Raw genomic sequence first — 57,671 nt, forward strand, 5'->3', positions numbered from 1 at the left:
TTATCTATATTTAAACCAGGCGACGAATTAGTGGTGCCAGATGATTTATATGGCGGTACATATAGACTATTTAACTTCTTCCAAGAGACATATAATATTAAGCCTGTTTATTCAAAATTCGAATCAGTGGAGCAGGTAGAAGCATTAATAAATGAAAATACACGTGCCTTATTCATCGAAACACCAACGAATCCGCTTATGCAGGAATTTGATTTACAGGTGTATGCTGAGCTTGCACATAAACACGGTGCTTTGTTAATTGTAGATAATACATTCTATACACCGTACTTCCAACGTCCTATTGATTTGGGAGCAGATATTGTGCTTCACTCCGCAACAAAGTATATTGGCGGACATAATGATGTCTTAGCTGGGATCGTAGTAGCTAAAGGCACAGAATTAGCTGAACGCATTGGCTTTATTCATAATGGTAGTGGCATGGTGCTTGGTGCTATGGATTCTTGGTTACTTATTCGTGGCTTAAAAACAATGCACCTTCGCTTAAAGCAACATGATGCCAATGCCAAAGCTATTGCTGCTTACTTAGAGGAAGAGGCACTAGTTACAGATGTCCTTTATACAGGAAAAGGTGGTATGCTGTCATTCCGCTTACAAAAACCAGAGTGGATTGACCCATTCCTTCGTAACTTAAAGTTAATTACTTTTGCTGAAAGTCTTGGTGGTGTGGAAAGCTTTATTACATATCCAGCTACTCAAACACATGCAGATATGCCTTATGAAGAACGAGTTGAACGTGGTGTTTGCGATCGTTTACTACGCTTCTCAGTTGGTATTGAGGAAGCAGAAGATTTAATCGCAGACTTACAACAAGTATTTGATATCCTAAGAAAAGAGGCATAATGATGAAGCAACATATTGAAACTAGCCTCATTCATGCGGGTGTTCGTGATGGCTACTCAAATAAAAAAGGGGCAGTCAATGTTCCTATGTACCTTTCCTCTACTTTCCACCAAGAGAGTATAGATGAGTTTGGCGAATATGATTATGCGCGTTCTGGTAACCCTACGCGCGATGCTCTAGAAAAAGCGATAGCAGAGCTTGAAGGTGGAGTTCGTGCCCATGCCTTTTCTTCAGGGATTGCTGCGGTTTCAGCCGCTTTAATGCTGTTATCACAGGGCGACCATATCGTCATGACTGAAGATGTTTATGGTGGAACATATCGTTTTGTGACAAAGGTATTACCGCGCTTTGGGATTTCCCACACTTTTGTAGATTTCACAGATATAGCAGCCGTGGAAGCTGCAATAACGCCGGCTACAAAACTACTTTATATGGAAACACCATCTAATCCAACGTTAGGCATTACAGATATTCGTGGTGTAGTAGAGCTGGCGAAACAACACCAATGTCTAACATTTTTAGATAATACATTTATGACACCATTACATCAACGTCCGTTAGAACTAGGTGTTGATGTCGTTATTCATAGTGCGACGAAGTTTTTATCGGGGCATTCTGATATTATTGCAGGATTAACAGTCACAGCTGATGAAAAGCTAGGACAGGACTTATACTTTATCCAAAATTCATTTGGCAATATATTGGGCGTGCAGGATTCCTTTACACTCTTGCAAAACATTAAAACGACAGATGTCCGCTTTAGCCGTTCTGCACAATCTGCTCAAAAAATTGCTGAGTTTTTAGCAACTCATACACTGGTGGAACAAGTCTATTACCCTGGATTATCCTCACATCCAGGTCATAACATCCATCAGCGTCAAAGTACAAGCTCTGGAGCAGTTTTATCTTTCCGCTTACCAAGCTATGCTTCCGCAAAAGCATTAGTCGAGGCAATGAAAATTCCAGTTTTCGCTGTTTCACTTGGTGGTGTGGAATCCATTCTTTCTTATCCGGCAAAGATGAGCCATGCCGCTATGGAGCCTGAGGAACGTGCCAAACGTGGGATCACAGACGGACTTTTACGTTTTTCTGTAGGACTCGAGCATGTAGATGATTTAATAGCCGATTTCGCACAGGCTTTAGAGGTCGCTGCAAAAGCTTAATCGAATAAACATTAAAACCGCGCCAATAATGTCGCGGTTTTTCTGTACGCTCAATTTTTCACCTTAGCCAATACACGATATAAATAATCGCCATGCCCCTTAGCTAACAAAGTATCTTGCTCAGCTGATATCCAGTAAAAAGAAAAAAGTAAATCAGCTTCATTCAACCCAGTAGGATAATGTTGCCAGGTTTCCTTTGTTTCTCCGGAGATAGTTAAATGATAAAAATAACGTTTCTGTAAAACACCTGATGGATGGTTAAAGTAATCCTGTGCAATGAGCCCTTGAACAACAAGTGTTGTTAGGCCTGTCTCCTCCAGCATCTCCCGCTTTACGGCCTCTAACGGTGTTTCCCCTTCTTCAATCGTACCTTTGGGAACTTGAATACCTGCCCCTACTGTATTTTGTTCAAATACGAGAACTTGAATTTGCTCCCCATGCTCTCTTGTAATATAGCCAAATGCTTTTTCAATTACTTGCATGAAGTCTTCCCCCTATCTAATTGTGCGTTACAATAAAGATAAAAATTGGAATTGCAGGTGAAAAGTGTTGACATCTATTATACGTCAGATGCAAGAAAATGACATTACTTTTGTACAAGAAAATACTAGTCAAAGCCGGTATCATACCTCACTCTAACATTGCTTTAGTCACCGATTTTAGAGGGTTTTATTGAACTATTCTCATCAGAGCATGGATTGGCATATATTTTTCAGTCTTATGCATTCTGCTATTGCCCAGTACGCTACCACATGTTTTATTTATGTAAGATTAATTTGTTCGGCCTGAATAACAAGCGCTGTTAATCCTGTTGTACTGCCAGATTCATGTGCTTGTCCTTGTTGCCAAAGAACGCCATCTCCTGTTGCAATATCGACTCTTTTTCCATCCTCACCACAAACCCAGCCTTCACCTTGAATAACAATCAATAATTGTGGTACAGGTGCTTCATGCATGCCTACCAAACCATTTGGTTCAATATAGATAAAGCCGATATTCGTGGGAACTGCCGTTTTCATGATTTTTTGATAAAACGCATTTATGGACTCATAAGAGTGAATGTGATTCGCTAAATCTTGAGAAAAATGAAATAGTTGCATCTAATTTGATTCCTTTCACGCTAAGCTAATTCTTCCTGGGCAAATGCTAATAATGTTCCATCCTCTTTTTTAGTATAAAAAACAAATGCATCATAGCCATTTCTTTTTACCGTCTCCCAATCTGTTGTTTCACCATTCATTAACTGTACATTTCCTTGTTCATCGACCTCATAGTCATCCACTTCTTCATCATAATCAATGTTATAAAAAAATGATAAGATCACTTCAGTGGCGGGCATATTATATGACTGTAGAGGACGGTTGCCACGTTGTTCTTCTGTATAGTCATCACAAAACAACGCATTATAACCGTGTAGGGTCGCATCAAAAAGCAAAATTTCCTCTGCTGTTAATGGGTCCTTGGCAACGATTTTAGCAGTCGAACCTGAAATGAATGGTAAAACCTCCCCTTCTAAGGCTAATAAATCACCATAATACCAAATTTCAAATTGCGTGTTATTTGAAGTAGAGCAAAGCTGTAATTGTGATTCGACCCCTTCTGGCTGTTGAATCCTTGTTGTGAAATGCTGTAAATAAGTAGGAATAAGATTGTTCATAGTTGGCTTCACTCCCCTTTTATTCAATCCCTTTTCAGTATGATCATACATTATATATTACACAAAAAGAAAAGCCCAGAAAATTTCTGGGCTTGATGACACTTACTTTTCTAGCATGATTAAAACTGACGGGCCTTTGCTTCGCTTCGCAAGAGACGGTTATGAAGAGTGATCTCCGTTTCCCCGTTTACTTGCGATTTTGATCGCTTAATCCTTGACCAGTTGCGGTGGATTTTTTGAGATTTGGGGTCTAATTGTTCGAACCTACTCATTTTTCATCCTCCTCATCATTATAGATTTCATAAGTGAAATCTTTTTTATTATGACCAGCTAGCATGGAATTATACAATGACTAAAATTACCGCTTACGTTTTCATATTATTTATTTTCTTGTAGCCAAGTTAACGCATATTGCACATATAATTCTGCTCCAATTCGCAAACCATCTTCGTCAATATCAAAATGACCATTATGATGTGCCCAGCGTGTATCTTTTTCTGTATTTCCAGAACCTACCAACGCAAAACAACCTGGCACTTCATCTAAATAAAAGCTGAAATCCTCGCCACCCATCGTTGGGTCGTCTAAATGATAAGCTTCAGCACCAAAATGCTCCATTGCTAAACGTTCAACTAAGTCGGCACTAGCTTTATCGTTGTTGACGGCTTGAGTACCGTATTCATAAATAACCTCAGCTGTTCCACCATAGAGTATTGCAACTTGATCAGCATAATGGCGAATTTGCGCTTCCATATGCATACGTACGTCTTGATCGAAGCAACGCACAGTTCCTTCCAAAATAGCGTCTTCGGCAATTACATTGAAACGGGTACCGACATCCATTTTACCAATGGTTAAGACAGCTGGGCGAAGTGGATTGACTGTACGCGATACAACCGTTTGAACATTCAACGCAAAGGTCGAAGCAATCATCACTGCATCGATAGCATCATGTGGCGCTGCAGCATGACCACCCTGACCTTTGAAAGTTACTTTAAAAATATCAGCAGAGGCAAACGCAGGTCCTTTATTGCACTGGATTTTTCCTGTGTCTATTTGTGACCAAATATGAATACCGAATGCGTTATCTACACCTTCCATAGCGCCTTGCTCAACCATTGCTTTTGCCCCTGTAGCAACTTCTTCAGCAGGCTGGAAAATAAATCGAACTGTCCCTTCTATTTCGTCACGGACTGCATGTAAAGTTTTAGCGGCAATTAATAGCATGGCTGTATGGGCATCATGACCACATGCATGCATCTTTCCATTTGTTTTAGATCGATATGGAATATCCTCTCGAATTTCACAAACGGATAAGGCATCCATATCCGCTCGTAGGGCAACCGTTTTTCCTTCCTTGTTCCCTTTTAATTCAGCAATAATACCTGTGGGTTCTGTTCGTCTATAAGGAATACCTAGCTTATCTAAATAAGCTGCTACATAATTCGTTGTTTCATATTCCTCCCACGAAAGCTCCGGCTCACTATGTAATGTTTGACGAATCGCCACAAGCTCACTGTTAAGATCAGCAATGATAGGTTTAATATTAGTCATGATTACTCTCTCCTTTTTTATAACCAATTGACGAAAATACCCGCTAAAATAACCGATGTTATGGTTACACTAATGAAGCCTCCAACAAGCATAGGTGGCAGCATACGACTTAGCAGCATTTCACGCTCTTTTTCATCCGTCGTCGATGATTTCACCACTTCATTCGTTAAAATATAATCTGCGGGGAAACCATATAGCGCTGTTAAGGAAACCGCAAACGCTAAGTTCGGGCTAACTTTTAATATTTTCCCTGCGATGAACGAGAAAATATACATGCCGGCTACAGCTAGGACAATCGAAACAACTAACGGAACAATAATGCGCATTAGCATTTCAGGGGTTGCCTGTTTTAAGCCGTCGAATATAAAGAGCATTAAGCCCATAATGGCAAAGCCAAAGCCATTTGCTTTTTGTAACGGTTGCTTTTCTAAAAAACCAATTGTTGAAGCAAGTACACCAAACACTAAGCACAGTACTAGCGCATTAACTGTCACAATTGGAGCTAATACGGTCGATGTACCGTAGGCCAATAAACCAATAAGCGCTAAACGGAAAAATTTAAAATATTCTGTATTATAATTGGCAGGCATCTTCCTAAATAATTTAGGCTGTTCAGTAGCAGCGTTTTCTTCTTCCTGCACTTGTGAAATCGTATGTAGCTTACCTTGTTGGTGTTCTTTTAATAAACGTTTTGCTTCACGTTTTAATACAATTGAAGTAATCGGATAGCCTGCAAATCCTTGAATGACATAAATAACAATTGCAAAAACTGCTAAATCCTCTAAGCCAGCAGCCGAGGCACCTTCTGACATGACTAATGCAGCCACAACTCCTCCAACCAATGGTGGAACTGCCACAATCATTGTTTTCAAATCAAAAATCATGGCGCCAAAGGTAAATAAAATAGCAATAATTCCTACAATACCGGCCAATGAAATGACAATTGCCTTCCACTGGTTTTTCAATTCCTTGAGTGACAGAAGTGTCCCCATATTGGTAATTAATAAATACATTAACATCGTGGCAACTACTGGACCGATCCCGGCAATACTAACAATATCTTTCGGGAAAAACGTCCAATAGCCGATTAAAAATAATACCGCACAGACGAACACAGATGGAATCCAAGCCTTTGTTCTTGTTGCGACAATATCTCCGATGTAAAGAATAGCAAGTACTATCGTCAGTGCTAACATTTGAGACATATTAAATAATTCTCCTTACCTATTAATTTTTTAATGTCCTCTATAATAATACTTATTATTCTAAAAATTCTATTTTTACAGAAAAGAAGAAGAACAGCCCTTTTTCAAGCATATTTGTGACATTAAATTTACAGTTTCCTAAATATTCAGTTTTTTAAGTATTGATAAAAAGTAGAACCTTGCTTAATAGGCTCTACTTCATTTCATAAATTCTATGCTATTAATATTATAAAATAGTCATACAACATGCAATTATTGTCATTAGGACCAATCTCAGCATAGACCCTCCTCTAAAACAAGCCACCGAGGAGGGTTTATGTTAAAACAAATTCAGGTTATGTTGGTCACTGTTTTTTCTCTAATAAAACGTTGACAATTTTATCAAGCTGAAGATCTAAAGAGTATGGATCCTCCATGACGAATTCATCATCGAATTCACCATACATATAAACATGGCCATTTTTCACTGCAGGGGCTCCTTGCCAAATAGGGCTGTTCAATATCTCCTCTGCATCTTCTTGCGAATTCACATAGACAAATACATGATCGCCTAAATACTCGGGCAGCACCTCTAGCGAAATATTTTCAAAGCCTTCTTTCATATTTAATGCTTGTTCTGTAGGAGGTAATTTCAACATCTGATAAATGGTATTACTACCATAATTCCCACCCTCAGCAGCTAACACAAACAAACCTGTAGGGCTTAATTGCACAATTGATACCGTTTCTCCTTCCTTAATAATGCCTTTTATTTGTTTTCGAGCATCTTCTACCTTGCGCTCATATCCTGTTATCCATTCCTCCGCTTCTTGCTCTTTACCAAATACTTCAGCAATTCTTCTGAATTTTTCCAAAGGCCCTGCCGTTGAAAGTTCTTCCCAATACGGGATAAAAACTGTCGTTCCTATTTTTTCGTATTGTTCAATATTTTTTTCGATTGATCCAATAATTAAATCGGGCTCTAACATAATGAGTTTTTCTGGGTTCATTGGAAAGTTACCCAAGTTCTCAATTTTATCGAGTGTTTCTTGCGGAATACCTGATTTTTTTATCCACCCTTCCGTTAACATTCCTTCACGAACCCCGATTGGTATAATGCCTAGCTTTAATAGTTGTCCCATATATTGATCAGCCGCTACACGCTGTGGCTGTGCTGGAATTTCAACATCACCTCTTGGCGTAGCAACAATTCTTGTTTTCCCTTCCTGCATCACTTCTTGCCCACTATTCGCCTTTGTTTCTTGATTGGCAGCTGGTGTAGCCCCATTTGTAGTTGTTGCATTTGAGCATGCAGCTAATAATAATGATAGACACATAAACAACGTCATGGCCGTTACCTTCATGTTTTTAAACTTCGACATTTCGCTTGCTCCCTTTCGTTGATAATGATTTTCAATTTCATCATCAATATACCATTCGATAGGATTTGGGAGAATAGCATATCTTCTTCTCCAAAATGGCAATTCTTCATCTTCGCTTTTTTGTTTCCATGCTTTTTTAAATTGAGCTGGAGAAATGCCCTTATGTCGTTTAAAGCTTCGACTTAATGAATAGCCATCTGGATAACCAACATGATCAGCAATATCCTGCAATGTCGCATCTGTTTGTACTAGCAATTTCGCTGCTTTATTTATACGCATGACACCCAAATAATGAATCGGGCTAGTATGCATTTTTTCTTTAAATAACTTAGATAAATAACCTACACTACAAGATAATTCCTGAGCCAGCTTTTCAAGCGTCAATGGCCTCTGATAATGTTCCTCAATATAGCGAACGGCTTCTGTAACTATATCTGGCTTTATAGGGTGAATTCCCTGGTTATGCATTTGTCGTAGTAATTCATAAATATATTGATAAAACAATGCTTTTATATGTAAACGTTTCAGCTCTTTTTCATTGGGTTGTAGCCAAAACGTATTCATTTGCTCCACTTTATCAAGCAGAGTAAGTGGATTAGCTGGTGCGAAAGCATACTGGTATTGAAACGGATTGTCGTTTTCCAACAAAGCTACAATTTCTTGTCGATTCGGTAACGGTAGAGTGGTTTTATAGAAAATCAGAAAATAATCAAATTCCTTCTCTGCTACAATCTGTATACATACACCTTTTCCTGCATGAAAGGCATGAAAGGATTGTACTAAATGCCTATTTTTATCGACCCATATTTGAGCATCGCCTCTTTTTGTATACAGAAAGGCATTCATAGGCAATGGATAAGGGCCGAATGCTTCTCCTTGTTCCATCATTGTAAAACGTATATCCATGATTTTAATGTACGCGTGATTCCACAAAAGTATATGGTCGCTTAATTTCATTTAGCTCAAGCACTCCTTCTAGTTTAACCATTGACATGGCACTAGTTTAACAGAATTCCAGATAAATGATAATGATTCTCATACAAAAAGGACTTGTCATTGTTGCGATCAAGTCCTTCTTTGTATTTTTTATTTTTTGAATCGATTACCTGTGTTCATATAGATCATTAAAAAAATCGTAAGCACTACAAAAAGAACAAGACCTACAATAAATAACCACTGTGTTTGAAATAGTTCATTCAGCACCCATAAAAGTACACAAAAACAGTAGCCATACATCATCTTCCCCATAAATTTTGCAAGTGCTATTTCGTCATACGTATCTTTTTCGTCTTGTGACATTGTGTTAAAGCCAGCAATTAGAAAAGTTCCTTTCCCCTGTGATAATACAAGGGCAAAGATGAGAAACGGAAGCATGATGATTAAATATACAAAAACACCCAAAGTGACTCAGCCTACTTTCCATTAATAAATTGTTGAATAGCTGGTAGTAAATCTTCATGTAGTGGAAGTGTTGGGTCTGCATAGGTTGCTAAATTCGCGGCATAGTCTTCTGGTGCCTTTTTCAACACATGGTTCATTCCCTCCATATAAAGAAGCTTTGCATCAGGGTTACCTTTCTTTAATGCCTCTGCATCGACTTCCTTCACTTGTAAATCAGTCGTTCCTTGCACAAGTAGTACAGGACTCTTTACTTTTCCAAGCTCTGTGGCTGGATTATACTTTAACACGGAAATAAGGAAAGGCTGTATAGAAGGACGGAAGACTGCTTGTAATTCTGGCGAAATATGTTCCACTTGCGTTCCTTGCTTTAGAGCTGCCAAAATGTCCTTTGATTCTTTGAATAAATTTGGTGCTAGCTGACTTTTTAATTGCTCCACTAAAACTTCATCCATTGGACGTCCAGCACCTGCAATCGAAACAAAGGATGCTACTCCTGTTTTTTGATCCGCTAATAAACCAATTAATGAACCTTCACTATGTCCAATGACATGAACACTTGTATAGGCTTTATTAGCCTGCAATGATTGGATGATTTGCACTGCATCTTCAACAAAATGGTCAAACGTCACATCTGCTTCTTTCGTCAAGAGTGCTTGATTATCCCCAATACCTCGTTTATCATAGCGTACAGTTGTGATTCCCTTCTGAGCCAAACCTTCAGCAATCATTTTTAAGCTATTATTTTTACCAGCTAAAACTGAATTACCATCCTTATCTGTCGGTCCAGAGCCAGCAATAATAACTGCGACTGGTGATGGAGATGTCGTATTGGCTTTTTGAAGAGCCACTATAAGGTCACCTTGCTGAACTGGAATCTTTAATGTTTCATAAGTTACTGGTTCCTCTTTATATGCTTGTAAGATAAGTGGGAAGTTCCCACCATTTTGTTGAAATGTAGCTTCTATTTGTTCATTTTTGAAAGTACCATTAATAGCAATTATTGATCCGTTTAAATGAATGGAAACGGTTACCTGATCACCTGTATATTTCACACTCTGCAACGGGAAATTAGATAGGCCCTGAGCTGGCACGGATAGAGTACCACTATTTTTCTGTAAATCAACAATGATTGGTAGCTGTCCATTCGGTGTTTCAATATTGCCTTCCCATTTTCCAATAAACTGTTCGTTCATGGCACTTTCCCCCTTGGTCTCTTTATTTTCTACAAGCTCTTCCTTTTGCCCACAGCCAGCTAAAAGTAAAAGCGTACAGCATAACACAAACAATTTTTTCAATTTACTCTCCCTTTCTATGTCAAACAAAATTGGCCATACTGCCCTACTGATTGTCATGTAACACCATTTGTTTGCAAAATTGACTATCCCATCAATGCCTTATTGTTCTTAGCTTACAAGGATGGATCGTATGTATTGGAATAAAAAATGCCCTTTTCCAAAGGTGAAATAGTGGTGCCAAAAATGCCTACTATTTATAAGCATAATACCCCTACTTCCATTGTTTTATAATTCACTGGATTAATTACACAGCTATTCCATTCGATAGGCTAATGGACACCAAACAGAATCTGTTCTATATAGATTAGTACAGATTTTTTTCATTGTCAAATGTAGGGATTATTGTAGTTTCTCCACCTCCCCCATGAAAAAGCAGCATAAAAAAGGATCCAGAAAAATTCTGGATCCATGGACACTTATTGCTTCTATTTGATTTTTTACTGAGATGGTTTACGCTTCACCTTAATCTACAGTGAAACAGAACTCTGCTTCACCTTTAGGCTTAAGTTTTAAGAAGCTTCAACCATCAACAGCTGTGGCGGACTTTCCTGAGATTCTTGGTCTTTGGGTGTTTGACTATTACTCATTCTGCATCCTCCCCATCAGGTTAGATTAATAAGTGTTTCCGCACTTATTATGAACCATTGTCCATTCGTTTATGCATGATTATTTTCTTTACCGTTTAAAACTAAAAATAATAGTACAATTCATAATTCTAATTTCTTCTCAACTTTTATGTCATTGTTCCTTGGCTTATTTGTTGTAGCTGTTCTTCTCCCCATTCACAAAGTGCATCTAAAATAGGGATTATGGATTTCCCTTTTGAAAACAAACTATACTCTACCTTTGGAGGTATTTGAGCATATTTTTTACGAATAATTAGGCATTCTCTTAGTGAACGTACTAGGAAATCGGCTTTTTCTATTTACTAATTTGTTTAGCTGAAATACAAAAACCCCAATTCCGCGTCTCCAGAATTGGGGATTGTCCTTCACGTATGTAAGGTACTCTTTTTCATGTCACCCTCTGGTTTTGTTGAAAAAGGATAAGGTTTTCATAGCGCCTCACAGGACAGCTTTAATGAATATCTATGCAAAAGTCACGAGGACATGCACGCAAAATTAATGTTGGACAGCTAGACAAGCTTGGGCTTTTTCAATTTGAATTTTGACTTGGTCAAAGCCAGTTCCCCCAAGGGAGTGACGGCGTCGGACAGCCGCTTCTGGCGTTAACACCTCATAAATATCCGAATCAATTAGCTCGCTTTCACGCTTCATCTCATCCAATGGTAAATCTAATAAGTAAATGCCTTTTTGAATACATGTGAACACAAGTTTACCTGTCACCTCATGTGCCTCACGGAAAGGCATACCTTTTGTAGCAAGGTAATCAGCTAGCTCGGTTGCGTTCGAGAAGTCAGCATGAACAGCTTGCTGTAAGCGTTCCGTATTGACAGTCATCGTACGAACCATACCTTCAAAGATTTTCAGAGAACCAAGAATCGTATGCACTGTATCAAACATGCCTTCTTTATCTTCTTGCATATCTTTGTTGTACGTTAATGGTGTTCCCTTTAAAACCGTTAACAAACCCATTAGATTTCCATAAACACGCCCTGTTTTGCCTCGAATGAGCTCAGCCATATCGGGATTTTTCTTTTGTGGCATAATGGAAGAACCTGTTGAAAAGGCATCATCCAATTCGATAAATTTAAATTCATCTGTAGACCATATAATAATTTCCTCAGCAAAGCGCGATAAATGAGCCATTAACAAGGATGCATTGCTTAAAAATTCTACAATAAAGTCACGGTCGCTTACAGCATCCATCGAGTTGGCATAAACATCATTAAATCCTAGCAATTCTGCTGATTTTAAACGGTCTATTGGGAATGTTGTCCCTGCCATCGCTCCTGCCCCTAATGGCAAAATATCAATGCGTTTGATGGATTCTGTGAAGCGTTGCTTATCACGCTCTAGCATCCAAAAATAGGCCATTAAATGATGGGCAAAAGAAATGGGCTGAGCTCGTTGTAAATGTGTGTAGCCCGGTGCAATCGTTTCAATATGCTCCTCGGCTTGGACTAATAAAGTTTGTTGGAATATAGCAATTAAATCAATTGTTTCCTGGACACGCTTTTTCAAAAAGAGATGCATATCCGTCGCAACTTGGTCATTACGGCTACGTCCTGTATGTAGTTTGCCACCAACAGGACCAATTAAATCAATGAGCATCTTTTCTAAATTTAAGTGTATATCTTCATTAGCAATGCTAAATTCAAGCTCACCTGCTATTGCCTTTTCTTTCAGTTGGGCAAGACCACTCAGTATGGCCTCTACATCAGCTGATGGTAAAATCCCTGTTGCGCCAAGCATTGTGACATGTGCAACACTACCTTCAAGGTCCTCTAGCACAAGTTGTTGATCAAAGCCAATGGATGCACCGAATTCATCTACCCATGCTTCTGCTGATTTTTGGAAACGTCCACCCCAAAGTTTTGTCATGTCAGCTCACCTTTTCCTTTATTACTTTTCAAAAGGTGTAGGGCAAGCACAAATGCTTCACCCCACCCTGCTTATTACGATTACTTTTTATTAACAGCTGAGTTCACTACAGTTGGTAGACCCCATAGTTCGATAAAGCCTACAGCGGAAGCGTGGTTGAATTGATCTTCCTTCGAATATGTGGCTAATTTTTCATTGTATAGTGAATTTGGTGATTTACGTCCTTCTACAATGGCATGCCCTTTGAATAATTTCACACGCACTGTACCATTCACATATTGCTGTGATTGGGCAAGGAATGCCTCAAGTGCATCACGTAATGGAGAGAACCATAAACCATCATAAATTAATTCAGATAGTTTTTTCTCAATGACTGGCTTGAAGTGGGCTAATTCTTTGACAAGTGTTAAATCTTCCAGCTCCTTATGAGCCGTTAACAGCACCTTAGCGCCAGGAATTTCATAAACCTCACGAGATTTAATACCTACTAAACGATTTTCAACGTGATCGATACGTCCAATGCCATGTGCACCTGCTACTGCGTTTAATTCCTGAATTAAATCAGCAAGCTTCATTTCTTTGCCGTTTAAAGCAACTGGTTTACCAGCCACGAATTCGATTTCCACATACTCTGCTTCATTTGGTGCGTTTTCTACTGAAACGGTTAAGCCATAAGCTTCTTCTGGTGGAGATACCCATGGATCTTCCATAATGCCCGCTTCATTCGCACGACCCCATAAGTTTTGGTCAATTGAAAATGGAGAATCTAATGTCGCAGGAATAGGAACATTATGTTTCATCGCATATTCAATTTCCTCATCACGGCTCCAGCCCCACTCACGAACTGGTGCTAATACTTCTAGATCAGGATTTAATGCTTTAATAGAAACTTCAAAACGAACTTGGTCATTTCCTTTTCCTGTGCAACCATGAGCGACAGCATCCGCACCTACTTGGTTCGCAATCTCAACTAATTTTTTCGAAATTAATGGACGAGAAAGAGCTGACACTAATGGATACTTTTGTTCATACCAAGTGTGTGCTTGTAATGAGATTAATGCATAGTTTTCAGCAAATTCATCCTTTGCATCCACCATATAAGATTCAATTGCTCCTACTTGTAGAGCTTTGTTTTTTACAAACTCCAGATCTTTCCCTTCACCAACGTCAAGACATACTGCGATAACGTCCCAACCTTGTTCTTTTAACCATGGAATTGCTACCGAAGTATCAAGTCCACCTGAATATGCTAGTACAACCTTTTTATTTGCCATAAAAAATGCGCCTCCATTGCTCTATAGATATGTATGTTTATACATTCAATTAAAAGTTTATACACGAATAGTATCATGTTATAAAAATAAAAACAAGTGTATTTTTATAAATTAATAGACTTTTATTTTTCTTATAAAAAGTCAGCTTACCCATACATTACTCTTAAAGAAATCAATGATATATACTCAAAAAAAACGCTTTTTTACTATAGACATAAATGTATACTGTATAAATTACAACAAAAAAGAATCCAATGTATAAACTGGATTCTTATGACACTACTAATGGATAAATAAACGAACTATCCATATTCATCTTAATGGGTCTTTGGGAGCCAATTGATCAATTGTTTTCAAGCGAGAAGCGCACCCGGCGGTAGTGTGGAAATCATCACATTGGCTTTATGATGTCATTGGCTAGGTTTATTAGACCAAACCTTATTTGGATTCATCAGTATAAGTAGAAAGGCTGCTATTGAATACAGGATAGCGTTATACATCATTAAAATAATTAAATTATCGTTTATAATGCCTATAAAAAAATTGAAGAATTGATGGATCATTATAGGAATGATTAAATTTTGATTAATTGTATAGAAGGCTGTCATAATAATGGTCGTAGAAATGATGGAAAGCATAAAGAATATGATGTATTTTAGTAGCTCCAGCCCTGTAAGTCCTGTTGTGAACCAAATAGGTAAATGCCAAATTCCCCACCAAAATCCTATGATGATTGCAGATTGTAATGACCCATATTTCTTTTGGAGCTCAAGCAACGCAAAGCCTCTCCACCCTAATTCTTCTCCTATAGGTCCTGACAATAGATTTTTAAAGAAAAAATAACTAAGCATTCCCCAAGAGGAAATAGTCAAGATAGCATCAGCTTGAGTATTTTTCATAACAAGAAGTAAGATGATCATAAAGATGGTGGCTTGAATAAGCAGAGCAGAAAGAATGACAGAAAATCGAAGCTGATTTTTAAATTTTTGTTTCACGAAATGTAAAAAATGCTGCCCTGGATAAATTTTTGAAAATAGTATGGCAAAGGCAAAAGTCGATGACCATGCAGATAGACAGCGTACTATATCGAATACCCAGGTAGGAAAGCCTAACATTTTAACGGCTCCTACAAGGCAAAAAAGTGGCAAAAAGATGATATTAGTCAGGATAATGAAACTCGCTACAGGTCTTTTTAGCTTCTTTTTTTTGTTCATATCATAAATCCCCCGTTTCGTTCTGAATACTTTCAGCTTAAACCTGGGGGTTGCTCACAGGTCAATACATATTTCCATCTATCACTCTATTTTATGGGAACATACATTTCTAAAAAAATTCGTTCTAGTCCTCCCTCGAAAGTGGCTAGTAATAAGTTAATATAAACGAGACCTAAAAGCTCATAGCCATTTTCTTTAGCTACTCTTCTAATTGTCGCCTCCACTTGGTCGTCTGTATTATTGCCACCCGTTGACCATCTTCCATCTTCAATGACCGTATATAAACAGGTAGGATGATATAAAACTTGCTCTTCTAACGTTTCCTCGTTTTCTTCTAGCTTTCGCACAATCATAAATTTTTCTTCCTGCATGCCTTGTTCATTAAACTGTATTACTCTTCTTAATGATGTCAGGATAACCGCTTTTTTTAAACTGTCTGTGTTTTCTTTAAGTGCGTCATATTCTTCATAAGCTGTATAATGGTCTATTACGCCTACCATGGCTAGAGGTTTCATTTCTTTTATCGTAAAGGTACCTAAGTATTGTTGAATTTTTTGGCAATCCTCTTGTGCATTTTGGAGTTTTTTTAACAGTAGGTTTTTATAGGCTATCTCCTCTAATACCTGTTGTTCTTTCTCCTCTAATAGGTGTTGGATTCCCTCAATACTCATGCCTTTTCTTACTTCTTGTATTCGTTTAATTTCTAAATCCAATTCTCGATAAAAATTGACGGTTGTTAAATGATATATATCCAATTGATTGTATGTTCTATAGCCATTCTCACTATTTTGTTGAGGCTTAACCAATTCCTTTTCCTCATAATATTTGATCGTATCTCTAGAAATGCCTAAAAATTTTGCCACTTGTCCAATTGTATACATAATACCCCCCTTTTCTTAGTCAGTATGAAAAAACTGTAGACATGAGAAGTACATGCTTACAGTTAGATGTTCATTATTTTTTATGGAAAAATGATTTCCCTAACAACTCAATAGTTGCAGGTGCCAGTGCATACAGTTTACTTGATAGCCCCATGATTTTTGGGAGGTTGATCTCTCGAACTGGGCGCTCAATTGTTTTAATTGTCGCCTGTGCCACTTCATCAGCTGATAATAAAAATCTACCTAAAGATTCGCGATAGCCACTTTGATCATTGGCCTTGTCTAAAAATGGTGTATCAATCGGTCCAGGGTGAATAGCCGTTACTTTTACATGATAGGGCGCAAGCTCCATCCGTAGTCCATTTGTAAATCCTACAATCGCATGCTTGGTAGCTGCATAAACACTTGCTTTCGGAGTGGCGACCTTGCCAGCCTGAGACCCAATAAAAATCAAATGCCCTTGATTTCGCTCCATCATCGTGGAAGCTAACCGTTTAGCAAGGTAAATAGGTACACTAATATTTAATTCAATCATTTGTGCAATATCCTCATCCATTAACTTTGGAGCCTCAGCAAACTTTCCAACACCAGCTGAAAGGATGGCAACATCAATGGGTGGAAGCTGCGCACAAACAGCGTCGAGTGTATGTAAATGGGTTAAATCAGCTTGAATGACTTTGGCTCCCAAACGTTCTAAAACTTTTAAAGCTACAGCATTGCGGCCTGTAGCATAAACGGTATGACCCTGCGCTACTAGTAACTCCGTTATTTTTAAGCCTACACCACTTGTTGCCCCTGTCACAAAGATCGTCTTACTATTCATATATAGTCCTACTTTCTTTTAAATAAATAGATGCCTTTTTCTGTCTTCGTTGAAGTAATATAATTATTTGCCTCTAAATAATCTAAATGCCCCAATGTTTTGGATAGTGTTAAACCAAGCATATGCTGGAAGATAGCTGGATACAATCGTTTCGTCACTTGCACAACTGTTAATTGATCATCCCCTAGTAATTCACAAACTTTCATGGATTGCTGATGCTGTCTTTCTAGTCGTTTATCAATTAAGATTGGAATGTCTTGTAGTTCAGCCCCATGTCCTGTATACATCATTTTGACAGGTAATTGGCGTAAAATTTCTAGCGATTCGTTATATTGTAATAATGATTTTGTGCGTCCCAATGAATGATCTAATGGTGGCTCAATTAAAGGGTTCGGCGTTATTTTTTCAAGTAATAAATCTCCGCCAATCACATGATGGGTTTGTTCATCCAAAAAAATAAAATGGCTTTGTGCATGCCCTAATGTTTCAATTGCCTTTAATCCTGGATGCCCAGGTACTTCATCTCCATCCGCCAAAATTTGTGTCAATGGACGTTCACCTACAAGCTCTAATTCGCGACGAACATGCACGCTTTTAGCAATATACTCTTGTGGCACCCCATGTTCAAATAAACGTTCACTGTAAAATTGCTCGTGATAACGTAAAAACTCCTCGTCATGACGAAGCCACTTATCATTATAGGCATGGCCTAAAATTTCAGCATGTGGAAATGCATCGACCCATCCCGCATGATCAGGGTGATGATGGGTGAGCACAACTTGTTCAATATCTCGCATATCGTAGCCTGCGGCACGAATTCCCCATTTCAGAGCATCATAGGCTTCTACCGTTTTTGGTCCAACATCAAAAATGCTAAGTGCATCACCTTTCACAATAAATGCATTGACATCTCCTACTTCATAGGGTGTTGGTATTTCTATTTTGTATATAGACAAAGTTGTCTCCCCCTTTTTACTCGCTAGTGAATACTGATTCATTCTATTTTACAAGTTTTTTCTGTTTTCGTCATCTTCCTGTTGACAGGTAGCTCATCCATCACTATAATTTTGAATAATCTAATTATTAATGTGCGTTGAAGAAGCCGAGTACGTAATTGGTGAAGGTGTTAGAGAGTGTTACATTTGCTGAGAGTAACATCACCCACTCCCATTACCGAACCTATTTCTGAGCAGTTATGCAAACATAACCGTCTCCCTTGCGATAAAAGGGCTAAGAGTTGTGCCAACATTGGCAAACAAAGGTGGTACCGCGGAAACAAAAGCGTTTTCGTCCTTCTAAATAAGGACGAGAGCGCTTTTTTATTTTGAACTGGAGGTTTTATTCATGAAAAAAATTTTATTTATCGGTGCGGGCTCAATGGCAGAGGCATTGATTCAAGGGTGGATAAAGCAAAAGGTATTTTCACCACAGGAAATTTACGTCACCAATCGCTCTGACAAAGAACGTCTACATTTTTTACAAGAAACATATGGCATTCACTGCATGTTTGATCAGGTCATTTTTCGTCAGGCAGATCTAATCATTTTGGCGATGAAGCCAAAAGACGCAATTGCAGCAATGCGGGAGTTAAAACCAAAAATCACAGCACAGTCTGCGATTCTGTCCATTCTAGCAGGAATTGGGATAGGGACGATTACTGAACTTTTAGGGAGCCGTCCAGTCGCACGAGTGATGCCTAACACGTCTGCCACTATCGGTATGTCCGCAAGCGGCATTGCATTTAATAACGAAGTATCTACTGCACAGCGTATTCTTTTTCTCCAGTTATTAGAGGCTGTTGGCTCCGTTATTGAAGTCGATGAGGATCAATTACATGCAGTCACAGCCCTTTCAGGTAGTGGTCCTGCTTATATTTATTATTTAATGGAAGCGTTCGAGCGTGTAGGAACAGAGGTAGGTCTATCCAAAGATACAGTACGATTATTGATGACACAAACTCTTGCTGGTACTGCTGAAATGCTCAAGCAATCCGTAGATGAACCGGATGTCCTACGCAAAAAAGTAACAAGCCCTGGCGGGACAACTGAGGCGGGGATTCAAGCGCTAGAGCAGTATCAATTTAATGAGGCGATTGAAGCTTGTATTAAAGAAGCAGAAGCACGATCTCGTTCACTTGCAAATGGATAACATTAGGTGCAAAATAAAGTTTATCACTAGGAATTAGGGGGCTTTATTTTGAGTAAATTATTCGAACCTTATCAATTACAATCGATTTCCTTAAAAAACCGTGTTGTCATGGCACCAATGTGTATGTACTCAGCCGAGGATGATGGTATGGTCACACCTTTCCATCAAGTCCATTATGCGACACGGGCAGCTGGGCAAGTAGGATTAATCATTTTAGAAGCTACGGGTGTTGTACCAGAAGGTCGTATCTCCAACAAGGACTTAGGCATTTGGGATGACGCGCATATTGAAGGCTTACGTCAATTAGTAGAAGGCATGAAAGCATATGGGGCTAAAACAGGCATCCAGCTTGGTCATGCCGGACGTAAAGCAGCAATAGATGGCGAAATTTTTGCCCCATCAGCAATTGCCTTTAGTTCAGACTATCAAACACCAACAGCCATGTCTGAAGAGGACATTCATCATGTGATTGAAGCGTTTAAACAAGCGGCTATTCGTGCTGCAAAGGCAGGCTTTGACGTACTAGAAATTCATGGAGCACACGGCTATTTAATCAGTGAATTTTTATCGCCTGCTACGAACAAACGTGAAGATCAATATGGTGGCTCACAGGAAAATCGCTACCGTATATTGCGTCAAATCATCGATGCCATTCGCAGTGTTTGGGATGGGCCATTGTTGGTACGTGTTTCTGCAGAAGATTACGCAGAGGATGGCACTACAATGGAAGATTTCATCGTCTTTAGCCGCTGGATGAAGTCACAAGGGGTAGACCTTGTAGATGTATCAACAGGTGGCGTTGTCCCTGCTGCTATCAATGTTTTTCCAGGTTACCAGGTTTCTCATGCAGAAGCCATCAAACATGGAGCTGATATCCCTACTGGTGCAGTGGGCCTTATTACAACAGCCATTCAAGCCGAAGAAATTTTGCAAAATAACCGTGCAGATTTAATTTTCTTAGCTCGTGTATTACTCCGTGAGCCGTACTGGCCCCTCCATGCAGCTAAAGAATTAAGCGAAGAACTGCAACCACCCGTACAATATGTTCGTGGTTGGTAATCCTCGTTCCATAACAAAACAGCTTGTGCGTTCACAAGCTGTTTTTTAATTAGAACAGTGGATTTTGTTTGATTTCTTCATCAATAGCCTGTACTAATGCCTCCGCATCATCCGCAGTGACGATTTCTCCGTTCACAATAGCAAAAATACCTTGCTCACAGATGTCACAATGCGATGTACAACCCGATTCCTCCATCTCAATATCTTCACGTTCTAGTAAGACATCATATGCATCTGCCGCACCTAACGATAAATTCGTGATGCAAAACTCAACTCTATTTTTTAATGGCTGTGAATCTTTCTTCTTTTTAAAAAGAGAAAATACCATGTTTATTCCCCCTTACAAACTATTATCTATCATACCATAATGGGACACTGTCTATGAAAACCCTTACAAACAATTCACTCAGATTCCCCTCATTTTTGAACATCATGTGAATTATAAATAATTTCTAGTTAGTAATAGCTCTAGTAAGTCATTTGGAACATTTGTCGACTCTTTATAGAACAAGTATACGGGTACATTTGGCAATGAAAAACCTTCAAACGGTACAATATTAAAACGTCCCTCCATACGCTCTTTTCTTACGATCATACGAGGTAGAAAAGACATCCCTAAGCCGTCTTTGATTAGTCTTTTTACGACATAGGATTGGGAAATTGATACTTGCCTCGTTAACATATAGTTTTCTCTTAAATTATGTAAAAGCTCATTCCAAATAGTTGGGTGATGATGCGTAAATAATGTATATGTTTGAAATAGCTCTTCATAATCGATGTAAGCCCCTGTTTCATCGTCATAAGCATCTAATGGAATCACTAATTCTAACGGGCTTTCAATAAGCAGCTCTTGATGCCAATGTCGATAGCGAGTTGGTAATAAGGAGATACCTATATGCGCTTGATGCTGATGAACTAAATCTTCAATTTTAGCTGAATCCTCCACTAAAATCGAAATTTCCAATGCAGGGTGATCATTGATAAATTGATACAAAACATGCGGTAAAATGGTTTCCACCATTAAAGGGGTCATAGCGATAATAATCTTTTCATGAATGCCTTTACTGACTAAACGAATACGTTCAATACTTTGCTCCCACTGAAGGACCATTTGCTGTGCCTCTAGTCGAAAAAGCTTCCCGGCTTCAGTTAATTGGACACGGTTTCTTTCACGCTTAAACAATTGAACATGCAAAAATTCTTCTAACTGTTGAATGTGAACGGTGATACTTGGCTGTGAAAGATGAAGTTGTTGTGCCGCTGTTCGAAAATTACAAGTTTGAGCCGCTACAATAAAGGACTGTAACCATTTAAACTCCATGTTTTCTCCTCCTTGATTACTATTTTTGATTAAGTTCATTACATATATTTAATTTACTAAATTATACAATAATAATAGACTGACTATTAAATAGATGATGCAAAAGGAGAGATATACATGTCTTATGCTACATTAAGTCGTCAATTTCGAGTATTTGCCGAACAGGAATGTGTAGACTCTAGCCCCCTGTATGAACATTTAGCTAATAATATTGCTGTGGATGAGGAGCTTTTAGAGATTGCCTCCATGATTCCACCCAATCAACCAGCACCCAATTTATTGTTGGCGGCTGTGCAATATTTATTGGGTTCCTTGAAAGATCCTTTAGCTAAGTATTACGCGTCTCTTACGGCAACTCCACTTCCCATTCAAGGGGTTTACCCTGTCTTTAAGGCATTTGTAATGGCGCATACAGCACAATTAAAGTCATTGTTTCAAGAAAAACTCGTCCAAACCAATGAAATTCGACGTTGTGCCTATCTCTATCCTATGATGACTGACATATATCACAAGCATCAACGACCATTAGCCTTCATAGAAATAGGAGCAAGTGCTGGACTTCAGCTTGGTATGGATCACTACAATTATTGCTACAATCGTCAATTATCCATTATCAATACGAGCAATGGGTGTACCATATCCTCAGAAAACCGAGGGGAAACACTTCCTGCGACTGTGTCTAAGCCACCTGTTGTTTGTCGAAGGATTGGCATTGATTTAAATCCTATTGATCTCCGGCAAAAGGAAGAAAGTCAATGGCTGCAAGCTTTAATCTGGCCTGAACACCACGAACGTCGATTGTTGTTGAATGAAGCTCTCCCTATCTTTGGTCAATTAGATATTCAGTTAATAAAGGGTGATGCAATCCAACTGATCCAAGAGATTAGTCAAACAATTGCGCAAGATGCAATGTTAGTCGTTTATCATACACATGTCGCCAATCAAATGCCATTATCATTACGGATTGAATTAATGGAGCAGTTAAAGGAAATAAGCATGGTGCGACCTCTTTATCATTGCTATAATAATCTATTTGACTTACAGCTACATCAAGATTTTATGCATCTTGGCACCATTGAGCCGATTCGTACAATGGAACGACCAGATGGGCATGCACGCTGGTTTAAATGGGCCAACTGCTAGCATGTACAATAAAAAGAAACGCTGTGCCCTATTGCTACACAGCGTTTCTTTTAATCTTTAAAAATCGTATTCAGCATCTTTTTTCGCACGAATTTCTGCAAATGCGTCTGTTACCATTACAGTGTCCTCTGCTAACCGTTCAAGACGGAAAAGAACATCATCATTGACAATTTCTTTGCGTAAAAAGTCTTTTTCTTCTATAAATACATAGGTTGGCACAATATGGGCCTTCATGTAAGCTAGAATCGGCTTTAATTGCTGCTCCACCATCAAGTAGTGCTTCGACGTACCTGCTGTGACCACAACACTGACCACTTTATCGCGAAAGGCATTGACTGGTAATAAGTCAAAGATATTTTTCAATGTTGCTGGAATGGATGCCTGGAATGTTGGCGTACCAATAACAATAGCATCCGCAGCCATGATGGTTTCTGTCACATATTTTGTATCGCCCTCATAGTCAAAATAATTACGTCCATCACTAAATACTAGTTGATAGTCAGCGAGATCCAGAAGCGTCACTTCATACTCCGGGTATTTTTTTTGGACCATTTCGACAAATTTATGCATAGCTGTTCTTGTTTTTGAGCCGATAATAGAACCGGCAAGTGCGACAATTTTCATGACTGTTCGCTCCTTATTTTGCTGTATATTTTTTCATTGCAGGAATAATATCTTTACCGATCATTTCAATATTTTTCATGATTTTATCGAATGGCACGCCTCCAAAATCAATTTGAGCCATAAATCGTTGCATGCCATAAAGCTCATATTGATAAAGTAATTTCTCAATAATTTGCTCCTTGCTTCCGACCATTAACGCATCCCGTGTATCTGTTGCTTGTGCAAATTGCTGCTTTGGATAGCCTCCTCCACGTATCGCTTGGAAACCACCATTTAAATGTGGATACATCCCTTGCAATGCCTCTTTTGTTGTATCGGCTACATAAAACAAGCTTGTTGTGGCAACTGGCAATTCATTTGGATCAAAGCCTTGTCGCTCTGCCGCTTCTCGATATGCATCCACTGATGGCTTAAAGTTCGCAGCCGGCCCACCAAGAGTCGTTAACATCATGGGAATTCCCATATATCCTGCTTTGATGGCACTTGCAGGTGGACCTCCGACAGCACGCCAAATCGGTAAGGAGCCACTTTTTGGCTGTGGTAAAATTTGAGCGTGATGAAGTGGAGCACGGAACTGTCCTTCCCACGTTACAAGCTCCTCTGCATTGATTTTCATGAGTAGCTCTAATTTCTCTTCAAAAAGTTCTTCATAGTCATGTAAATCTACACCGAGTAAATGGTAGGCACCTACTCGGGAACCACGACCTGCCACAATTTCTGCGCGACCATTCGATAATAAATCAATAGTTGCAAAATCCTCATATACACGTACAGGATCGGAAACACTCAGCACAGTAGCAGAGCTTGACAGCTTAATTTTTGATGTCGCTTGTGCTATGGCGCCCAACACGACTGTATGTGCTTGCGTTGTAAAATACGATTGATGACTTTCGCCTACTCCAAATACATCAATACCCGCTTGCTCCGCTAATTGACTAGCTTCAACTATTTCTTGTAGTCGTTGCTGCGCAGAAATTCGTTCTCCTGTTAGTGGGTTGGGAATATGGTCTCCTAAAGAATACAGCCCAAATTCAAGTCCTTGTGATTGATCAATACGATATTTTTCCATTATGACTTATCTCTCCTTATTCAAGCGGCTCTAAAATCGCTTCAATTTCTGCTCGTTTTTCTTCTAAAAATGGCGGAAGATCTAGCTCTTTTCCTAGTTCATCTACTGTGGAATCCACCGTAAACCCTGGGCCATCTGTTGCCATTTCAAATAGAATTCCGTTACGATCTCTAAAATAAAGACTTTGGAAATAATAACGATCGACGACACCTGTACTAGTCAACCCTAGTTCTTTAATTTTTGTATCCCATTCTTGAAGCTCCTCCACCGTTGCTACACGTATAGCAAGATGGTGAATACTCCCTTTTCCTGGCTTTTCGCTTGGTCCTTCTAATTCTTTAACAAGAATTTCTCCAAGTATTTCTCCCTCTATCGATTGCAGAACTGTCCCTTGGTCATTTTCTGCAACAACTGTATAGTGAAATAAATCTTGTAGTAAATTTACAGTCCGTTGTAAATAACGCACCGTAATTTCAACTGTACCCATTCCTAAAATGCGATGCTCTTCAGGGATTTCATTGCCATCCCATGGTTGCCATTGAGTTGGCGTTTCCTGACCATGATGATTTAATAACACCATTCTCAACCCTTCTTGATCTTCAAAAAATAAGGCATCTTTCCCTGCATATGTGGTGATGTCACTATGTTCAACCTCAAGCTCTTGAAAGCGACCTTTCCAATAAAGTAAACTCTCATAGCTTGGTACAAGTAGACCAATACGTGTTATCGCATTAGTTCCTCGCACTGTACGGCCCGCAACAGGCATCTCAAAAAATGTTAATTCGGTTCCCGCTGAACCTGTTAAGTCCCCATAAAATAAATGATACATAGATGGAGAGTCTTGATTCACAGTTTTCTTCACACGTCGTAACCCTAAAATTTTTGTGTAAAAATGATTATTTTGTTTTCCATTTTTCGTTAGCATGGAAATATGATGGTGTCCACTTAATTTGTTCATTCGCTGCTCCTCCTCGAAATCACTTGACTACGCAAGTGATAGCGTAAAAAAAATTACGCTTGTGGCAATTTTTTTTCCTGACTATGCTTTTCCAGCTTTGTCATGACTTTATATAAAGTTTTCATTTCTTCATCTGTTAATACATCTTCAAAAAATGAGGATTGGAAGTGAAGCTGACTAGGTGTCGCTGCATCAATCATTTGCTCCCCTTTTGCCGTCAACGAAATCGCCTTCGTCTTCCAATTTTGCTTACGCTCAATGAGTCCCTCTTTTTCCAGTCTTGCTAGCATGCGAGACATTCCACCTTGTGTGACTGTTACCTTCTCTGCTAGTTGACATTGTGTAATAGGTGCATAGGTTTTTATTTGGATTAGCACATCAAATTGTGCAGTTGTTAAATCAAAACGTTTTAAAAATTCATTGGATAATTGATTACTTTGGGCTGTAAAGCGCATCATGCGAATCCAGGTTAAAGTACCTAATGTATGATTTTTCACGACTTTATCCTCCCTTCTGTTATCACTTTACCACGCAAGTGATAAAGTAGCAAGGAAAATATCTCGAATCTGAGATATTAACTACATAGGGAATGTCCCTATATAATGCCATGTGTGGTAATAGGATATAAATTGCCTTTAAAAGCAAATGATATTCTCCCTGTTTCTTCTGATACGACCATAACAAGTGCATCACTTACCTCACTTAATCCCAATGCTGCACGATGTCTAGTGCCTAATTTCCTTTCACCTGTATAACGTTCAGACAGTGGCAATACATTGGCAGCCGATTCAATTTGATTATGATTGACTAATACAGCTCCATCATGAAGAGGATTGCCCGGAAAAAAAATAGATTCTACTAATGAATGGGTTAAGTCAGCACCTATATGAATACCAGGCTGAACTAGATTCTCCAAAGCGTCTTCCCGCTGGATCACAATTAAACCACCATGTCTTCTCAGCGACATATTTTGTACACTATGCGATAGTTCTGGATACTTTTCAGTAAACGGGGAAAGATAACAATTTAAATAAAATGTGGCTGCTTTCATTTCTATTGCCACAAATTTTTCTTTAATTTTTTCAAAATTGCCAAGGAGACAATTTGTATCTGTATCCATCTGTTGAACACTTTGCTGTAATGACATAATCACTTGGAGAAGCTCATCTTTTAATGTTTCTTTCATTGGTGAAAAATCACAATTTATTGAATTCACAAAAGGCACCTCTCTTTTTTTTATAAAAGCTTTTCTCTCTTAGTTTCTCTGGAAAAACTATTTTTATGCGTCACAGACGATTAGAGCTATGAAGCGTTCTTTTTCTCTAATAAGAAAGACAATATAAGTCCGATTGTACTTAAAATGGTTGTCGCGAAAAAGGCTGCACGAATTCCACTTAGCATAGCATTTGCGGTACCCATCTGGAGCTGAAGCGTAGTGACTGTGCTCATGATGGTAACTAATAACGCTGTGACTAACGCTCCTCCAACCATACGCAATGTGCTATTCACCGCTGTTCCATGTGCCATCAATGCTATAGGTAGTGCATTCATACCAGCCGTTGTCAAAGGCATCATTATCATGGAAATGCCCAATGAAATCGTAGTAAAGAGGAGTGCAAGGAACCAAAGACTCGTGTTCATTGATAACCCTATTAACACACTAGATCCAAGCAACATACATGTAAATCCACCAAGTGCTAAGCCTTTACCTCCAACCTTATCGAAAATTTTACCTGTTATTGGCGACATAATCCCCATCACTAATGCACCCATCAATAACACTAACCCTGTTTCAAGTGCGGTCATTTGACGGACATTTTGAATATAAAAAGTTAACAGTATTTGCGTACCAATCATAAGTGCATAAACTAGGCTTGATAATATAGTTGTAATCGTGAAAATGGTCGATTGAAACACACGAAATTCTAGCATTGGTTGTGATAAACGGAGCTGTCGTCTAATAAATAGGACAAGCATAATGCTCCCCACTGTTAATGGTATCCATACCTGCATTGATAGAAACCCAACGGCTCCCGCAATACTGAAGCCGTATAACAAGCCTCCCCAACCAAAGGATGAAAACACGATAGAAAGACTATCTAGCTGCCCCTCCTTTTTCGTCGTTACATTTTTCATAAAAATAGTTGCTACCGTGAGGACAATAACGGAGACTGGCAGAACCGTAAAAAATAAATGTCTCCATGTAAGATGATCTAAAATCCAGCCTGCTAAGGTTGGGCCAACAGCTGGGGCAAAACCAGTTACTAGGCCAGCAAACCCCATAATGGAACCACGTTTTTCTTTTGGGTACATCGTTAACAAAATGGTTTGCATTAAAGGCATAATGATTCCTGCACCGGATGCTTGAATGATTCTAGCAATCAATAAAACTATAAAGGATGGCGCAAACGCACCTAAAAATGTGCCTACACTAAATAAGGTTAATGCTACGATTAACAATAAACGGTTGGAGAAACGGCCGATTAAAAAAGCCGTTATTGGGATGAGAATACCATTTGTTAATAAATATACGGTCGTAAGCCATTGAGCTAAATTGGCATCAATCTTGAAATCCTCCATGAGTGGTGGCATGGCAATTAGCAATAATGTTTGATTGAGAATAGATACAAAGGCAGCGGATAATAAAATCGCTACAATTAAATTTCTTTTGTCTTTCATATTTCATTGCCCCTTTTGTTAGTTAGTAATAACTAACATTTTAGTTGAAAATAAATAGCCCTTAGTGAGGGAAGAGCTATACGCTTACTCCACTCACAAAAGTTGCTACTAAATGTTGAATAAAAGGTTCTTGCTGATCCTTTAAAAAATGATTGTCCCATAATGCATTGGTTACAAAAAAACCAAAGAGGCTCGTTAAAAAAACAATCGCCTGCCCATAAGTATCGATCTCCTTCAACGTCCCTTGCGTAATTTTGGACTGGAAATAAGCGGCCAATAACTTTTGTAGCTGTTGGGTTTGGGTATTGGCAATAGATTTCATTAGTTCAGGTAGTCTATCACGATCTTGGGCTGCGATGAGAAAAATGGGTTTGTTTTTTTCCATATACGCTAAATACGTTTGAGCAATTTGCTGAAGATCATTGACGAGATTACCTGATAACTCTTCGGCAAAAAAACGTTCAAAGTACGGAATATATGAATGGGTTTGAAGTACTGCCTGAAGAATGCCCATCTTAGTTTCAAAATGACGAAAAACAGTCATTTCACTAACACCAGCAGTGGTGGCAATATCTTTAACTGACACATTCGAATAGCCTTTTTCAGTCATTAAATCTGTAGCTGCCATAAGAATTTTCTCTTTTGTATCTTTTTTCATGCTCAGTCCCTCCAAAATGTTAGTCATGACTAACAAAAATATAAACAACTTTCCCCTCCTTGTCAAAAAAAACGTGCTACCTCTAGAACTAATTTTCTACAGGTAACACGTATACGTTGGCTTACATATGTCCAGCCCTAATCTTTCTCACAATACTAAAAGTCGTATATGTAGCAGCTGGTGCCAAGACGACAATAAAAATGATCCAGACAGTTAGATTATTTGTTGCTTTCAAAGTTTCATAATTTGTTATGACAAACATGATGAGACCGAATAGTAATAAATAGCTCAGCACATTTGGAAAAATAACGATTAGTCGTAATAGTGCTGGCGGCATCTTTTGCTGATTCATTTTAACCACACCCCTTTTTTCAATTATACGGGAATTAAGTGATTTATCGTACTATATTTTTCCTTTTACACACTATTAATGTATAGCATAAAAAATTAAAAACATCTATTAGCTGTGATTCCAATTAATAGATGTTTTCCAATATTAAAGCAATGTATTGTTTTGCCAAGTATAAATCGCTTGATCGGAAGTTAGATACGTTTGCGGGAAAGTTTCCTGAGCCTCTGCCAAAAATGGCGGTAAATCCTGTGGAAGAAAACGAGCACTTAAATGATTTAGTAGTAGATATTGTGCCCCTGCTTGCTGTGCCACCTTTGCTGCTTCCACATTGGTAGCATGACCATAATTGGCTGCTAAATCCGTAGTCGTGCCGTCAAACGTAGCTTCATGGACAATGATGTCAGCACCCATTGATAGCTGAACAGCTTCCTCACAATATTTTGTGTCACCTAAAATGGTCAGTGTAAAGCCTTTTTTGGCTGGTGCAACAACATCTTTCGCTTGTATGACATCGCCGTTATCAAGCACGACATCATGGCCTCTTTTCAATTGTCCTAAAAGTGGTCCCTTGGGAACACCTAAATCCTTGGCTTTCTCGATTAATAATTCTCCAGGTAAATCCTTTTGTTCAATACGATATCCAAAGCATGGAACAACATGGCGCAATTCCTTCGCATATACCGTAAAACAATCATCCTCATATACAATCCCTTCTTGAACTTCTACAAAGTGCAAAGGATATGTTAAATGAGTCTTTGATAAAGAAAAAGTTTGTTCAATCCATTGCTGTAAGCCTGCTGGACCGAAGATCGTTAAAGGTTCATCTCCACCTTGAAACGAGCGGGAGCTTAAAAAGCCAGGCAATCCAAAAATATGATCACCATGTAGATGCGTAATAAAAATTTTTGACACCTTCCGCGGCTTTAACGACGTGTGTAAAATTTGATGTTGAGTCGCCTCTCCACAATCGAAAAGCCACATTTCGCTTATTTCGTCTAATAGCTTTAGCATCAGGGCACTCGTATTTCGTTCTTTGGAAGGCATGCCTGCGCCTGTTCCTAAAAAATGTAGCTGCACAAATGCCACCTCACTTCATGTTTTATCGTTTTATTGTACCTTATTGGACCTCATAAGAAAAACCTTTGGTAAAGCTTTCTCCAAAGGTTTTGTCGATTATTTTGGTTGCCAAGAAACAAGGGCTGCATGAAAATCATGACGATAATAATAGCGTCCATCTTTTTCTTCAATAAAAGGTTGCAGCGATTCCTCAATGTGTGCTTGTTGAAAATCTGTATTTAATATTTTTTTACTTTGAGTCGTCACTAGCTGTTCATAGCTTTCATAAGCATAGACACGTTCTAAAGGAATGATTTGACAATCAGCATAAATATCCATTTCGTATAGTAGATTTAAAAACTCTATATAATCTCTTCGGGGGAATTTGATCGTATAGCCGTACTTTTCATATAATCGTTCATAGTGTGGCTGAATAGGCCCTGTCGTCATCCCTATAATGGCACGCTTCGTCGCGAGTCGATTCATATGCGCTAGAGCAGCTTTAATTTCATACATACGATAAAAACAGTTGACGCCTAAAACGATATCATGTGGCTCAATCTCATCTTTTTCTAAACGCTCCCATTTTGCATGGACATAGGAAACGTGCTCCTGATGAGGCATGCACTGCTGTAAGTACTGCAACATACTTTCGGAGCTATCCACACATGTGAGCTTGTTTACTCTATCTGCTAGAGGAAAGGTGTAATTTCCCCAGCCAGGTCCAATTTCTAATACAGAATGTTGGGGTTCAATACTTTTTTGAAGCTCCTGAAAAATGCGTGCAGCATACGGATCCGTTTGCCCCATATTTTTTCGCGCAACAGATTGAGCCCAAAATTGCTCTTCTAGCTGATCATTCACCATTCGCTCAGGCATATGTCCATGCCAGTCTTTCATACCCTCTTGCCATAATGCTTCGAAATTAATGGCTAATGGTCCTTTTCTTGTCATACAGATACCTCTATTGATAATAATTCATATATTTTTTTCATATCAAGATTTGCTCGTACGTGACTGGCTAACATATTGTAAGCATCTTCTCTTCGTTCAGCATCACTTTTTACCTCACGAGGTAAGGCAGCTAATCCTTTTTTTACACGGATGTCATTGATAAGCTGACGGGTATACGTACGATTATGGAATAAACCATGGAAATACGTGCCAATCACCTGCTCATCTTGACTTACAGCGCCATCCTGTCGACCATCTTCAAGCTGCAAAAACGGTGTAACCTCATCACGTAAAATTTTTGTTCGTCCTAGATGAATTTCATAGCCCGTCAATAGATCCTGTCCTCTTGTGCCCGTCATTTGCACCGTTTTTTTATTGCCTACAAAAATAGTTTCCATTGGCAATAAACCAAGACCGTAAGCAGATTCACCATTGCCCTCCACTGCTTCTGGATCTAATAGCGTCTCACCAAGCATTTGAAAACCACCACATATTCCAATAATTTTAGTGCCTTGCTCCCTTAATCGGGCAATAGCTTGATCGAAGCCATTTGCCTTTAACCAGGCTAAATCATCCATTGTGCTTTTCGTTCCTGGAAGTATGAGCAAATCTGGCGTACCGAGTTCATGAACTTTTCCAATTAATCGAACCCCCACTTCAGGCTCATCAAAAAATGGATCGACATCTGTGAAGTTTGAAATACGGGGTAAACGAATCATCGCCACATCCACAGCAAATTCCCCTGGTTTTGGCTTTTTAAAGCGTAATGATGATAAAGCAAGTGAATCTTCCGCTTCAATATTGACCTCTAAATAAGGCACAACACCTAGCACTGGAATACCTGTTTCTTGCTCCACCCATGCCAAACCATCATCCAATAACTCACGCATACCTCTAAATTTATTAATGATTAGTCCTTTTACTCGTGCCCGCTCCGCCTCATCTAGCAATGCCAGAGTACCAACAATCGAAGCAAAAACCCCACCACGATCAATATCGGCAACAAGAAAAACCGCTGCATCTGCTAAATGTGCCATTCGCATATTTGCAATATCACGATCCTTTAAGTTAATCTCTGCTGGGCTTCCTGCCCCCTCTAAGACAATGACATCATATGTATTTTGAAGCGTACGAACTGATTTTTCGACAATGGGCATCGCTTCCTGGACAAAATTATTGCGATATGTTTTGGCATCCATATTTAAAAAATGCTTTCCGTGGACGATGACCTCAGACATCATATCTTGCTTTGGCTTGAGCAAAATTGGGTTCATATCAGTTGTCGCAACAACACGAGCAGCTTCAGCCTGTACTCCTTGTGCACGACCAATTTCCCCACCGTCTTTTGTTACAAATGAATTAAGCGCCATATTTTGCGATTTAAAGGGGACAACTTTAAAGCCATCATCCGAAAATATACGACACAACGCCGTACAAATCATACTTTTTCCAACATCGGAAGCTGTTCCTTGAATCATGATCGATTTTGCTGGCATAATCATTTTTCCTCCGTCATTATTGGTGTCACGCTGTCATATTTCTGTTCCTCGAGACACGATTATTTGCCTTCGTTCTGGTAGTAATCACACTTATCCAACATGCGTTGCTCACCTAACTCAGAGTAATTTATCCACCCTGAAGGTGAAGCTGCTTTAAAATTCAAGCCCCTTCACAGCTGGAATACCTTCATCATAATAATGTTTAGTAGCATCAATCGTAGAAACTAAATCAGCCATTGCTAGCAACGCAGGGTTGGCACTTCGGCCTGTCACCACTAGATGCATAGTCGATGGACGTTGCTGAATTGCTTCGATAACTTCTGCCAGTGGAAGAACATCATCAATTGGAAACTTACTTATAGCTAATGCATTGTTTAGCTCATCTAACACTAATAAATCAATGCTGTCATCCTGTAGAGCGGCCTTCGTTTTTTTCCATGCCTTTGCTAGGGCTACACGATGCTCCTCAGGTGTTTTGGTCCAAGTGAAGCCAATGCCCATTTGTTCCATTTCCACTCCTAGCTTACGCAAGGCAATTTGCTCTCCGTACGTACGCTCAGGTGATTTAATAAATTGCATATAGCGTACATTTAACCCACGACCAACCGCACGTAATGTAACACCTAGAGAGGCTGTCGTCTTGCCCTTTCCTTCGCCTGTGTATACTAAAAACAAGCCTTTTTTTGCCATGCTGTTAGCCTCCTTACAGCCAAGTTGTTTTTTCTTCAAATGGTGTACGCTTCTTGTCGTTAAGCTCCTGTTCTTCTGGGTAGCCGATAAAAATCGTCCCTACCACTTTCTGTGCTTCACTTGCACCGATAAATGAATGCATGCGCGGATCATGAACAAGCCCAACACCACGTGTACGCCAAACAAAGCCAAGACCTAGCTCCTCGGCTGTTAGCCACATGGACATAATGGCACTGCAAACAGCAAAAACATTGTCCTCTGTCGCATCGATATCACCCTCCACAACATCTGCTGTCACAACTATCGCGACAGGGGTTGTTTGTACAACCTTTAATGAGCTTTCCACTAAATTCGGCTTTGTTGGGAAGCGTTCCTGTAAATAAGCACTCGCCATTGCCTCATAACGCTCCATTGCTTCACCTTGAATGACGTAGAAATGCCAAGGCTCTCTCATTCTGTCATTAGGGGCAAATGTAGCTGCTTGTAAAATTTGCTCAATTTTCTCTTTTTCAACTAGCTGTGTTGTGTAATTTCGAATAGCTCGACGCTTTTTTAGTGCTTCGATAACTGTCATATTGCTTCCTCCTTCTGTTCTCTCAATGTGATGATTATGAAAAAGCAAGTCCCTGCTCTTCAAACCATTGAATTTTTTCACGTACATTGACGACTTCACCAACTACAATCATGGAAGGATTATGATATCCTTCCCGTTCAATAATGTTCGCAATTTCATCTAGTTGCCCTGTTATCGTTCGTTGTTGAGCAGTTGTTCCCCATTCAATAACCGCTACAGGTGTTGTGGCTTTACGTCCATTGTCGATAAGTTTTCGAGCTATGTAGGCAATATTGCCAACGCTCATATAAAAAGCGACAGTATCAATGCCTGTTGCTAATGCTGGCCAATTCAAAAAATCCTGTCCTTTTTCTTCTCGACCATGCCCAGTCACGAGGGCAAAGCTAGTGGCAAAGTCTCTATGTGTCACAGGAATCCCCGCATAAGCAGGAGCAGCAATCCCTGCTGTTATACCTGGCACAATTTCATAGGCAATGCCATGATTTTTTAAGATTTCAGCCTCTTCTGCACCACGGCCAAAGACAAAGGGATCGCCACCTTTAAGACGTGTGACAATTTTTCCTTGCTGCGCCTTCTCCACAAGTAATGCATTAATTTCATCCTGAATGAGGTGGTGCTTTCCTGGTAATTTCCCACAATAAACGAGCTCCGCATCCTTTTTTGCGAAGTCTAGCAATGCTGGATTCACAAGACGGTCATACGCAATAATATCAGCCTTTTGGATACATTCCAGACCATAGACCGTAATGAGCTTTGGATCTCCAGGTCCTGCGCCAACGATATAAACTATTCCATCCTTCATTGCTTTTCTCCCATCAATAGTTGTTGTAAATAAGCTTCACGTCTATCCATCTCACCTTGACGTGTCCATTCAAGGATGTTTGGCTCTAGCAAGGCCTGTAATGCCGCACGTCTTTGTGGGCCTTTATCAAACTTGGCAGCAACCATTAAACGAGCTTGCTGCAAAAAGCATACGTAATCCTCATAGGCATCATCAAATTGATCCTCTAACTCTGCTTTAATTTTACGAGCTAGCCCGGGACTTGCTCCTGATGTCGAAACAGTTAACACGAAGGGACCACGACGAACTGTCGCTGGGGTAATAAAATCACTTTCACTTTGTCTATCTGTTCGATTAATTAATTGCCAATGCTGTGCGGCCTCTTGCACGGCTTCGTTAACTGCCGTCACATTTGTGGCAGCAATAATAAGGATTGCATCATCCAAATCACGTGGTTCAAACTCTTTTTGTTTCCAAGTAATTTGCCCCAATTCGGCTAGTGGCTGTAAATCTTCATGTAAGGCCGGACTAACAATGACAATATTCGCCTTCGCTGGTAAAAGGGATGCCACCTTTTGTGTAGCTACGTGACCACCCCCTACGATTACAACCGTTTTATATTCTAGATTAATATGAATAGGAAAATAATTAGTCAATATTCTTCACCTTCTTGCAAGCTGTTAACCAATTGTCAACTAGCTTTGGGTTTGATACAAAATGAAAATGCGTATAACCAGCCACCAAATTCCCTACTTGATAGCCTTCTTGCTTTTTGCCAAAGCGTCCAATCGTTTCGTAGGCCGGTGTGTGATGGGAGCCACTGTATTGGGAATAGTGGAATTCATGTCCCTTTGCTTGTTCCTCTGAACCGATTAAGAAATTACCTGCCGTACCAAAAATTTCACGATAGCCAAGCGCTGCTAGTTTTTTTTGCATCGCTACTTCTCCTGGGATTACACCTATCATGCCATAACGCTCCCCATGACTATCTGTAATAGCTTCTGTTAAATACATAAAGCCCCCACATTCAGCCAATGTCGGTAAACCTTTGTTGATGGCTTCACGTATAGATTGTTTGGCCATCGTATTTGCCGCAAGTGTCTGCGCAAACTCTTCAGGAAAGCCACCCCCTATATATAAGCCATCCGCCTCTGCTGGTACTGGCTCATTGGCAAGTGGTGAGAAAAATTGTAATGTCGCACCTTTCGCCCGTAGTAACGCCAAATTTTCTTCATAATAAAAATTAAATGCCGCATCTTTTGCTACAGCGAGACAAATATTTTGTGTAGGCTCCTCTGTAAATAATTTGCCTGACTCCTTAAGTACAGGTGCCTTTGTTATGTCGAGTAATTGCTCTAAGTCAATCGTCTCAGCCATTAGGTCTCCTAGCTTGTCAAAAAATGAATGAAGTTCTCCTCTTTCAATAGCAGGGACTAATCCTAAATGACGACTTGGAATATCAATCCCTTCCTCGCGCTTTAAGTAGCCGATTACAGGAATCCCACATTCTTGTTCAATAGCAGCCTTGGCAATTTCATAATGGCCAACACTACCAACTTGATTTGCTATTACACCAACGATATTTGGTTTATCTGATAATAATTGAAATCCTTTGACAACTGCCGCAACACTTCTAGCCATACTTGCACAATTAACGATTAAAATAACTGGACTTTCAGTTACTACACTAATATCTGCGGCAGAGCCAGCATCTGATAATGGACTTTTACCATCATAAAAGCCCATGACACCCTCGATAATAGAGACGTCTGCGTCCCTACTGGCGCGAGCTACAATATCACATACTGCTTCATGCGAAAACATCCAACTATCAATATTGCGTGATACTCTACCTGTTACGGCCGTATGATAGGTTGGATCGATATAATCAGGTCCACATTTAAAGCCCTGCACGACTTTCCCTTTATTTTGTAGAGCCTTCATCAGACCAATAGTAAAAGTAGTTTTACCTACACCACTGCCTGTCCCAGCTAGTACAAAGCGATTTGTTTGCATGGACTTCCTCCTTAAAACAGGTATCTAGCAACTGAAATCGTAGCATTACCTGATTTTTTCTTTTCTAAGATGAGTGATTTGACTTGAGCATAACGCATAGCTGCAGGTTCACTGACACCATATGCCCCTGTATATTTAAAGACGGTTTCTGAAGGTGATGGGAATTCAATTTCGTTTAATTCTGTCGGTGAATAGGTAACGAACTCCCAATCATATTTTTTTGTAATATCTAGGAAGCATTGCTCATCTTTCTTCAGATCGATTGTACAAAGTGCCTTCACACTTTTTTTCGAAAGCTTAAGCTCTGCCAAGGTTTCATCAATGACTTGTTCAATCTCCTCAATAGATGTACCACGATTACAGCCCATGCCTAGAATAATTGATTTTGGTCGATAAATGACACCATTTTCAAGCAAAACCTCTTCTTCTCGTTCAATTATACGGTCCGTTATTAATAATGTTGCATGAGGTTTAGCCTCTATGGCCGCCAGTGTAGATGGATAAATTTTAATTTGCTCTGGCATTGGGGTATCACGCATCCACCAATCCCGTTCACCAGTTTCCTGTACAATAGCCACATGTTCCTCATTGACGACAGAAGCACTGACAGGCGTTAATTTATCGGCACTATCCCAAACCCAGCCAAAGCGTGCACCAAATAGATCGACAGGAATAGTCTTTTGCACATCGGAGGCTGTTGTAATAATAGGATTGGCACCAAGAGCTGCCGCTACCTCATGTGTTAGTTCATTGGCACCGCCAAGATGCCCTGACAAGACACTTATTACGTTTTCGCCTCGATCATCAATAACTACAACACCCGGATCAGTCTTTTTATCCTTTAAAATGGGTGCGATCATTCGTACAACTGCACCTAAAGAAATAATTAAAATCAAACCTTTGTATTGTTTAAATAAAGTCGGCAAAAGCAAACGCACTGTTCCGGTAAACAGTTGAATATGTTTTTCCTCCTCATCGCCCTGTTCAAATTTACTCATATAATACAAATCACTTGCTGCAAACGTTTGTTGGAGTCGACGTCCTATTTGAACACCGTGCTTTGTAATCGCTACAACCGCATATGCATGGCGCTGATCAACTTCTGGTAATATCCCCTCTTGTAACTCAATCACTTGTCTTCACACCTTTTCTAAAGCCGTGTGTAAAGGTTGCATCATATAATTTCGAGCGATATTGATCCTTATCATGAATATCAGGGTCTAGCGCCCAGCCTGCTAGAATCATCGCATGCTTACGGATGCCATTCACGCGCATTGCTTCATCCAATTCGATTAATGTCGTACGAACAATTTTTTGATCTGGCCAAGAAGCACGTTGAATCACCGCTACCGGTGTGTCATCAGCCCAACCAGCACTTTGTAGTTCTTTGACAATTTTCTTTGTGAGCGTCGCACTTAAGAATAGAGCAATTGTACAATGATGGCTTGCTAAATCACGTAATTTTTCAAATTCGGGTACAGGGGTACGCCCTTCAGCACGAGTTAAAATTAAAGTTTGTGTTAAATCAGGAATCGTTAGCTCAGCCCCAATTGCCGCTGCTGAAGCAAAAACAGAGCTAACCCCTGGAATAACTTCGTAGCCAATATCTTGCTTTTTTAAGAGTGCTACTTGTTCCATAATCGCTCCATACATGGCCGGATCACCTGTATGCATGCGAGCTACTATTTTCCCAGCATGAACCCGATCAGCCATCACAGCCACCATTTCCTCTAAATGCATACCAGCTGTTCGAATAATTTCCGCATCTGGTCGAGCTTTCGCAATGAGATCTTCACTCACTAATGAATCTGTATACATCACAACGTCTGCTGTTTGTAGCATATGTAAGCCTTTAACTGTAATTAAATCTGGATCACCAGGACCCGCGCCGACTATATAGATCTTCTTCATTATTTACGCACCACCATTAATGTTAAATATTCTAAATCGACACCATCCAACTCGCGTACATCCCAAATGACTTCTTCGTCAGATGTTACCTTTGTCACAACAGATGCTTGATCCAGTAAATCTAAATCACGAAGTACCTGTAGCATTAAATCAATTACTTTTGCTACTTTAATAAAGACCACAGCATCATGACTTTCAATAGCTTCACGCATTGCCTCATAATCATCATAGGCAGGAATGATCGCGACACGGTCATCACCATCAGCTAATGCAATGCCAAGTCGAGAAGCGGAGCCATTAAATGAAGATATCCCCGGAACCGTACGAATTTCTACATCAGGATGCATGTCCTGCATTAACTTCATCATATGGATAAACGTGCTATATAATAACGGATCACCTTCTGTAACGAAGGCTACATCCTTGCCCTCCTGTAATTTTTCATATACAAGCTCGACTGACTTTGTCCATTCACGCTCAAGGACAGCTTCATCCTTCGTCATAGGAAATACAAGACCAAGCATATCTTTTTCCTCTGGATTAATATAAACGTCTACAATACGATGAGCATAGCTCTTACTACCTCTCAGTTTTTTGGGATAAGCAATAACAGGTGACTCTTGAATCACACGAAACGCCTTCACTGTAATTAATTCTGGATCGCCAGGACCGACGCCCAAGCCATATAAAACACCTAAATTAGTCATGAATTTCTTCCTTTCGATAAGCCGAAATAATATATATTGGATTTAATGGCACAAAGCGTGTCATATCTAAGATCGGTTTACTACGCGCAAGCTGTGCCTGTAAAATATCAACCGCAAAATCACAAGCCTTAAACGCTTCCACTGCTTTATATAAATTTTCAATTGTCGCTGCATTTAAAACAATGCGACCATTTGGTTTTAAGCGGTGACAGCACAATTGTAGTAATTCGACCATTTCACCACCAGTTCCACCGATAAAAATGGCATCAGGGTCTGGGAAATGATCGAGCCCCTCTGGAGCTTTACTATGAATTGCTGTTATATCCACACGGAATTTTTGCTGATTGTGTAGACAGTTTTCTAAATCAGGTGCATTTTTTTCAACGGCGTATACTTGCCCCTCAGGTGCAAGCTTACCCGCTTCAATGGCCATAGATCCTGTACATGTACCAATATCCCAAATAACACTATCCTGTTGAAGTTGCATCGCCTGTAAGCTTAAGACACGAATTTCTTTCTTAGTAATGAGTCCTTTATCTGGTTTTCGTTGTGAAAACTCTTCATCATCAATACCGAGTGTGTAGCGTTTTGGTTTAACAGATTGTTGTAAAATAACTACGTTTAAAGGGGAAAAATGTGCAGTCTCCATTTCATCTAGCGAATACCAATCATATTTTTCATCTTCACCTTGTAGATTTTCGGCTACAAATGCACGATATTCGGTCATACCAAAATGCTTTAAATAACGTGCGAGCGCATTTGGGCTATTTTCAGCATCTGTTAATAGAGCTATTTTCTTTTTCCCATCGATGCGCTGTGCCAAGCCTTTCATAGGTCGTCCATGAATACTTGTGACATAAGCATCCTGCCAGCTTTCTCCCATTTTCGCGAAGGCTAGCTGTACGGAGCTCATATATGGATAAACCTCCAAATCTAGCTTTTTCGCTAAATAGCCTCCCACGCCGTAAAACAATGGATCTCCTGATGCGAGAATAATCGTATTTCTTGTTTCCTCTGACAATCTCTCAACAAGTGCTGAAAGACCTCCTTTGATCATGATTTTTTCCCCTGTAAAATGTGGGAAAAAATCAAGCACGCGCTCACCACCTACAAGTACCTCACAGTCTTCAATCCACTGGCGATATTGTGGGAACAAGCTTGCTAATCCGTTATCCCCGATCCCAATTAATTTCATCGATCGATGCAATGTCATCAGCCCTTCCTAATAATTGTCCCTGCATCGAATAAATCGATGTGGAAAGCGTTAAACCGCCCTTTATATGATGAATGGAGGAATAGCAGCAGGCCTCACACAAACGATGGAAAAATGATTCATATCCTTTTTCCATCATAATTTCACCGACTTGCGACGCTGTGTTGGCCTCTCGTATTTCGGTTATTGTGTCTGCATCTGCCCCTACATCTTCGGCAAGTTGTGCTAAAAAGTTAAAATCAATCGGAGCACTTTTGGAATGCACCATCATTACCCCTTGTGCCACCTTTGAAAATTTCCCCATCATCCCGACAAGGGACACTTGTTTAATACCAAGTCGCTTACAATGCTTTAAAGTAAAGCCAACAAAATCACCCATTTCAACAAAAGCTTCTTCCGGTAAATGGGGATATTGTTTCATCCCAAATTTTTCACTGCGACCACCTGTTGTCACTACTAAATGCTGACAGCCAGCTTCTTTAGCGACGCTAATGGCCTGTACAATACTAGCCATATACGCAGAACTTGAAAAAGGCACGACGGTTCCCCTTGTGCCTAAAATAGAGATGCCTCCAAGTATACCAAGACGACCATTTAACGTTTTTTTCGCAATCTCCTCACCCCTAGGTACGGAAATCACTACGTTAACCCCTCGTGTAATTTGAAATTCGTCCAATACACCTTGAACAGTGCTGTGAATCATTTTCCGTGGGACAGGGTTAATGGCTGCCTCTCCAACAGGCACTGGTAAGCCGGGCTTTGTGACACGCCCGACTCCAATCCCTCCATCTAAATGAATACCAGGTGTCTCTGCCCAGCTCACAGTACCGACGATGAGTGCCTGATGTGTGGCATCTGGGTCATCACCAGCATCTTTAATCGTTTCACAGCTGACGGCATTGTTTTCAAATAGGCATTTTTCAATGGTAAAGGTCGCATCCCTACCTATTGGCAAATGAATCGTGCTTGTTTCTTGCTCTTCATTTGTAATAAGGGCGAGTAAAGCTGCCTTTGTTACTGCAGTTGCACAGGCTCCTGTTGTATAACCGTGACGCATGTCCTTAGGATCCTTTTTTGGCTTCCGCTCCATTATTTTTTCGCCTGTTCATCCGCTAAAAGTGAAATGGCATTTAATGCGGCAACCGTCACTGTACTACCGCCTTTACGACCAACATTTGTAATGTACGGAATACCTTCAAGTTTTAGCAGCTCCTCTTTCGATTCAGCAGCAGACACGAAACCTACAGGCATACCAATAATTAAATCTGGTTTTGCTAAGCCTTCCTTAATTAAACGAATCAATTCTAGTAATGCAGTTGGGGCATTACCAATAGCATAAATACCGCCTTCATGCAATTTTGAGGCTTTTTGCATCGATATAATGGCACGCGTTGTATTTTGCTTTTTCGCTTCTACAGATACATCCTCATCCGCAATATAGCAATGTAAATCGCCACCATGTTTTTGGAAACGTTTTTTACCAGAACCACTTTCAATCATTTGCACATCCGCAATTACATGACGCCCTGCCAGAATAGACTTAACACCTGCTTCAAGTGCTCCTGGTGTAATAATAACGCTACGACCTAGCTCAAAGTCAGCAGATGCATGGATAATACGGCGCACAACCTTCCATTCATCCTCTGAAAAGTCATGCTCCCCCATTTCCTCCGCGATAATCGAGAAACTGTAATCGTAAATTTTATCTGGGTCTACTGTTAATGGTTTGAAATCTGTTTTAAAATCCATTGTTATTGCCTCCTAAAGTGTATGTTGTACAGCCTGTAACACTTCTTCAAAAGTAGAATATTGCTGGCCATATTTAATATTGGGTCTTGCAATAAGAATTGTTTCTATAGAACAAGCAAGGGCTGCCTCTAGCTTCTCGTCTACTGAGCCTACTTTGCCGCTTTCTTTGGTAATCATTAAGGTCACTCCATATTGACGGAATAATGCTTCATTTAATTCCTTTGAAAATGGGCCTTGAATGGCTACAATATCTCGCTGTGCCACACCGAGCGCCTCACATTTTTCCATATTGTCAAGTCGTGGGAGCATACGAGCAATGACTCTTGTATTTTCTAGGCCTTGTAAAACTTTCGTAAATGTAGCAAGCGTTTTACTACCTGTTGTCAGCATAATGACACCACGCTTTTCTGCTGCTAGCTGAGCTGCTTCCTCATAATCCTTCACGACTGTAATAAGTGGGTGTGCATAATGTTCATGAGCACGTTCATAGCGAATATAAGGCACTTGCGCTTTTTCAGCTGCTGCCATGGCATTTTTCGATGCCTCTTCTGCAAATGGATGAGAGGCATCTACGACCAATTGAAAGCCTTGTTCCGATATAATAGTCGCCATTTCTTCCGCTGTAAGTCGCCCTATTAAATGAGGTAAGCCAGCGTCAGCAAGACTAGAGGCTGCCGATTCCGTCACAACGGTGGCAGTTACAGCATGTCCCGTCCTTTTCAGTTCAAGGCCTAAATTCCTTGCATCACTCGTCCCTGCTAACATGAAAATCATTTTACTGGCTCCTCTTCATGATGATGGTGATGATGGTGATGATCGTGTCCATGATCATGATCGTGGTGGTGATTATGGTCATGATGGTGATCATGGTCGTGATCATGATGGTGATGATGATGTGCATGCCCATGAATAGCAGCGTAAGCCCGATAATCTTCAAGATCCTTCATACCTGTTGATGTACCATTCACCGCTTGCTCAATACGTTCTAATAGAACATTTTGTAAACGTTCATGGTAGCCAAAGTAGTTGGCAATTTGAATCTCACTTGTTGGAAATTGCTCATTGAATTTCTCACACATAACATGCATACGCTCCATTAAAATACCTGTGAATAAAAAGTAAGGAAGCATAATAATTTTTTTAGCACCTAGTTTGACACAGCGTTCAATGCCTTCTTCAACACGTGGGTCCGTTACGCCCATAAAGGCACTTTCTACGTATTTAACAGGTAGTTTTTCCCATAGCAATCGTGTAATTTTATAGAAATCTCCATTTGCATAAGGATCACTGCCTCCTCGAGCAATTAATAAAATGGCTGTGTCTTCCTGTTCTTGTTCAGTATCAAATCCAATTTCAACTAAACGATCTTGTAATATCGCAAATATTTCTTCATGAATGCCAATTGTTTGACCATATGTGAATGTGATATTCGGATAATGCTCACGAGCATGCTCGATTTCTGCTGGAATATGTAGCTTGGAATGACCTGCATGAAGTAAAATAATCGGGATGACATGTACCTCTGAAGCACCCTTTTTCACACAGTTTGTAATACCTTCTTCAATATTAGGAGAAGCAAATTCAAGGAAACATGTTTCCACTAAATATTGTTCATCAATGCGAGATTTCATTTGCTCGATAAATGTACGCACCTCATCATTTCCTGCTGCTAAACGGCTGCCATGGCCAACAAATAATATAGCTTTCATCACTTTTCTCCTCACTAGTCGCCGCACGGAGCTGGCTCTATTTTTATTTTGGAAGACATATCTTGATACGTAAAATGCAATATCTTTTTCACCCGCTTGAAGTATTTAAATAGACGTTCGTTTGGATGCGCATTGGCTTTATATTCTTCAATAATATCTGTAATTAAAGGGATTAATTGATCAGGCTCCAAACCTTCTACAACAGGCTGTGCTGCATGAGCCGTACGTCCGACTGGCTTCGCCCCAATAAAGACATCAAATTTACTTTTGCGATAAACAATCCCAATATCATCAAACACGGCTCGATAACAAGCCATCCCACAGCCATTGAAGCCAATATTTAACGTTTTCGGTAATGACATACCACCAAGCTTTTCTTGAATTTCCTCCGCATACGGAATGGAATCTGCTTTTTCACCGTAGCAAAAATCACAAGCCTTCAACGACAACACATCACCAATTGGTGCTAATAAAAAGCCTACTTCCTGTAATTTCTCAGTGATACGTTCAGGCGTTGTTGTAGGTATTTTTAAATGGATTTGATGATCTGGTGTATATTCCATTGATCCTTCTTCTCCTACGACCTCTGCTAACGTCATCATTTGCTGTGGTGTGAAAAATTTATTGGCCACGCCAGGGCTCACTGCCAATTCAAAAATTGATTCTATTTTTTGTTGTACAAGCTTTGGCGTAGCCTTGATAGCACTTGTTCCCTTTACCATTGCAAGCGCAGCTGTAGCCATTTCAAGTGCTGTTTTTTGCGGCTTTGGCATAACGGCTATACTGGGTTTATTCATTCTCCCTGCATTAGGGTCTGCCGCAAAGTCATTTCGTGCTGTTCCTGTCTCTTGATTCATCGCCCATGGCTCATTTTCTTCCCGTAAGCGTTGATGTGGACGTAATGGCTGTTTTTCCTCGCCAAGTGTATATTTACGTTGGTAGCCACGCGGTGTAATCATTTTATTATCATAGAAGAACGTAGATGAGTTTCCGATAATAACCGTTGTCAGCATACCAATATCATGTTCCAACATTTTTGCCAATGTCGTCATCGTCACTTCCTGACGTTCTCGATAGGCACTTTTTACAAGCCCTACTGGTGTGTCAGGAGAACGATATTCTAAAAGAATTCGTTGCGCTTCGACAATTTGTCTTGTACGGCGACCACTTTTAGGATTGTATAAAGCAATAACAAAATCGGCCATAGCTGCGGCTTCCACACGCTTCGCAATTAAATTCCATGGCGTAAGATGGTCACTCAAACTAATGGTACAAGCATCATGCATAATGGGTGCACCAAGTAAACTAGCACATGAATTGATAGCTGAAATACCTGGGACAATCTCCACTTCAATACCAGTTGCCTCTGTCCAGCCTAGCTCAATTAATACTTCATACACTAATCCCGCCATACCATAAACGCCCGCATCTCCACTCGAAATGACCGAAACAATACTTCCTGCCTCTGCTTGACGAACGGCCTCCTGAGCACGTGACACTTCCTCTGTCATACCTGTACTGACAATGGATTTTGCGCTGACTAAATCTTGAATCAGCTCAACATAGGTTTTATAGCCTATGATCATATCACTTTGTTGTAAAGCCTCTACTGCACGTGTCGTAATATGCTTAAAGTCTCCAGGCCCAAAGCCTACTACGAAAATTTTCCCTTTTTGCGCCATGTTTTTACCCCTCTTTCACCTTTTCAATCCCTTTAATGGCTGTCGTTTGCGCTGTTCGCTGTAATGTCCCTTCTCGAAGTGTAAAAACATGATCGTTATATAAGGATTCATGATGCAAATCCTGTACAAGTGTTCTAGCATGCTCCGTTGATGGTACACGATACCAATTCCCCTGAGGGTAAGCAATTACAACACAAGCATCCTTGCATCGTCCATTACAGCGCGTTCTTGTCGTATGTATTTCTTTATCTAGTGCGTTACGCTGTATTTCATCTCGTATAGCTTGGGTAATTTCCTCCCCACCCTTGTTCATACAGCTACTGCCATTGCAAATAAAGAGATGTGTTTTCATCCCCTCTAAATTCCACGTTGTCATCTTATATCTCCCCTCATTTGCTTTTGGAAAAAAGAAAAAACCTTTACTCTGCCGAAGAGTAAAGGTTTGTAGAAGCCAAATAAAAACGAATAGATTGAAAGACAGATCCTCGCTTTTGCTTCAACTTCTCCCTCCGAAAAGTTTGCATGCACAATCTGATAAGCAGGTTTCCTGACTTAAGCTTCATTTTACTGTCGCACCTTCCCTAGTTTGCACAGGTGGCATTGCGATTTCATCAGCTATTACAGTAGCGGGGGCTGTATTGGACTTTCACCAATTTCCCTATTATCTCGAGTTCTTCGAGCACTTATCGACGTTTTATATGAAATTTTTAATCGTATATATAATAGAAAACTGTCTTAATCATATCTTATTATTTTAAAATTTCAATATTTCTTTAAAAAATCATGACAAATTTATCAATTTCATAGGAGGGTTGAAAGCTATTAAAAAATTGAATTTGCCTTCTTTAATCCTAAAAAACGTTAGTTATCAGAATTTTCGACATTGATATTCTATTTTTAATTTTTTATAAAAAAAGTATAGCATATTTATGGAAATTCGTGATACACTTTGTCGTGAAATCTCACAACTTACTATTTTTCGGTGTAAAATGCTCGTCATTTTGCTTAAAAGGGAAGCCGGTTTAAGTCCGGCGCGGTCCCGCCACTGTAATAGGGAGCTTTATAGAACATGTCACTGTCCAATAGATGGGAAGACCTATAAAGTGTTGAACTAGAGCCAGGAGACCTGCCGAAAATAAGTGATCGTTTCAGCCTACGAGGATAGGTGTGCGGCTTAGCAGATGAAAATGTTATTTGCTTTTTTAGCTATGCACTTTTCCAACAACGGAAAAGTGCTTTTTTATTACGCACGCTACATTCTAAAAATCTATTTACAGTTTGGAGGAAGAAAATTGAAGCTGTCTTGGTGGAAATTTAGTTATTTTCTATTGGCTTTTTTAATGGTGCCAAAGCGTGCCTTCGCCATGCATATCATGGAAGGGTTTTTACCAATCGAATGGGCTATTTTTTGGTGGGCAATCTCCATCCCATTTATTATTTTAGGATTGCGCTCTATTCGTAAAACAATTGAAGAAAACCCTGAAACAAAAATGATTCTGGGGCTGTCCGGTGCGTTTGCCTTTGTCCTATCAGCCTTAAAAATCCCTTCAGTTACAGGGAGCTGCTCACATCCAACAGGAGTAGGTCTCGGGACAGTATTATTTGGACCGTTAGCGATGAGTGTCATCGGGACAATTGTTTTATTATTCCAATCTTTACTTTTAGCACATGGTGGGATCACAACATTAGGGGCTAATGCTTTTTCGATGGCTATCGTAGGCCCGTTTATCGCCTACTTTGTATTTAAAGGGGCGCAACAAATGGGGTTATCGTTTTCATTAGCTGTTTTCTTTGCGGCTATGCTTGGGGATTTAGGTACATATGTGGTGACTTCCGTTCAATTAGCACTAGCCTTCCCATCTGAAGTTGGAGGCTTTATGGCTTCCTTTACAAAGTTCGCAAGTATTTTTGCCTTAACACAAATCCCATTAGCTGTGAGTGAAGGAATATTAACAGTTATTGTCATGAACTTCTTGAAAAAATATAATATTAGCGAATTAAAATCTTTACGTGTTTTCTCTACAAAGGAGGCGCACTAATATGAAACGAAATTTATTACTTTTAGCCATCGTGGTGCTATTGGCCATTATCCCTCTTTTCGTCCAAAAAGGAGCAGAATTTGGAGGAGCCGACGGTGAAGCAGAAGCAGCCATTGGGGAAATCAATGCAGAATATGAGCCATGGTTTGATAGTTTGTGGGAACCACCTAGTGGTGAAATTGAAAGCTTATTATTCGTGCTACAAGCAGCTATTGGTGCTGGTTTTATCGGCTACTTTATTGGCTATATGCGTGGCAAGCATAAAGAAGGTTAAGGATTATGTTACTCATTGATAAGTATGCGTATCTCAATAAGCTAGCGTTCGTTCATCCGCTAGAAAAAATGATATTTTCATTAGGACTACTTTTATTCACGCTTATTATGAGAGATGAACGACTTTCACTCATTACATTTTTTGTAATGAGTGCTTTTATCATTTGGGGCGCGAAAATTCCACTAAACTATTATGCGAAGCTATTATTACTACCTGGTTTTTTCTTATTCACAAGTCTCTTATCCATCATTATTTCGATAGCGCCAGCAGCGCATACATTACCAGCCCATATGGGGGCATTTACGTATATGAACTGGACAATTTTTATTGGGAGAGCCAGTATCGCTACCGCCCAGCAACTATTCTTTATTGTACTTGGCAGTATAAGTTGCTTATATTTTTTAATTTTAACGACATCAGTACAAGGAATATGTTATGTGCTCCGACAATGGCGGCTCCCTACTTTATTAGTTGAGCTAGTAGAACTCACCTATCGTTTTATTTTTATTTTTTTAGAAAGCATGCAAAAAATTCATTTGGCCCAGCAAGCCCGGCTTGGCTACCACTCACCCATGCAATGGTTACGTTCAGTATCCATGCTAATTGCCGCGTTGTTTATTGAAATGTTTCAGCGCAGTCGAGAGCTTAATCATGCCATGCAGGCCCGTGGTGGTGAAACTGTTTATTGGCATGAAACGGGCGCCTATAGCAAAAAAAACTGGCTTGGCATGACGGCTATTTTTTTATTCCTCATCATATATGGAGGGTACTTCTCATGACAGCATTTTATTTTAAACTTAACAACTTGTCGTATGCCTATGCAGATGGTACGAAGGCTTTGACAGATATTACATTAAACATTCCAAAAGGGAAAAAAATCGCTATACTCGGTCATAATGGAGCAGGAAAATCCACTTTATTTCAGCACCTTAATGGTATTTTGAAACCAACAGCTGGGACCATTTCATTTGATGGGGAAAAGCTTCAATATACTAGAAAGGCATTAAAGGCTCTCCGCCAACAGGTTGGAATCGTCTTTCAAGATGCTGATAATCAGCTTTTTTCAGGAACTGTTAAGCAAGATATCGCCTATGGTCCAATGAATCTAGGATGGTCTACGGAAAAAATTGAAGAAAAAATAGCATGGGCTGTTGCACAAACTGAAGTGACTGAGCTACTAGATAAACCCATTCACTTTTTAAGCGTAGGGCAGAAAAAGCGTGTGGCCATGGCAGGTGTATTAGCGATGGAACCGACTGTCCTTTTATTAGATGAACCAACGGCGGGTCTTGATAGCTATTACGCTACACAAGTTTTTCAATACTTAGCCAAAGTAGAAGGCCATGAAAGAACGATTATCCTTGCGACTCACGACATTGCCCTTGCCTATGAATGGGCCGATCAAATGATTGTCATGGAGGCAGGAAAAATTATTTATAATGGTGACCCTGTCGCCTTATTTTATGAAGAAGAATTGCTAAAACGGGCACATCTTGAACGACCATGGGTATTTGACATGGCTTTGGCTCTACAAAAAAAGAAATTATGGCAAGAAAATATTTCAATTCCTCGCTCTAAGCATGACTTACTGCAATTGATTGAACAGCTATATGTAGAGGCGTAATGGTATCATCCATAAAAAGTAACGGACAGTCCGTTTTTAAATTACAGAGAAAATTTTTCCTCATTTGCGAAACTTTTCTAACGTTTAACCGTATTAGTATAGTCGAGACATATTATAGAACATCAAGGAGAGATACAATTGAAAAGTTGGTTAAAAAAATCAGTCGCTGTCGTAGCATCCGCTGCATTAATGGTTCCTGTCGCTTCAGCTTTTGCTGAGGAGACACCACAACAAAGTGCGAAGAATGTAGTAGCAAGCAATTCACAACATGCAGGTAAGAATCTTACAAATGAAGACAAATGGATGAGTAAGGATACGATTATTATCAAGCATTCTGGCCTTGATAAAAACGTACATAAAAAAATTGGATCTAAGGTCATCCGCTCCATTCCTTCATTAGGCTATGATGTGATTCAACTTAACAAAGGTGTATCCATAGAAAAAGCCGTCTCTTACTATTTAAAGCAGCAAGGGATTACAAGTGTATCCCCAAGTTATGTCTATCATTCTTTCAACAAAGAAACTGACCCAAAGAAACAAGATATGTATCATCTAAACCTCTTGCAAATGGATCAGGCACTAGCATTAGCTGGGGAACATGACGTAACAGTAGCTGTTATCGATTCTGGTGTTGATTTTAAACATCCCGATCTAAAATCTCAAGTACTCACACCTTATAATGCAGCTGCACCGGCAAATACCTCTTATCCAGGTGATCATGGAACACATGTTGCTGGGATTATTGCCGCAGCTAAAGACAATGGAATTGGTGGACATGGAATTAATCCACAAGCGAAGCTACTACCTATTGATGTCTTTAACGGAAAAGAAGGAGCAAATGATTTTATCATTGCACAAGGTATTCTGTACGCCATTGAGCAGGGTGTTGATGTCATTAATATGAGTTTAGGAGGCTATGGTGAATCCCCACTTATGCAGGATGCTGTTCAAAAAGCTATTGATAGTGGCATTACGATTGTCGCAGCGGCTGGAAATGAGTCTACGGATGAATATTCCTTCCCTGCTTCCTATGAAGGCGTAATTAGTGTTGGTTCCACGAATGATCGTAATAAACTATCAAGCTATTCGAATTATGGTCCCTCTGTCGATGTCGTGGCTCCTGGCGAAGACATTTACAGCACTGTACACGATGAAAAAAAAGGATCATCTTTTGTTAAATTTAGTGGTACTTCCATGGCATCTCCCGTGGTGGCAGGCATCGTCTCCCTACTTAAATCAAAGCATCCGAATTTAAAGCCACATGAAATTGAAGCAATTCTTGAAATAACAGCACAAGATTTAGGTAAAAAGGGTTATGACCTTACTTATGGTCATGGGCTTGTCGATCCAGTGAAAGCCTTACAGTTCGATTTAAATAAATTACCTAAACATTATTCTGAATCTAAAGAAGAGCGTATCAAAAATGCCAAAGTTCTTGCTAAAAATACATTAAATATTGAACAAGGTGTTTTCGAACAGCAAGACGAGAAAAAATGGTACAAGGTTGAGCTAGAGGCAAATGAGTATGCTCAGCTAACATTGAAAGGCGCTGATCAATACGACTATGCCTTTGATTTATACTTTTACCCTACTAATGAACAAGGTGAAGTAGAGCCTATTAAAGTTAATGATGTTCGTGTAGGAAAAAAAGAAGGTCACCTCTTTAAAGCAGACCAAAAAGGAACGCTGTTAATTGGTGTGAAAGATCATAATGGTAGTTATAGCTTAAAAGGCAAATCTACTTATATCTTTACAGCACAAACTGCGAAAAACTCGAATTTGCCAATTGATACTTTAAATAAGTCTTCCATGCAGCCTATTAAAAAGTTCCCATATAATACGGCAGGTAAAAACTATACCCTACTGTCGAAAGATCAACAAAAGGATCAAGATTATTTTACGTTTTCAGTAACAAAACCAACAACATTGAAGTTTGATTTATCTGGAATTCCAGGTGTTACTGCATCTATGGATCTTTACTTAAAAGAGGATTTCAATCCGATCCCACCAGAAGAGGTGAAGCAAGCTAAAAAAGAGGAAAATGAAGAAGAGGAAGCCTTCCCTATTCAAAGTTCTTACGGTGCAGCTAAAGGTGAAGCAGTTAGCATGATCATCGATGCAGTACCAGATCAAGAATACATTTTAAGTGTATCTAATGAAAGTAATAGCGAGTTTTCTATGGAGATGTTTTTCAGTGGTGGCATTGAAAAAGAGGAAACAGTCAGTGAGTCTATGATTCCATACACATTAAAAGGTGAGGTTGTTACGCTCCCACCCGATGAGGATGGACTACCTTTAGAGGAAGGCATGTACGATGAAAATATCTCTGTCGACCAATTACCAATAACGTCAAGTACAACAAAAAAGCGGAATGAAATTGAAGGCATGATGAGTATGCTCATGAATTCCTTTACAACGGACAATTTAGAAAATGTTGATCCGATTATTAAGCAAGCTATTCGCTTCAACATTGGTGAGGATCAAAAAGCTTATTTCCAAACAGAATATGATGAGGACTACTTCTTATTTAAAACAAAGGAAGATGCCCTTTATAGTTTTAGCTTTAACAAAGGTGCTGGCCAAATGCCTGCTGGTACTGTCTTTGAATACGATGAAAAAGCAAATGAACTAATTCCTGTTTCGTCCTTAACCAATGATTTGGGTTTACTTTCATTGCTTCTTGGCTCAGCCGGTAATGAAAACGATGCAAAGGTGATGGCATTGAAAAAGGACAAAACATATGTAGTAGCCGTTGTAAATGCTGGGGAACGTTCTATTGAGCCATATACGTTGAAAACAAGTAAAATCGGTGATATTCCAAAAGATTATAATCCTGATAATTATGAAGAAGCAAAAGCTCTAAAAATTCAACCAGGTACAACTTATAAAGATCATCTAATTTACCAAGACGATGAGGATTACTACTATTATAAGCAAGACGGTAATGATGAAATTATGAGTTTATTAATTTCCTCTGTTCCATTTACCAATGAACAATTAAATCAATTACCAAAAGAGTTACAGAAGGACTTGAAATTTGCAGGATCGATTATTGAAGATACAAATGGTAATATGAAAATTGATCCGAAAGAAATGGAGACCGCTATTCCATTTGGACTGAGCGATAATATTCTTGAGATACTCCTTGGCATGGTAGGAACGACTGACGTAAATACATCCTTTAAGGCTAAAAAGGATCGAGGTTACTTTATTCAAGTCAATAGCACAGGGCTTGGCCAACTGTCCATTCAGCCCTACACATTGACGATGTTCGACCATAAACGAGCAGACGAAGATGCAGATTCCCAATTAGTGAATGGTGTACCAACCAAACCATTAGCCCTGAAGAAAGAAGACGACAAATGGATAGCTACTCACTATTTAAATGCGGGTATACCATTTGGTGATAAGGATTATTTTGAATTTAACAACGTCCAAAAACGTGATGTCTTCTTCTCACTTCAAACAGAAAAAGCACTAGATGGTGTAATTCGAGTGATAGATGCAAACGGAAAAACAGTCAAAACTTTAGATCTTTACGGAGCTGGAGATGCTGAGGTAGGTACAATTGAACTGGATGCAGGTAAATACTATATTGAAGTTAGTGAATATTATGGCCAAGCAAGTACACAGCCATATACGTTAGAAATTAAATAATATCAATAAAATCCCCTAGATAACGGAATATCTAGGGGATTTTTATACATTTAAGCATCTTTATTCTAAACTAAAATGCTTATTACATAAAATATTTGACATAATTACAGTATTCATCTTGCTTCATATGAAGCTTTTCATACAGCTTACGTGCATTCACATTATCAGCTGCTGTTTGCAGTGTCACATAACGAGCATATTGTTGCTCACAATATTGAAAAACTTTTTCCATCAATGCCTTGCCCACCCCTAGGCCTCTAGCATCTTCCGTGACATAAATATCGTTCAAAATATAGGCACGCTGTAACGCTATGGAAGAAAACGTTGGATATAATTGTGTAAATCCAACCATCTTGCCATCTACTTGCGCCATAAAAATGACCGACTCTTTAAGGGCCATTCGTAATTGTAAAAATGCCTTAGCGCTACTTACGTCCGATTCAATGCCATAAAACTGACGATATTCATCAAATAGCTTTGTTAACTCTTCTAGTTCGTTCATCGATGCTTGCACTATTTCCATTCTTGTCTCCCCTTGTGTCTTCCCATGATTGTTTCTACCATTATAAAGCTAGTTTTATTATATAGGAAAAAATGGCACAAAGAAAAGAATACTCCTCTCCATCGAGAGAAGTTCTACTTTTTTTCATTTAAATATGCAGCGACATCTTTCACGATATGCTGCCAGTTTAGTTCCTTCCGCGCATCGGCTTGTAGCTGAAGACAAGTATTTTCTAACAATGCTTCCTGGTGTGCGACTTGCTGCAACGTCCGAGCAATACTTTCCCAATCATGTGTTGGATGAATACGTCCAAAGCGTTGTTGTTGGGTAATATCAGCAGCCCCATCCACATCGGTTGTCACAATATAACAACCGTTTTTAGCCGCTTCTGCAAAAACATGTGCAAAGCATTCAACCGTAGATGTTAAGCAAAAGATTTTTGCCTTACGATACTCCTCCTCTAGCTGCATCTTGTCTGAAATTGGCCCTACCATTGTGACTTGCGCAGGATAAGGATGACTATCCAGTAATTGTTTTATTTCCTGCTGAAACGATTCAGACATAGGTCCTACCAAACGAAGCTCCCAGTCTGTCAGCTGTGCTGCTAGAAAGGCTTTTATTGTAAAAATGGTCTGCTTCTCTGGTGCATCTAATCGGCCCACTGATAGAATTTTATTTTCTTTCTCATGAAATTGCACGGGCTCTGTGTGAAAATACTCATAAAAGCCATTTGGGATATGTTGAACATCTAATTGTGAAAACTCTCGAATGTCAGTTTGAATCGATACACATTCGGAGGTCAGAAGATCACAAAGCTGTAGCAATTCTAGAAAGTATGGATAGGTTTTTAATCGACTTAACCAAAATCGATTAACATCTAACTTCATATAAACTTTGCCATTAGGATTGAACTGCTTATATGTTTGAAGAATGGAAAGATAGGATGGGTATGGTCCTATAGCAAATACAAGATCAATGTTTTTGGCATGCTTCACTAAATAAGCATTCATATTGGCAACATAATCAATCCCTATTGGAACCTGCTCAAATTTAACAGCCGGAAAAGATTGTTGCAGAAGGGTTTCATTCATCTCTGTCGTCACTATACTAACTTCATAGCCTAAATGCTCCCCTAGTAAAATAGGCACAAGACATAGATCTTTGAAAATGTGGGCATCGGAAAGTTTAGCTGATTCCACGCTACAAATAAATGCGATCCTTTTTGTCATCGAATCCCTCTTTCTTAAAAAGCGCTCTTTCCTAGTTTATGCCCACACCTGTCAAACGTGTATAACTTAGTAAAATGTCACCACCCTCTCCATAGTTCTCTAGCAAAAATAAAGGCAATCCATAAAATTACTCTCTTAAAAAACTTATGCTAGCAAGCAATTGCCTACAATAGCCCTCTATTCACGCATATTGTAATAAAGAATCTGTTCCGTAAACATAAAGATCTAAACTACTTAATCAGGATGGAGGGATAAAATGAAAATAAGCTTTTTATCACCTACTTATAATAGCGAAGAATGGATCCTAACAATGCTTGACAGTATTCCTAAAGAATATGCCTATGAAATTATTGTTGTAGATGACGGCTCCACCGACAAGACGTTGGCCATTTTACAGGACTATCAAAAAAACTGTACAGCGTTAAAAATCATCGTTCACCCAACGAATCTAGGTGCAAGCGTTGCCTATAACCGATGCATCGCTGAAGCAACAGGTGATTATATTGCCATCATCGATAGTGATGACCACTATTTACCTGCCATCCGCAATGTATTAGCACAGGTGGATGGTGAATTTGATATTTACTATTACAATATGATCATTAAGAATGGCTATGCGTTTATTAAGGATGAATCCAATCGTTATTCCTTGCCAGGACAATTTAAAATCATACGAAGAAGCTTTATCGGGGATGCGAAATTTACTATACGTAAGGATATTGCAGGAGATTGGGATTTTAATTGTGCGCTCATGGACAAAAATCCAACCAGTAAATATACCCATGAATACGCTTATTGGTACAACTATCCACGAGAAAACTCAGAATGCGATTTGCATGAAAGAGGATTGAAGTAACATCATGAACGGACCTAAGCATGTGGGAGGTGTAACAAGCCAGACAATGTTTAAAGATAAAACTTTACTGATTACTGGAGGAACAGGATCCTTTGGTAATGCGGTACTAAATCGATTTTTAACTACGGATATTAAGGAAATACGGATTTTTTCAAGGGATGAAAAAAAGCAAGATGATATGCGAAAGCTTTATCAAAACTCTAAAATTAAATTTTATATCGGGGATGTACGTGATTTACAAAGCCTTCACCCTGCGATGTATAACGTAGATTATGTGTTCCATGCTGCGGCCCTCAAGCAAGTTCCCTCTTGTGAATTTTTCCCTTTAGAGGCTGTTAAAACAAATATCTTAGGAACAGATAATGTTTTAACTGCGGCGATTCAAGCTGGCGTTAAAAAGATTATTTGTCTATCAACAGATAAAGCGGCATACCCTGTCAATGCGATGGGAATATCCAAGGCGATGATGGAGAAAACATTTATTGCTAAATCACGGATGGTCGACCCAAAGCAAACATTGATCTGTGGCACACGATACGGGAATGTAATGGCTTCAAGAGGCTCAGTCATACCACTTTTCATCGAACAAATAAAAGCTGGTAAACCTTTAACTATTACCGATCCAAATATGACTCGTTTTATGATGAGCCTTGAGGAAGCAGTCGAATTGGTGTTGTATGCATTCTCACATGCGCAAAATGGCGATATTATGGTGCAAAAATCCCCCGCTGCTACGATCGAGAATTTAGCACAAGCTCTCCTTGAAATTTTTCAAATGAATAATGCGATTCACATTATTGGCACACGGCATGGGGAGAAACGGTATGAAGTATTATGTACAAAGGAAGAAGCAGCAAAAGCCATAGATTTAGGTAATTTTTATCGAATCCCAGCAGATAATCGAGATTTGAATTATGGAAAATACCTGGATGAAGGCTCTCCTAAAATTACCTTATCGGATGAATATAATTCCAATAATACACAAATGTTAAACGTGATGGCTATTAAAGAAAAATTACTAACCTTATCTCTCATTCAAGAAGAGCTTCTCCATTGGACTGGAGGAACACCATGAAATTTTTAGTGCTCGGCGCTTCTGGCATGGCGGGTCATACCATTTCTATCTACTTACGGGAGCAAGGATATGATGTGACAACGTATACGAGAACTGCTTTCGCATATGGAAATAATATTACGGGTGATATTACAGATTTGAACTTTTTACGCTCACTTCTTCAAGACCATCAGTATGACATTGTCATTAATTGTATCGGTATGTTAAATAAAGCATGTGAGGAAAATCCTGAGAAGAGTATTTTCTTGAATAGTTATTTACCACATGCTATCGTATCTCTCCTTGAAAATCGCCAGACGAAGCTTATTCATATGAGTACCGATTGTGTATTTTCAGGTGAAAACGCACCCTATTATGAAAATAGTGTACAGGACGGAACTACCTTCTATGACCGTACAAAGGGTTTAGGCGAAATTGATCATACCAAGCATTTAACATTCCGTAATTCGATTATTGGCCCTGATTTGAAAATGGATGGAATTGGGCTTTTCAATTGGTTTATGCACCAAAAAGGTCCGATTCACGGCTATACTGGTGCTATTTGGACGGGGGTCACAACCCTCACACTAGCGAAAGCCATGGAGCAAGCGGCCCAGGAAGAAATAACTGGACTCTATCATCTTGTCAATACATCGCCTATATCCAAATACGATTTGCTTCTGTTATTGAA

General features: G+C 39.5%; 58 protein-coding genes, 1 pseudogene and 2 riboswitches (2 of these 61 only partly in view). Of the genes and pseudogenes, 13 read left to right on the forward strand and 46 right to left on the reverse strand.

Annotation, left to right across the window (positions count from 1 at the left end; all coding sequences use genetic code 11):
- Nucleotides 1-861 carry the 3' portion of a methionine biosynthesis PLP-dependent protein gene (locus tag PI85_RS08595; protein WP_008180469.1) on the forward strand. 255 nt of this gene lie to the left of the window's left edge, so the window shows 861 of its 1,116 coding nt (coding positions 256-1,116); the start codon falls outside the window, past its left edge; it ends in the stop codon at nucleotides 859-861.
- Between the two features lie 2 nt (nucleotides 862-863).
- Nucleotides 864-2,024 (forward strand): aminotransferase class I/II-fold pyridoxal phosphate-dependent enzyme, encoded by a 1,161-nt coding sequence (locus PI85_RS08600; protein ID WP_036126750.1) that lies wholly within the window; start codon nucleotides 864-866, stop codon nucleotides 2,022-2,024.
- A 50-nt stretch (nucleotides 2,025-2,074) separates the two neighbouring features.
- Here PI85_RS08600 and PI85_RS08605 read toward each other — a convergent pair whose 3' ends face one another.
- The 16 genes and pseudogenes from PI85_RS08605 to PI85_RS08670 form a co-directional block, all read right to left on the reverse strand.
- A complete protein-coding gene (locus tag PI85_RS08605; protein WP_036126753.1) occupies nucleotides 2,075-2,506 on the reverse strand; it encodes an NUDIX domain-containing protein in 432 nt (143 codons plus the stop codon).
- 279 nt (nucleotides 2,507-2,785) lie between these two features.
- The gene (locus tag PI85_RS08610; protein WP_036126755.1) at nucleotides 2,786-3,124 is read right to left on the reverse strand and encodes a cupin domain-containing protein; all 339 of its coding nucleotides are present in this window, start codon (nucleotides 3,122-3,124) and stop codon (nucleotides 2,786-2,788) included.
- Between the two features lie 20 nt (nucleotides 3,125-3,144).
- A complete protein-coding gene (locus tag PI85_RS08615; RefSeq protein WP_036126756.1) occupies nucleotides 3,145-3,681 on the reverse strand; it encodes a hypothetical protein in 537 nt (178 codons plus the stop codon).
- Between the two features lie 119 nt (nucleotides 3,682-3,800).
- The gene (locus PI85_RS23870; RefSeq protein ID WP_004231380.1) at nucleotides 3,801-3,953 is read right to left on the reverse strand and encodes a YpzG family protein; all 153 of its coding nucleotides are present in this window, start codon (nucleotides 3,951-3,953) and stop codon (nucleotides 3,801-3,803) included.
- A gap of 106 nt (nucleotides 3,954-4,059) precedes the next feature.
- A complete protein-coding gene (locus PI85_RS08620) occupies nucleotides 4,060-5,238 on the reverse strand; it encodes an amidohydrolase (RefSeq protein ID WP_235318472.1) in 1,179 nt (392 codons plus the stop codon).
- 14 nt (nucleotides 5,239-5,252) lie between these two features.
- Nucleotides 5,253-6,440: a hypothetical protein gene (locus PI85_RS08625; RefSeq protein WP_036126760.1), complete on the reverse strand. Its 1,188-nt coding sequence runs from the start codon at nucleotides 6,438-6,440 to the stop codon at nucleotides 5,253-5,255.
- Between the two features lie 344 nt (nucleotides 6,441-6,784).
- Nucleotides 6,785-8,758: an AraC family transcriptional regulator gene (locus PI85_RS08630; RefSeq protein ID WP_036126764.1), complete on the reverse strand. Its 1,974-nt coding sequence runs from the start codon at nucleotides 8,756-8,758 to the stop codon at nucleotides 6,785-6,787.
- 129 nt (nucleotides 8,759-8,887) lie between these two features.
- A complete protein-coding gene (locus PI85_RS08635) occupies nucleotides 8,888-9,202 on the reverse strand; it encodes a DUF3784 domain-containing protein (RefSeq protein ID WP_051998130.1) in 315 nt (104 codons plus the stop codon).
- 11 nt (nucleotides 9,203-9,213) lie between these two features.
- Nucleotides 9,214-10,497 (reverse strand): alpha/beta hydrolase, encoded by a 1,284-nt coding sequence (locus PI85_RS08640; protein ID WP_036126765.1) that lies wholly within the window; start codon nucleotides 10,495-10,497, stop codon nucleotides 9,214-9,216.
- 733 nt (nucleotides 10,498-11,230) lie between these two features.
- Nucleotides 11,231-11,380: pseudogene (locus PI85_RS24855) on the reverse strand (winged helix-turn-helix transcriptional regulator); the annotation flags it as partial.
- A 238-nt stretch (nucleotides 11,381-11,618) separates the two neighbouring features.
- Nucleotides 11,619-13,001, reverse strand: a complete 1,383-nt coding sequence (gene argH, locus PI85_RS08645) for an argininosuccinate lyase (RefSeq protein ID WP_036126767.1) — start codon at nucleotides 12,999-13,001, stop codon at nucleotides 11,619-11,621.
- Nucleotides 13,002-13,081: 80 nt separating this feature from the next.
- Nucleotides 13,082-14,275 carry an argininosuccinate synthase gene (locus PI85_RS08650; RefSeq protein WP_036126768.1) on the reverse strand — a complete coding sequence of 398 codons (1,194 nt, stop codon included), beginning with the start codon at nucleotides 14,273-14,275 and terminating at the stop codon, nucleotides 13,082-13,084.
- Nucleotides 14,276-14,685: 410 nt separating this feature from the next.
- Nucleotides 14,686-15,489: a CPBP family intramembrane glutamic endopeptidase gene (locus PI85_RS08655; RefSeq protein WP_036126771.1), complete on the reverse strand. Its 804-nt coding sequence runs from the start codon at nucleotides 15,487-15,489 to the stop codon at nucleotides 14,686-14,688.
- Between the two features lie 86 nt (nucleotides 15,490-15,575).
- Nucleotides 15,576-16,370: a MerR family transcriptional regulator gene (locus PI85_RS08660; RefSeq protein ID WP_036126773.1), complete on the reverse strand. Its 795-nt coding sequence runs from the start codon at nucleotides 16,368-16,370 to the stop codon at nucleotides 15,576-15,578.
- A 73-nt stretch (nucleotides 16,371-16,443) separates the two neighbouring features.
- Nucleotides 16,444-17,193: an SDR family oxidoreductase gene (locus PI85_RS08665; protein ID WP_036126775.1), complete on the reverse strand. Its 750-nt coding sequence runs from the start codon at nucleotides 17,191-17,193 to the stop codon at nucleotides 16,444-16,446.
- An 8-nt stretch (nucleotides 17,194-17,201) separates the two neighbouring features.
- Entirely contained in the window at nucleotides 17,202-18,191 is a 990-nt protein-coding gene (locus PI85_RS08670; RefSeq protein WP_042737448.1) for an MBL fold metallo-hydrolase, read from the reverse strand.
- A 346-nt stretch (nucleotides 18,192-18,537) separates the two neighbouring features.
- On the opposite strand from PI85_RS08670, the gene proC reads away from it, so the two are divergent.
- Both proC and namA read left to right on the forward strand, forming a co-directional pair.
- Nucleotides 18,538-19,341 carry a pyrroline-5-carboxylate reductase gene (proC, locus tag PI85_RS08675; RefSeq protein WP_036126779.1) on the forward strand — a complete coding sequence of 268 codons (804 nt, stop codon included), beginning with the start codon at nucleotides 18,538-18,540 and terminating at the stop codon, nucleotides 19,339-19,341.
- A 48-nt stretch (nucleotides 19,342-19,389) separates the two neighbouring features.
- The gene (gene namA, locus PI85_RS08680; protein WP_008178311.1) at nucleotides 19,390-20,400 is read left to right on the forward strand and encodes an NADPH dehydrogenase NamA; all 1,011 of its coding nucleotides are present in this window, start codon (nucleotides 19,390-19,392) and stop codon (nucleotides 20,398-20,400) included.
- Nucleotides 20,401-20,449: 49 nt separating this feature from the next.
- Here namA and PI85_RS08685 read toward each other — a convergent pair whose 3' ends face one another.
- Both PI85_RS08685 and PI85_RS08690 read right to left on the reverse strand, forming a co-directional pair.
- Nucleotides 20,450-20,728: a DUF1450 domain-containing protein gene (locus PI85_RS08685; protein WP_081937113.1), complete on the reverse strand. Its 279-nt coding sequence runs from the start codon at nucleotides 20,726-20,728 to the stop codon at nucleotides 20,450-20,452.
- A gap of 111 nt (nucleotides 20,729-20,839) precedes the next feature.
- Entirely contained in the window at nucleotides 20,840-21,721 is an 882-nt protein-coding gene (locus PI85_RS08690; protein WP_036126781.1) for a LysR family transcriptional regulator, read from the reverse strand.
- 117 nt (nucleotides 21,722-21,838) lie between these two features.
- Here PI85_RS08690 and PI85_RS08695 point away from each other — a divergent pair, with 117 nt between their 5' ends.
- Nucleotides 21,839-22,864 carry a DUF2332 domain-containing protein gene (locus PI85_RS08695; RefSeq protein ID WP_036126784.1) on the forward strand — a complete coding sequence of 342 codons (1,026 nt, stop codon included), beginning with the start codon at nucleotides 21,839-21,841 and terminating at the stop codon, nucleotides 22,862-22,864.
- A 57-nt stretch (nucleotides 22,865-22,921) separates the two neighbouring features.
- On the opposite strand, the gene PI85_RS08700 is transcribed toward PI85_RS08695, so the two are convergent.
- From PI85_RS08700 to PI85_RS08825, 26 genes are all read right to left on the reverse strand, one after another.
- Nucleotides 22,922-23,488 carry an NADPH-dependent FMN reductase gene (locus tag PI85_RS08700; RefSeq protein ID WP_039391610.1) on the reverse strand — a complete coding sequence of 189 codons (567 nt, stop codon included), beginning with the start codon at nucleotides 23,486-23,488 and terminating at the stop codon, nucleotides 22,922-22,924.
- Between the two features lie 13 nt (nucleotides 23,489-23,501).
- Nucleotides 23,502-24,557 carry an LLM class flavin-dependent oxidoreductase gene (locus tag PI85_RS08705; protein WP_036126786.1) on the reverse strand — a complete coding sequence of 352 codons (1,056 nt, stop codon included), beginning with the start codon at nucleotides 24,555-24,557 and terminating at the stop codon, nucleotides 23,502-23,504.
- Nucleotides 24,558-24,573: 16 nt separating this feature from the next.
- Nucleotides 24,574-25,515 (reverse strand): ring-cleaving dioxygenase, encoded by a 942-nt coding sequence (locus tag PI85_RS08710; RefSeq protein WP_036126788.1) that lies wholly within the window; start codon nucleotides 25,513-25,515, stop codon nucleotides 24,574-24,576.
- 53 nt (nucleotides 25,516-25,568) lie between these two features.
- Nucleotides 25,569-25,973, reverse strand: coding sequence for a MarR family winged helix-turn-helix transcriptional regulator (locus PI85_RS08715; protein WP_216604582.1), 405 nt, complete (start codon nucleotides 25,971-25,973; stop codon nucleotides 25,569-25,571).
- A 137-nt stretch (nucleotides 25,974-26,110) separates the two neighbouring features.
- On the reverse strand, nucleotides 26,111-26,731 hold the full coding sequence (cdaS, locus tag PI85_RS08720) for a sporulation-specific diadenylate cyclase CdaS (RefSeq protein WP_080709156.1): 621 nt from the start codon (nucleotides 26,729-26,731) through the stop codon (nucleotides 26,111-26,113).
- A gap of 86 nt (nucleotides 26,732-26,817) precedes the next feature.
- The gene (locus PI85_RS08725; protein ID WP_036126790.1) at nucleotides 26,818-28,194 is read right to left on the reverse strand and encodes a DHA2 family efflux MFS transporter permease subunit; all 1,377 of its coding nucleotides are present in this window, start codon (nucleotides 28,192-28,194) and stop codon (nucleotides 26,818-26,820) included.
- 76 nt (nucleotides 28,195-28,270) lie between these two features.
- Nucleotides 28,271-28,852 carry a TetR/AcrR family transcriptional regulator gene (locus PI85_RS08730; protein WP_036126791.1) on the reverse strand — a complete coding sequence of 194 codons (582 nt, stop codon included), beginning with the start codon at nucleotides 28,850-28,852 and terminating at the stop codon, nucleotides 28,271-28,273.
- A 121-nt stretch (nucleotides 28,853-28,973) separates the two neighbouring features.
- A complete protein-coding gene (locus PI85_RS08735) occupies nucleotides 28,974-29,204 on the reverse strand; it encodes a hypothetical protein (RefSeq protein WP_008178293.1) in 231 nt (76 codons plus the stop codon).
- 144 nt (nucleotides 29,205-29,348) lie between these two features.
- Complete coding sequence (gene rnz / locus PI85_RS08740; RefSeq protein WP_036126793.1) at nucleotides 29,349-30,281, reverse strand: ribonuclease Z; 933 nt, start codon at nucleotides 30,279-30,281, stop codon at nucleotides 29,349-29,351.
- 96 nt (nucleotides 30,282-30,377) lie between these two features.
- On the reverse strand, nucleotides 30,378-31,214 hold the full coding sequence (locus PI85_RS08745) for a class I SAM-dependent methyltransferase (RefSeq protein WP_036126796.1): 837 nt from the start codon (nucleotides 31,212-31,214) through the stop codon (nucleotides 30,378-30,380).
- On the reverse strand, nucleotides 31,211-32,710 hold the full coding sequence (locus PI85_RS08750; protein WP_036126800.1) for a cobyric acid synthase: 1,500 nt from the start codon (nucleotides 32,708-32,710) through the stop codon (nucleotides 31,211-31,213). The genes PI85_RS08745 and PI85_RS08750 overlap by 4 nt, the downstream gene beginning before the upstream one ends.
- Before the next feature lie 156 nt (nucleotides 32,711-32,866).
- Complete coding sequence (locus PI85_RS08755) at nucleotides 32,867-33,403, reverse strand: cob(I)yrinic acid a,c-diamide adenosyltransferase (protein WP_036126802.1); 537 nt, start codon at nucleotides 33,401-33,403, stop codon at nucleotides 32,867-32,869.
- Between the two features lie 13 nt (nucleotides 33,404-33,416).
- On the reverse strand, nucleotides 33,417-33,977 hold the full coding sequence (locus PI85_RS08760; RefSeq protein WP_036126805.1) for a nitroreductase: 561 nt from the start codon (nucleotides 33,975-33,977) through the stop codon (nucleotides 33,417-33,419).
- Between the two features lie 34 nt (nucleotides 33,978-34,011).
- Complete coding sequence (cobA, locus tag PI85_RS08765) at nucleotides 34,012-34,779, reverse strand: uroporphyrinogen-III C-methyltransferase (RefSeq protein WP_036126806.1); 768 nt, start codon at nucleotides 34,777-34,779, stop codon at nucleotides 34,012-34,014.
- Nucleotides 34,776-35,414: a bifunctional precorrin-2 dehydrogenase/sirohydrochlorin ferrochelatase gene (locus PI85_RS08770; protein WP_036126809.1), complete on the reverse strand. Its 639-nt coding sequence runs from the start codon at nucleotides 35,412-35,414 to the stop codon at nucleotides 34,776-34,778. The genes cobA and PI85_RS08770 overlap by 4 nt, the downstream gene beginning before the upstream one ends.
- Nucleotides 35,407-36,774 carry a cobyrinate a,c-diamide synthase gene (locus PI85_RS08775; RefSeq protein ID WP_036126812.1) on the reverse strand — a complete coding sequence of 456 codons (1,368 nt, stop codon included), beginning with the start codon at nucleotides 36,772-36,774 and terminating at the stop codon, nucleotides 35,407-35,409. Before PI85_RS08775 ends, PI85_RS08770 begins: the two co-directional genes overlap by 8 nt.
- Before the next feature lie 11 nt (nucleotides 36,775-36,785).
- A complete protein-coding gene (locus PI85_RS08780; RefSeq protein WP_036126814.1) occupies nucleotides 36,786-37,907 on the reverse strand; it encodes a cobalt-precorrin 5A hydrolase in 1,122 nt (373 codons plus the stop codon).
- Complete coding sequence (gene cobM / locus PI85_RS08785; protein WP_025116158.1) at nucleotides 37,900-38,685, reverse strand: precorrin-4 C(11)-methyltransferase; 786 nt, start codon at nucleotides 38,683-38,685, stop codon at nucleotides 37,900-37,902. Before cobM ends, PI85_RS08780 begins: the two co-directional genes overlap by 8 nt.
- Nucleotides 38,685-39,392 carry a precorrin-2 C(20)-methyltransferase gene (gene cobI, locus PI85_RS08790; protein ID WP_036126816.1) on the reverse strand — a complete coding sequence of 236 codons (708 nt, stop codon included), beginning with the start codon at nucleotides 39,390-39,392 and terminating at the stop codon, nucleotides 38,685-38,687. Before cobI ends, cobM begins: the two co-directional genes overlap by 1 nt.
- The gene (locus PI85_RS08795) at nucleotides 39,385-40,605 is read right to left on the reverse strand and encodes a bifunctional cobalt-precorrin-7 (C(5))-methyltransferase/cobalt-precorrin-6B (C(15))-methyltransferase (protein ID WP_036126819.1); all 1,221 of its coding nucleotides are present in this window, start codon (nucleotides 40,603-40,605) and stop codon (nucleotides 39,385-39,387) included. The genes cobI and PI85_RS08795 overlap by 8 nt, the downstream gene beginning before the upstream one ends.
- Nucleotides 40,562-41,695, reverse strand: a complete 1,134-nt coding sequence (locus PI85_RS08800; protein WP_036126820.1) for a cobalt-precorrin-5B (C(1))-methyltransferase — start codon at nucleotides 41,693-41,695, stop codon at nucleotides 40,562-40,564. Before PI85_RS08800 ends, PI85_RS08795 begins: the two co-directional genes overlap by 44 nt.
- On the reverse strand, nucleotides 41,695-42,354 hold the full coding sequence (locus PI85_RS08805; protein ID WP_008178269.1) for a precorrin-8X methylmutase: 660 nt from the start codon (nucleotides 42,352-42,354) through the stop codon (nucleotides 41,695-41,697). The genes PI85_RS08800 and PI85_RS08805 overlap by 1 nt, the downstream gene beginning before the upstream one ends.
- Before the next feature lie 12 nt (nucleotides 42,355-42,366).
- Nucleotides 42,367-43,128 (reverse strand): precorrin-6A reductase, encoded by a 762-nt coding sequence (cobK, locus tag PI85_RS08810; protein WP_036126822.1) that lies wholly within the window; start codon nucleotides 43,126-43,128, stop codon nucleotides 42,367-42,369.
- Nucleotides 43,125-44,063: a sirohydrochlorin chelatase gene (locus PI85_RS08815; RefSeq protein ID WP_036126825.1), complete on the reverse strand. Its 939-nt coding sequence runs from the start codon at nucleotides 44,061-44,063 to the stop codon at nucleotides 43,125-43,127. The genes cobK and PI85_RS08815 overlap by 4 nt, the downstream gene beginning before the upstream one ends.
- 14 nt (nucleotides 44,064-44,077) lie before the next feature.
- Nucleotides 44,078-45,745: a precorrin-3B C(17)-methyltransferase gene (cobJ, locus tag PI85_RS08820; protein WP_036126827.1), complete on the reverse strand. Its 1,668-nt coding sequence runs from the start codon at nucleotides 45,743-45,745 to the stop codon at nucleotides 44,078-44,080.
- 4 nt (nucleotides 45,746-45,749) lie between these two features.
- Entirely contained in the window at nucleotides 45,750-46,121 is a 372-nt protein-coding gene (locus tag PI85_RS08825; RefSeq protein ID WP_036126829.1) for a ferredoxin, read from the reverse strand.
- A 143-nt stretch (nucleotides 46,122-46,264) separates the two neighbouring features.
- Nucleotides 46,265-46,447: riboswitch (cobalamin riboswitch) on the reverse strand.
- Between the two features lie 261 nt (nucleotides 46,448-46,708).
- Nucleotides 46,709-46,894, forward strand: a riboswitch (cobalamin riboswitch).
- A 143-nt stretch (nucleotides 46,895-47,037) separates the two neighbouring features.
- Between PI85_RS08825 and PI85_RS08830 the strand changes: the two genes are divergently transcribed.
- The 5 genes from PI85_RS08830 (at nucleotide 47,038) to PI85_RS08850 (ending at nucleotide 53,339) form a co-directional block, all read left to right on the forward strand.
- On the forward strand, nucleotides 47,038-47,784 hold the full coding sequence (locus PI85_RS08830; RefSeq protein ID WP_036128087.1) for an energy-coupling factor ABC transporter permease: 747 nt from the start codon (nucleotides 47,038-47,040) through the stop codon (nucleotides 47,782-47,784).
- A 1-nt stretch (nucleotide 47,785) separates the two neighbouring features.
- Nucleotides 47,786-48,058, forward strand: a complete 273-nt coding sequence (locus tag PI85_RS08835; protein WP_008178258.1) for an energy-coupling factor ABC transporter substrate-binding protein — start codon at nucleotides 47,786-47,788, stop codon at nucleotides 48,056-48,058.
- Nucleotides 48,059-48,063: 5 nt separating this feature from the next.
- Nucleotides 48,064-48,837, forward strand: a complete 774-nt coding sequence (gene cbiQ / locus PI85_RS08840) for a cobalt ECF transporter T component CbiQ (RefSeq protein WP_036126833.1) — start codon at nucleotides 48,064-48,066, stop codon at nucleotides 48,835-48,837.
- Entirely contained in the window at nucleotides 48,834-49,682 is an 849-nt protein-coding gene (locus tag PI85_RS08845; RefSeq protein WP_036126834.1) for an energy-coupling factor ABC transporter ATP-binding protein, read from the forward strand. Before cbiQ ends, PI85_RS08845 begins: the two co-directional genes overlap by 4 nt.
- Before the next feature lie 138 nt (nucleotides 49,683-49,820).
- Nucleotides 49,821-53,339 carry a S8 family peptidase gene (locus PI85_RS08850; RefSeq protein ID WP_036126836.1) on the forward strand — a complete coding sequence of 1,173 codons (3,519 nt, stop codon included), beginning with the start codon at nucleotides 49,821-49,823 and terminating at the stop codon, nucleotides 53,337-53,339.
- 82 nt (nucleotides 53,340-53,421) lie between these two features.
- On the opposite strand, the gene PI85_RS08855 is transcribed toward PI85_RS08850, so the two are convergent.
- Entirely contained in the window at nucleotides 53,422-53,862 is a 441-nt protein-coding gene (locus PI85_RS08855; protein WP_036126839.1) for a GNAT family N-acetyltransferase, read from the reverse strand.
- 113 nt (nucleotides 53,863-53,975) lie between these two features.
- Nucleotides 53,976-55,070, reverse strand: coding sequence for a glycosyltransferase (locus PI85_RS08860; protein ID WP_036126841.1), 1,095 nt, complete (start codon nucleotides 55,068-55,070; stop codon nucleotides 53,976-53,978).
- A gap of 256 nt (nucleotides 55,071-55,326) precedes the next feature.
- Between PI85_RS08860 and PI85_RS08865 the strand changes: the two genes are divergently transcribed.
- The 3 genes in view from PI85_RS08865 to PI85_RS08875 are tightly spaced (at most 46 nt apart) and all read left to right on the forward strand, a layout consistent with a single transcriptional unit that may run on beyond the window.
- Nucleotides 55,327-55,926: a glycosyltransferase family 2 protein gene (locus PI85_RS08865; protein ID WP_008178244.1), complete on the forward strand. Its 600-nt coding sequence runs from the start codon at nucleotides 55,327-55,329 to the stop codon at nucleotides 55,924-55,926.
- Between the two features lie 46 nt (nucleotides 55,927-55,972).
- Nucleotides 55,973-57,001, forward strand: coding sequence for a polysaccharide biosynthesis protein (locus tag PI85_RS08870; RefSeq protein ID WP_036128091.1), 1,029 nt, complete (start codon nucleotides 55,973-55,975; stop codon nucleotides 56,999-57,001).
- Nucleotides 56,998-57,671, forward strand: partial view of a sugar nucleotide-binding protein gene (locus PI85_RS08875; RefSeq protein ID WP_036126843.1) — the 5' portion only. It continues 181 nt past the right edge of the window; only the first 674 of its 855 coding nucleotides appear in the window; its start codon is at nucleotides 56,998-57,000; its stop codon lies beyond the right edge, outside the window. The genes PI85_RS08870 and PI85_RS08875 overlap by 4 nt, the downstream gene beginning before the upstream one ends.

The organism is Lysinibacillus sp. A1 (assembly GCF_000801965.1).
Lineage (GTDB): Bacteria > Bacillota > Bacilli > Bacillales_A > Planococcaceae > Lysinibacillus > Lysinibacillus fusiformis.

Coding starts and splice junctions, on each gene's coding strand:
- PI85_RS08600 (WP_036126750.1), top strand. CDS start 864: ATGAAGCAACATATTGAAACTAGCCTCATTCATGCGGGTGTTCGTGAT.
- PI85_RS08605 (WP_036126753.1), bottom strand. CDS start 2,506: ATGCAAGTAATTGAAAAAGCATTTGGCTATATTACAAGAGAGCATGGG.
- PI85_RS08610 (WP_036126755.1), bottom strand. CDS start 3,124: ATGCAACTATTTCATTTTTCTCAAGATTTAGCGAATCACATTCACTCT.
- PI85_RS08615 (WP_036126756.1), bottom strand. CDS start 3,681: ATGAACAATCTTATTCCTACTTATTTACAGCATTTCACAACAAGGATT.
- PI85_RS23870 (WP_004231380.1), bottom strand. CDS start 3,953: ATGAGTAGGTTCGAACAATTAGACCCCAAATCTCAAAAAATCCACCGC.
- PI85_RS08625 (WP_036126760.1), bottom strand. CDS start 6,440: ATGTCTCAAATGTTAGCACTGACGATAGTACTTGCTATTCTTTACATC.
- PI85_RS08630 (WP_036126764.1), bottom strand. CDS start 8,758: ATGAAATTAAGCGACCATATACTTTTGTGGAATCACGCGTACATTAAA.
- argH (WP_036126767.1), bottom strand. CDS start 13,001: ATGACAAAACTTTGGGGTGGACGTTTCCAAAAATCAGCAGAAGCATGG.
- PI85_RS08650 (WP_036126768.1), bottom strand. CDS start 14,275: ATGGCAAATAAAAAGGTTGTACTAGCATATTCAGGTGGACTTGATACT.
- PI85_RS08655 (WP_036126771.1), bottom strand. CDS start 15,489: ATGAACAAAAAAAAGAAGCTAAAAAGACCTGTAGCGAGTTTCATTATC.
- PI85_RS08660 (WP_036126773.1), bottom strand. CDS start 16,370: ATGTATACAATTGGACAAGTGGCAAAATTTTTAGGCATTTCTAGAGAT.
- PI85_RS08665 (WP_036126775.1), bottom strand. CDS start 17,193: ATGAATAGTAAGACGATCTTTGTGACAGGGGCAACAAGTGGTGTAGGC.
- PI85_RS08670 (WP_042737448.1), bottom strand. CDS start 18,191: ATGAATCAGTATTCACTAGCGAGTAAAAAGGGGGAGACAACTTTGTCT.
- proC (WP_036126779.1), top strand. CDS start 18,538: ATGAAAAAAATTTTATTTATCGGTGCGGGCTCAATGGCAGAGGCATTG.
- PI85_RS08685 (WP_081937113.1), bottom strand. CDS start 20,728: ATGGTATTTTCTCTTTTTAAAAAGAAGAAAGATTCACAGCCATTAAAA.
- PI85_RS08690 (WP_036126781.1), bottom strand. CDS start 21,721: ATGGAGTTTAAATGGTTACAGTCCTTTATTGTAGCGGCTCAAACTTGT.
- PI85_RS08695 (WP_036126784.1), top strand. CDS start 21,839: ATGTCTTATGCTACATTAAGTCGTCAATTTCGAGTATTTGCCGAACAG.
- PI85_RS08700 (WP_039391610.1), bottom strand. CDS start 23,488: ATGAAAATTGTCGCACTTGCCGGTTCTATTATCGGCTCAAAAACAAGA.
- PI85_RS08705 (WP_036126786.1), bottom strand. CDS start 24,557: ATGGAAAAATATCGTATTGATCAATCACAAGGACTTGAATTTGGGCTG.
- PI85_RS08710 (WP_036126788.1), bottom strand. CDS start 25,515: ATGAACAAATTAAGTGGACACCATCATATTTCCATGCTAACGAAAAAT.
- PI85_RS08715 (WP_216604582.1), bottom strand. CDS start 25,973: ATGATGCGCTTTACAGCCCAAAGTAATCAATTATCCAATGAATTTTTA.
- PI85_RS08725 (WP_036126790.1), bottom strand. CDS start 28,194: ATGAAAGACAAAAGAAATTTAATTGTAGCGATTTTATTATCCGCTGCC.
- PI85_RS08730 (WP_036126791.1), bottom strand. CDS start 28,852: ATGAAAAAAGATACAAAAGAGAAAATTCTTATGGCAGCTACAGATTTA.
- PI85_RS08735 (WP_008178293.1), bottom strand. CDS start 29,204: ATGAATCAGCAAAAGATGCCGCCAGCACTATTACGACTAATCGTTATT.
- PI85_RS08745 (WP_036126796.1), bottom strand. CDS start 31,214: ATGACAAGAAAAGGACCATTAGCCATTAATTTCGAAGCATTATGGCAA.
- PI85_RS08750 (WP_036126800.1), bottom strand. CDS start 32,710: ATGCCAGCAAAATCGATCATGATTCAAGGAACAGCTTCCGATGTTGGA.
- PI85_RS08755 (WP_036126802.1), bottom strand. CDS start 33,403: ATGGCAAAAAAAGGCTTGTTTTTAGTATACACAGGCGAAGGAAAGGGC.
- PI85_RS08760 (WP_036126805.1), bottom strand. CDS start 33,977: ATGACAGTTATCGAAGCACTAAAAAAGCGTCGAGCTATTCGAAATTAC.
- cobA (WP_036126806.1), bottom strand. CDS start 34,779: ATGAAGGATGGAATAGTTTATATCGTTGGCGCAGGACCTGGAGATCCA.
- PI85_RS08775 (WP_036126812.1), bottom strand. CDS start 36,774: ATGCAAACAAATCGCTTTGTACTAGCTGGGACAGGCAGTGGTGTAGGT.
- cobM (WP_025116158.1), bottom strand. CDS start 38,685: ATGAAGAAGATCTATATAGTCGGCGCGGGTCCTGGTGATCCAGATTTA.
- cobI (WP_036126816.1), bottom strand. CDS start 39,392: ATGACTAATTTAGGTGTTTTATATGGCTTGGGCGTCGGTCCTGGCGAT.
- PI85_RS08795 (WP_036126819.1), bottom strand. CDS start 40,605: ATGACATTGCATCGATCGATGAAATTAATTGGGATCGGGGATAACGGA.
- PI85_RS08800 (WP_036126820.1), bottom strand. CDS start 41,695: ATGGAGCGGAAGCCAAAAAAGGATCCTAAGGACATGCGTCACGGTTAT.
- PI85_RS08805 (WP_008178269.1), bottom strand. CDS start 42,354: ATGGATTTTAAAACAGATTTCAAACCATTAACAGTAGACCCAGATAAA.
- cobK (WP_036126822.1), bottom strand. CDS start 43,128: ATGATTTTCATGTTAGCAGGGACGAGTGATGCAAGGAATTTAGGCCTT.
- PI85_RS08815 (WP_036126825.1), bottom strand. CDS start 44,063: ATGAAAGCTATATTATTTGTTGGCCATGGCAGCCGTTTAGCAGCAGGA.
- cobJ (WP_036126827.1), bottom strand. CDS start 45,745: ATGGCGCAAAAAGGGAAAATTTTCGTAGTAGGCTTTGGGCCTGGAGAC.
- PI85_RS08825 (WP_036126829.1), bottom strand. CDS start 46,121: ATGACAACGTGGAATTTAGAGGGGATGAAAACACATCTCTTTATTTGC.
- PI85_RS08835 (WP_008178258.1), top strand. CDS start 47,786: ATGAAACGAAATTTATTACTTTTAGCCATCGTGGTGCTATTGGCCATT.
- cbiQ (WP_036126833.1), top strand. CDS start 48,064: ATGTTACTCATTGATAAGTATGCGTATCTCAATAAGCTAGCGTTCGTT.
- PI85_RS08845 (WP_036126834.1), top strand. CDS start 48,834: ATGACAGCATTTTATTTTAAACTTAACAACTTGTCGTATGCCTATGCA.
- PI85_RS08855 (WP_036126839.1), bottom strand. CDS start 53,862: ATGGAAATAGTGCAAGCATCGATGAACGAACTAGAAGAGTTAACAAAG.
- PI85_RS08860 (WP_036126841.1), bottom strand. CDS start 55,070: ATGACAAAAAGGATCGCATTTATTTGTAGCGTGGAATCAGCTAAACTT.
- PI85_RS08865 (WP_008178244.1), top strand. CDS start 55,327: ATGAAAATAAGCTTTTTATCACCTACTTATAATAGCGAAGAATGGATC.
- PI85_RS08870 (WP_036128091.1), top strand. CDS start 55,973: ATGTTTAAAGATAAAACTTTACTGATTACTGGAGGAACAGGATCCTTT.